Origin of the sequence: Mycobacterium sp. 2YAF39 (genome assembly GCF_052114565.1) — a bacterium.
Taxonomy (GTDB): domain Bacteria; phylum Actinomycetota; class Actinomycetes; order Mycobacteriales; family Mycobacteriaceae; genus Mycobacterium.
The window spans coordinates 1-56863 of sequence record NZ_JBFREZ010000010.1; the positions used below are offsets into that span (position 1 = coordinate 1).

Annotated in this window: 51 protein-coding genes and 3 pseudogenes; 32 read left to right on the top strand and 22 right to left on the bottom strand. The window is 66.3% G+C overall.

The window, feature by feature from the left end; all coding sequences use genetic code 11:
- Positions 1-154 precede the first annotated feature (154 nt).
- On the bottom strand, positions 155-385 hold the full coding sequence (locus AB4Z42_RS23910; protein ID WP_442011719.1) for a hypothetical protein: 231 nt from the start codon (positions 383-385) through the stop codon (positions 155-157).
- Between the two features lie 31 nt (positions 386-416).
- Here AB4Z42_RS23910 and AB4Z42_RS23915 point away from each other — a divergent pair, with 31 nt between their 5' ends.
- Positions 417-2708, top strand: a complete 2292-nt coding sequence (locus AB4Z42_RS23915; protein WP_442011720.1) for an ATP-dependent DNA ligase — start codon at positions 417-419, stop codon at positions 2706-2708.
- A 1-nt stretch (position 2709) separates the two neighbouring features.
- Here the strand turns inward: AB4Z42_RS23915 and AB4Z42_RS23920 are convergent, their stop codons facing one another.
- Positions 2710-3213 carry a VOC family protein gene (locus AB4Z42_RS23920; RefSeq protein WP_442011721.1) on the bottom strand — a complete coding sequence of 168 codons (504 nt, stop codon included), beginning with the start codon at positions 3211-3213 and terminating at the stop codon, positions 2710-2712.
- Positions 3214-3303: 90 nt separating this feature from the next.
- Between AB4Z42_RS23920 and AB4Z42_RS23925 the strand changes: the two genes are divergently transcribed.
- Together AB4Z42_RS23925 and AB4Z42_RS23930 are read left to right on the top strand one after the other, a co-directional pair.
- Positions 3304-3792 (top strand): MarR family winged helix-turn-helix transcriptional regulator, encoded by a 489-nt coding sequence (locus AB4Z42_RS23925; protein WP_442011722.1) that lies wholly within the window; start codon positions 3304-3306, stop codon positions 3790-3792.
- A 311-nt stretch (positions 3793-4103) separates the two neighbouring features.
- Positions 4104-7211, top strand: a complete 3108-nt coding sequence (locus AB4Z42_RS23930) for a Kelch repeat-containing protein (protein ID WP_442011723.1) — start codon at positions 4104-4106, stop codon at positions 7209-7211.
- Here the strand turns inward: AB4Z42_RS23930 and AB4Z42_RS23935 are convergent.
- Both AB4Z42_RS23935 and AB4Z42_RS23940 read right to left on the bottom strand, forming a co-directional pair.
- Positions 7208-7822, bottom strand: a complete 615-nt coding sequence (locus tag AB4Z42_RS23935; RefSeq protein WP_442011724.1) for an FHA domain-containing protein — start codon at positions 7820-7822, stop codon at positions 7208-7210. The genes AB4Z42_RS23930 and AB4Z42_RS23935 overlap by 4 nt on opposite strands.
- A gap of 115 nt (positions 7823-7937) precedes the next feature.
- A complete protein-coding gene (locus AB4Z42_RS23940) occupies positions 7938-8936 on the bottom strand; it encodes a hypothetical protein (RefSeq protein WP_442011725.1) in 999 nt (332 codons plus the stop codon).
- Positions 8937-9154: 218 nt separating this feature from the next.
- Here AB4Z42_RS23940 and AB4Z42_RS23945 point away from each other — a divergent pair, with 218 nt between their 5' ends.
- A complete protein-coding gene (locus tag AB4Z42_RS23945; protein ID WP_442011726.1) occupies positions 9155-10120 on the top strand; it encodes a linear amide C-N hydrolase in 966 nt (321 codons plus the stop codon).
- Here AB4Z42_RS23945 and AB4Z42_RS23950 read toward each other — a convergent pair.
- Positions 10117-10992, bottom strand: coding sequence for a TIGR03619 family F420-dependent LLM class oxidoreductase (locus AB4Z42_RS23950; RefSeq protein WP_442011727.1), 876 nt, complete (start codon positions 10990-10992; stop codon positions 10117-10119). The genes AB4Z42_RS23945 and AB4Z42_RS23950 overlap by 4 nt on opposite strands.
- A 65-nt stretch (positions 10993-11057) precedes the next feature.
- Here AB4Z42_RS23950 and AB4Z42_RS23955 point away from each other — a divergent pair, with 65 nt between their 5' ends.
- Together AB4Z42_RS23955 and AB4Z42_RS23960 are read left to right on the top strand one after the other, a co-directional pair.
- A complete protein-coding gene (locus AB4Z42_RS23955; protein ID WP_442011728.1) occupies positions 11058-11330 on the top strand; it encodes a DUF4235 domain-containing protein in 273 nt (90 codons plus the stop codon).
- 22 nt (positions 11331-11352) lie between these two features.
- A complete protein-coding gene (locus AB4Z42_RS23960) occupies positions 11353-12567 on the top strand; it encodes an MFS transporter (protein ID WP_442011729.1) in 1215 nt (404 codons plus the stop codon).
- On the opposite strand, the gene AB4Z42_RS23965 is transcribed toward AB4Z42_RS23960, so the two are convergent.
- Positions 12507-12794: a DUF4873 domain-containing protein gene (locus tag AB4Z42_RS23965; RefSeq protein ID WP_442011730.1), complete on the bottom strand. Its 288-nt coding sequence runs from the start codon at positions 12792-12794 to the stop codon at positions 12507-12509. The two genes, AB4Z42_RS23960 and AB4Z42_RS23965, sit on opposite strands and share 61 nt — an antisense overlap.
- 4 nt (positions 12795-12798) lie before the next feature.
- Positions 12799-13713: an AurF N-oxygenase family protein gene (locus AB4Z42_RS23970; RefSeq protein ID WP_442011731.1), complete on the bottom strand. Its 915-nt coding sequence runs from the start codon at positions 13711-13713 to the stop codon at positions 12799-12801.
- 114 nt (positions 13714-13827) lie between these two features.
- Between AB4Z42_RS23970 and cobF the strand changes: the two genes are divergently transcribed.
- The 4 genes and pseudogenes from cobF to AB4Z42_RS23990 all read left to right on the top strand — a co-directional run bounded on the left by cobF (position 13828) and on the right by AB4Z42_RS23990 (position 15875).
- Positions 13828-14583 carry a precorrin-6A synthase (deacetylating) gene (gene cobF, locus AB4Z42_RS23975; RefSeq protein WP_442011732.1) on the top strand — a complete coding sequence of 252 codons (756 nt, stop codon included), beginning with the start codon at positions 13828-13830 and terminating at the stop codon, positions 14581-14583.
- 4 nt (positions 14584-14587) lie between these two features.
- Complete coding sequence (locus AB4Z42_RS23980) at positions 14588-14995, top strand: phage holin family protein (protein WP_442011733.1); 408 nt, start codon at positions 14588-14590, stop codon at positions 14993-14995.
- Positions 14996-15011: 16 nt separating this feature from the next.
- A pseudogene (locus AB4Z42_RS23985) lies at positions 15012-15257 on the top strand (DNA-formamidopyrimidine glycosylase family protein); the annotation flags it as partial.
- Positions 15258-15416: 159 nt separating this feature from the next.
- Positions 15417-15875, top strand: a complete 459-nt coding sequence (locus tag AB4Z42_RS23990; protein WP_442011873.1) for a zinc finger domain-containing protein — start codon at positions 15417-15419, stop codon at positions 15873-15875.
- Here AB4Z42_RS23990 and AB4Z42_RS23995 read toward each other — a convergent pair.
- Positions 15868-16440, bottom strand: a complete 573-nt coding sequence (locus AB4Z42_RS23995) for a chorismate mutase (RefSeq protein ID WP_442011734.1) — start codon at positions 16438-16440, stop codon at positions 15868-15870. The genes AB4Z42_RS23990 and AB4Z42_RS23995 overlap by 8 nt on opposite strands.
- A gap of 26 nt (positions 16441-16466) precedes the next feature.
- Between AB4Z42_RS23995 and AB4Z42_RS24000 the strand changes: the two genes are divergently transcribed.
- The 4 genes from AB4Z42_RS24000 (at position 16467) to AB4Z42_RS24015 (ending at position 18611) form a co-directional block, all read left to right on the top strand.
- On the top strand, positions 16467-17216 hold the full coding sequence (locus tag AB4Z42_RS24000; RefSeq protein WP_442011735.1) for an SDR family oxidoreductase: 750 nt from the start codon (positions 16467-16469) through the stop codon (positions 17214-17216).
- Positions 17217-17262: 46 nt separating this feature from the next.
- Complete coding sequence (locus AB4Z42_RS24005; RefSeq protein WP_442011736.1) at positions 17263-17673, top strand: hypothetical protein; 411 nt, start codon at positions 17263-17265, stop codon at positions 17671-17673.
- 103 nt (positions 17674-17776) lie between these two features.
- Positions 17777-18085 carry a helix-turn-helix transcriptional regulator gene (locus AB4Z42_RS24010; protein ID WP_442011737.1) on the top strand — a complete coding sequence of 103 codons (309 nt, stop codon included), beginning with the start codon at positions 17777-17779 and terminating at the stop codon, positions 18083-18085.
- On the top strand, positions 18060-18611 hold the full coding sequence (locus AB4Z42_RS24015) for a hypothetical protein (RefSeq protein WP_442011738.1): 552 nt from the start codon (positions 18060-18062) through the stop codon (positions 18609-18611). The genes AB4Z42_RS24010 and AB4Z42_RS24015 overlap by 26 nt, the downstream gene beginning before the upstream one ends.
- A gap of 48 nt (positions 18612-18659) precedes the next feature.
- Here AB4Z42_RS24015 and pgi read toward each other — a convergent pair whose 3' ends face one another.
- Positions 18660-20327 (bottom strand): glucose-6-phosphate isomerase, encoded by a 1668-nt coding sequence (pgi, locus tag AB4Z42_RS24020; protein WP_442011739.1) that lies wholly within the window; start codon positions 20325-20327, stop codon positions 18660-18662.
- Between the two features lie 48 nt (positions 20328-20375).
- On the opposite strand from pgi, the gene AB4Z42_RS24025 reads away from it, so the two are divergent.
- Together AB4Z42_RS24025 and AB4Z42_RS24030 are read left to right on the top strand one after the other, a co-directional pair.
- On the top strand, positions 20376-21824 hold the full coding sequence (locus AB4Z42_RS24025) for an NAD-dependent succinate-semialdehyde dehydrogenase (RefSeq protein WP_442011740.1): 1449 nt from the start codon (positions 20376-20378) through the stop codon (positions 21822-21824).
- An 86-nt stretch (positions 21825-21910) separates the two neighbouring features.
- The gene (locus AB4Z42_RS24030; protein WP_442011741.1) at positions 21911-23839 is read left to right on the top strand and encodes an acyltransferase family protein; all 1929 of its coding nucleotides are present in this window, start codon (positions 21911-21913) and stop codon (positions 23837-23839) included.
- Between the two features lie 57 nt (positions 23840-23896).
- On the opposite strand, the pseudogene AB4Z42_RS24035 reads toward AB4Z42_RS24030, so the two are convergent.
- Positions 23897-24187 (bottom strand): annotated as a pseudogene (locus tag AB4Z42_RS24035) (chorismate mutase); the annotation flags it as partial.
- A gap of 228 nt (positions 24188-24415) precedes the next feature.
- Between AB4Z42_RS24035 and pcrA the strand changes: the two are divergent.
- Positions 24416-26728 (top strand): DNA helicase PcrA, encoded by a 2313-nt coding sequence (gene pcrA / locus AB4Z42_RS24040; RefSeq protein WP_442011742.1) that lies wholly within the window; start codon positions 24416-24418, stop codon positions 26726-26728.
- 76 nt (positions 26729-26804) lie between these two features.
- Here the strand turns inward: pcrA and AB4Z42_RS24045 are convergent, their stop codons facing one another.
- A complete protein-coding gene (locus AB4Z42_RS24045) occupies positions 26805-27374 on the bottom strand; it encodes a hypothetical protein (protein WP_442011743.1) in 570 nt (189 codons plus the stop codon).
- The gene (locus AB4Z42_RS24050) at positions 27375-28442 is read right to left on the bottom strand and encodes a M23 family metallopeptidase (protein WP_442011744.1); all 1068 of its coding nucleotides are present in this window, start codon (positions 28440-28442) and stop codon (positions 27375-27377) included.
- Positions 28443-28717: 275 nt separating this feature from the next.
- Here AB4Z42_RS24050 and sucC point away from each other — a divergent pair, with 275 nt between their 5' ends.
- From sucC to AB4Z42_RS24065, 3 genes are all read left to right on the top strand, one after another.
- On the top strand, positions 28718-29881 hold the full coding sequence (gene sucC, locus AB4Z42_RS24055) for an ADP-forming succinate--CoA ligase subunit beta (RefSeq protein ID WP_442011745.1): 1164 nt from the start codon (positions 28718-28720) through the stop codon (positions 29879-29881).
- Between the two features lie 12 nt (positions 29882-29893).
- Positions 29894-30796, top strand: coding sequence for a succinate--CoA ligase subunit alpha (gene sucD, locus AB4Z42_RS24060; RefSeq protein WP_442011746.1), 903 nt, complete (start codon positions 29894-29896; stop codon positions 30794-30796).
- A 98-nt stretch (positions 30797-30894) separates the two neighbouring features.
- The gene (locus AB4Z42_RS24065) at positions 30895-32427 is read left to right on the top strand and encodes an acetyl-CoA acetyltransferase (RefSeq protein WP_442011747.1); all 1533 of its coding nucleotides are present in this window, start codon (positions 30895-30897) and stop codon (positions 32425-32427) included.
- Between the two features lie 82 nt (positions 32428-32509).
- Here AB4Z42_RS24065 and AB4Z42_RS24070 read toward each other — a convergent pair whose 3' ends face one another.
- Positions 32510-33358, bottom strand: a complete 849-nt coding sequence (locus tag AB4Z42_RS24070; RefSeq protein ID WP_442011748.1) for an LLM class F420-dependent oxidoreductase — start codon at positions 33356-33358, stop codon at positions 32510-32512.
- A gap of 123 nt (positions 33359-33481) precedes the next feature.
- Here AB4Z42_RS24070 and AB4Z42_RS24075 point away from each other — a divergent pair.
- The 5 genes and pseudogenes from AB4Z42_RS24075 to purH form a co-directional block, all read left to right on the top strand.
- A pseudogene (locus AB4Z42_RS24075) lies at positions 33482-33862 on the top strand (LLM class flavin-dependent oxidoreductase); the annotation flags it as partial.
- A 49-nt stretch (positions 33863-33911) separates the two neighbouring features.
- Entirely contained in the window at positions 33912-34727 is an 816-nt protein-coding gene (locus AB4Z42_RS24080; RefSeq protein ID WP_442011749.1) for a DUF5336 domain-containing protein, read from the top strand.
- Between the two features lie 57 nt (positions 34728-34784).
- Entirely contained in the window at positions 34785-36227 is a 1443-nt protein-coding gene (locus tag AB4Z42_RS24085; protein ID WP_442011750.1) for a cell division protein PerM, read from the top strand.
- Positions 36228-36237: 10 nt separating this feature from the next.
- Positions 36238-36867, top strand: a complete 630-nt coding sequence (gene purN / locus AB4Z42_RS24090; protein WP_442011751.1) for a phosphoribosylglycinamide formyltransferase — start codon at positions 36238-36240, stop codon at positions 36865-36867.
- A complete protein-coding gene (gene purH / locus AB4Z42_RS24095) occupies positions 36864-38432 on the top strand; it encodes a bifunctional phosphoribosylaminoimidazolecarboxamide formyltransferase/IMP cyclohydrolase (protein ID WP_442011752.1) in 1569 nt (522 codons plus the stop codon). The genes purN and purH overlap by 4 nt, the downstream gene beginning before the upstream one ends.
- 35 nt (positions 38433-38467) lie before the next feature.
- Here purH and AB4Z42_RS24100 read toward each other — a convergent pair whose 3' ends face one another.
- Positions 38468-38725 carry a DUF7218 family protein gene (locus tag AB4Z42_RS24100; protein ID WP_442011753.1) on the bottom strand — a complete coding sequence of 86 codons (258 nt, stop codon included), beginning with the start codon at positions 38723-38725 and terminating at the stop codon, positions 38468-38470.
- A gap of 148 nt (positions 38726-38873) precedes the next feature.
- Between AB4Z42_RS24100 and AB4Z42_RS24105 the strand changes: the two genes are divergently transcribed.
- From AB4Z42_RS24105 to AB4Z42_RS24115, 3 genes are read left to right on the top strand one after another with little or no spacing between them, the layout of a single operon-like run.
- A complete protein-coding gene (locus AB4Z42_RS24105; protein WP_442011754.1) occupies positions 38874-40256 on the top strand; it encodes a sigma 54-interacting transcriptional regulator in 1383 nt (460 codons plus the stop codon).
- Positions 40249-42222 (top strand): VWA domain-containing protein, encoded by a 1974-nt coding sequence (locus AB4Z42_RS24110; protein ID WP_442011755.1) that lies wholly within the window; start codon positions 40249-40251, stop codon positions 42220-42222. The genes AB4Z42_RS24105 and AB4Z42_RS24110 overlap by 8 nt, the downstream gene beginning before the upstream one ends.
- A gap of 44 nt (positions 42223-42266) precedes the next feature.
- The gene (locus AB4Z42_RS24115) at positions 42267-42755 is read left to right on the top strand and encodes a hypothetical protein (protein WP_442011756.1); all 489 of its coding nucleotides are present in this window, start codon (positions 42267-42269) and stop codon (positions 42753-42755) included.
- Positions 42756-42776: 21 nt separating this feature from the next.
- On the opposite strand, the gene AB4Z42_RS24120 is transcribed toward AB4Z42_RS24115, so the two are convergent.
- From AB4Z42_RS24120 to AB4Z42_RS24155, 8 genes are all read right to left on the bottom strand, one after another.
- Positions 42777-43358: a DUF1707 SHOCT-like domain-containing protein gene (locus AB4Z42_RS24120; protein ID WP_442011757.1), complete on the bottom strand. Its 582-nt coding sequence runs from the start codon at positions 43356-43358 to the stop codon at positions 42777-42779.
- A gap of 126 nt (positions 43359-43484) precedes the next feature.
- Positions 43485-44246 (bottom strand): SDR family oxidoreductase, encoded by a 762-nt coding sequence (locus AB4Z42_RS24125; protein ID WP_442011758.1) that lies wholly within the window; start codon positions 44244-44246, stop codon positions 43485-43487.
- Positions 44247-44255: 9 nt separating this feature from the next.
- Entirely contained in the window at positions 44256-45035 is a 780-nt protein-coding gene (locus AB4Z42_RS24130; RefSeq protein ID WP_442011759.1) for an enoyl-CoA hydratase family protein, read from the bottom strand.
- Positions 45035-46195: an acyl-CoA dehydrogenase family protein gene (locus AB4Z42_RS24135; RefSeq protein WP_442011760.1), complete on the bottom strand. Its 1161-nt coding sequence runs from the start codon at positions 46193-46195 to the stop codon at positions 45035-45037. The genes AB4Z42_RS24130 and AB4Z42_RS24135 overlap by 1 nt, the downstream gene beginning before the upstream one ends.
- Positions 46192-48153, bottom strand: coding sequence for an acetyl/propionyl/methylcrotonyl-CoA carboxylase subunit alpha (locus tag AB4Z42_RS24140; protein WP_442011761.1), 1962 nt, complete (start codon positions 48151-48153; stop codon positions 46192-46194). Before AB4Z42_RS24140 ends, AB4Z42_RS24135 begins: the two co-directional genes overlap by 4 nt.
- Before the next feature lie 4 nt (positions 48154-48157).
- Complete coding sequence (locus tag AB4Z42_RS24145; protein WP_442011762.1) at positions 48158-49753, bottom strand: acyl-CoA carboxylase subunit beta; 1596 nt, start codon at positions 49751-49753, stop codon at positions 48158-48160.
- Positions 49750-50898, bottom strand: coding sequence for an acyl-CoA dehydrogenase family protein (locus tag AB4Z42_RS24150; RefSeq protein WP_442011763.1), 1149 nt, complete (start codon positions 50896-50898; stop codon positions 49750-49752). Before AB4Z42_RS24150 ends, AB4Z42_RS24145 begins: the two co-directional genes overlap by 4 nt.
- Complete coding sequence (locus AB4Z42_RS24155; protein ID WP_442011764.1) at positions 50895-52652, bottom strand: acyclic terpene utilization AtuA family protein; 1758 nt, start codon at positions 52650-52652, stop codon at positions 50895-50897. Before AB4Z42_RS24155 ends, AB4Z42_RS24150 begins: the two co-directional genes overlap by 4 nt.
- Before the next feature lie 239 nt (positions 52653-52891).
- On the opposite strand from AB4Z42_RS24155, the gene rpmF reads away from it, so the two are divergent.
- The 4 genes from rpmF to AB4Z42_RS24175 all read left to right on the top strand — a co-directional run bounded on the left by rpmF (position 52892) and on the right by AB4Z42_RS24175 (position 56848).
- On the top strand, positions 52892-53065 hold the full coding sequence (rpmF, locus tag AB4Z42_RS24160) for a 50S ribosomal protein L32 (RefSeq protein ID WP_066978450.1): 174 nt from the start codon (positions 52892-52894) through the stop codon (positions 53063-53065).
- Positions 53066-53143: 78 nt separating this feature from the next.
- Positions 53144-53830: a response regulator transcription factor gene (locus tag AB4Z42_RS24165; protein ID WP_442011765.1), complete on the top strand. Its 687-nt coding sequence runs from the start codon at positions 53144-53146 to the stop codon at positions 53828-53830.
- Positions 53830-55317, top strand: coding sequence for an ATP-binding protein (locus tag AB4Z42_RS24170; RefSeq protein WP_442011766.1), 1488 nt, complete (start codon positions 53830-53832; stop codon positions 55315-55317). The genes AB4Z42_RS24165 and AB4Z42_RS24170 overlap by 1 nt, the downstream gene beginning before the upstream one ends.
- A 142-nt stretch (positions 55318-55459) precedes the next feature.
- Positions 55460-56848, top strand: coding sequence for a trypsin-like peptidase domain-containing protein (locus AB4Z42_RS24175; RefSeq protein WP_442011767.1), 1389 nt, complete (start codon positions 55460-55462; stop codon positions 56846-56848).
- Positions 56849-56863: the final 15 nt, after the last annotated feature.

Here is a 56863-nt window from a genome sequence, read left to right on the forward strand (position 1 = left end):
GGCTACCACCGAAGCACCTCGACACCGGCCAAGCCCGCGTCAACGACTACCACCGCCCCGAACGACTCCACCCACCCGACGACGACAAACCATCAGCCGAAGACAACGACACGCACGAACCCGGCGGACCAGAACCCAACGCCGCCTGAGGCGGTCAGCCGACGACGGCCGGATTGGTCGGGTCGAGGCCACTCGGCAGATTCGGGCTCAAGCCCGATCCTCCGTGGGTGACCTCCTGGTGCGCCATCGGCCGGCAGTTGTTGTCCATCGCCGTCTGATCGCCGGAGCAGTAGGGGAGAAGATCCTCGGGATCGGCGCCCGCGTGCGGTGCCGAAACGACGACCGCTGCGCCCGCGAGCAGGCACGCCGCAAAGATTCTCCTCATAGTCCAACGCTACGCCGGGTAATACCGTGGTGTGGTGGATCAGTTCGGACGGGTGAGGCTCACCAATCCGGACAAAGTGCTGTACCCGGCGACGGGAACCACCAAAGCCGAGGTCTTCGACTACTACGTCCGCATCGCCGAGGTGATGGTGCCGCACATCGCGGGCCGGGCCGTCACCCGTAAACGCTGGCCAAACGGCGTCGACGAGCCGGCGTTCTTCGAAAAGCAGCTGGCGTCCTCTGCGCCGGACTGGCTCGAGCGGGGTTCGATCACGCACAAGTCGGGCACCACCACGTACCCGATCATCAACAGCGCCGAAGGGCTGGCGTGGATTGCGCAGCAGGCGTCGTTGGAAGTGCATGTGCCGCAATGGCGGTTCGTCAGCACCTGGACCAGAGACGAAGGAGCCGACCGGACGCCGGGGCTCGCCACCCGAGTGGTTTTCGACCTGGACCCCGGCGAAGGCGTCACGTTCCGGCAACTGTGCGAGGTGGCGCACGAGGTACGCGAGCTCATCACCGGCATCGGACTCACCACCTTTCCGTTGACCAGCGGCAGCAAGGGACTGCATCTGTATGTGCCGCTGGAGAAGCCGATCAGCTCGCACGGAGCTTCAGTGTTGGCCCGCCGCATCGCGGTGCAGCTCGAGAAAACCATGCCCAAGCGCGTGACAGCGACCATGACCAAGAGTCTTCGAAGCGGCAAGGTGTTCGTCGACTGGAGCCAGAACAACGGCAACAAGACGACGATCGCGCCGTACTCGCTGCGCGGCCGCGACGAGCCGACCGTCGCCGCGCCGCGCACCTGGGAGGAGATCGAGGATCCCGATCTGCGGCACCTGCGCTTCGACGAGGTGCTCGAGCGGGTGGACCGCGACGGCGACCTGCTGGCCCCGATGGACGCGGACGCACCGGTTGCCGACGCCCTCACCACCTACCGCAGCATGCGTGATGTCGGCAAGACACCCGAGCCGGTTCCCAACGCCGCGCCGAGCGCGGGCAACGACGACTTCTTCGTCATCCAGGAACACCATGCACGGCGGCTGCACTACGACTTCCGGTTGGAGCGCAACGGTGTGCTCGTCAGCTGGGCCGTGCCGAAGAACCTGCCCGACACGCCATCGGTCAACCACCTGGCGGTTCATACCGAGGACCACCCATTCGAGTACGGCAGCTTCGAGGGCGAGATACCGAAGGGTGAGTACGGCGGCGGCAAGGTGATCATCTGGGACACCGGCACTTACGAGACCGAGAAGTTCCGCGACCACTCCCCGGACGGCCCCGACAAGGGCGGCGAAGTCATCATCACGTTGCACGGCAAGAAGATCGACGGCCGCTACGCGCTGATCCAGACGAACGGCAAGAACTGGCTGGCGCACCGGACGAAGGAGCAGGCCAATCCGCAGGCAAGCGATCTGGCGCCGATGCTCGCCACGGAAGGCTCGATCGCGAAGATGACCTCGGGGCAATGGGCGTTCGAGGGCAAGTGGGACGGCTACCGGGTGCTCGTCGACGCCAACCACGGCCGGCTCAACCTGCGATCCCGCCGTGGCCGCGACGTCACCGACGAGTATCCACAATTCGCCTCGCTCGCAGCCGATCTCGCCGATCACCACGTCATCCTGGACGGTGAAGCCGTTGCGCTCGACGAGGCGGGTGTGCCCAGTTTCGGCGAGATGCAGAAGCGTGCGCGATCCACCCGGGTCGAATATTGGGCCTTCGACATCCTCTACCTCGACGGTCGGTCGCTTCTCAAGGCCAAATACTCCGACCGTCGCCGTCTACTGGAGGCGCTGGCCGAAGGCTGCGGTCTGATCGTGCCGGACCTGTTGCCCGGCAACGGGTCCGAGGCGCTGGAGTACGCGCGGGACAAACGATGGGAGGGCGTGGTCGCGAAGAAGCGGGATGCGACCTATCAGCCTGGGCGACGGTCGTCGTCGTGGATCAAGGACAAGATCTGGAACACCCAGGAGGTGGTGATCGGCGGCTGGCGCAAAGGTGAGGGCGGCCGGTCGAGCGGTATTGGCGCGTTGATGCTCGGTATCCCGGCCGACGGTGGTCTGCAGTTCGTGGGACGCGTCGGCACTGGGTTCACGGAGAAGGAGCTGACGAAACTCAAGGGCATCCTCAAGCCGCTGGAGACCGACGAATCACCTTTCAACACACGTCTTTCGAAGGTCGACGCCAGGGGAGTCACCTTCATTCGCCCCGAACTGGTCGGCGAAGTGCGATTCAGCGAACGGACCTCCGACGACCGGCTGCGTCAAGCAAGTTGGCGGGGTCTGCGCACCGATAAGGAACCGTCCGAGGTCGGGTGGGAATGATTCAGGCGCCGGACAAGGGTTCGTCGGCCGTGCGGATACCGGACCAACGATCGACTTCTGTTGCGAGGTCGAGGCGTTCGACGACGGCGGTCTGGGCGTAGTCGCCCCACTGTGACCGCGGGAGCATCCACATGATCTCGAACTCATTGCCGTCGGGATCGGCACCGTAGACGCTCTTGGTGGCGCCGTGGCTCGACTCGCCGGTGTAGGAGTGAGAGTCGATCAGCTTCTGCCGGAAATCGACGAGTTCGTCGATTGTGTCCAGTTGCCACGCGAGGTGATAGAGACCCACCGACGGCTGCGACGGCCGAACGGCCCCGCTGATGCCGAAGAGCCCGAGGTCGTGGTGGTTTCCGGAGCGGGGCAGGCGCAGGAACGCGGCGCTGAGACCGCCCTCGCGGCTGACGATCTCCATGCCGAAGACGGCGCTGTAGAAGTCCACCGCTCGGTCGACGTCGGCGACGAACAGCACCGCATGGTTCAAGCGGACGGGGGAGACGCGCATCGGTCGGATCCTTTAAGTTTGTTGTAGCTACAACAAAGAACGTTAGCAGATGATTGTTGTAGCTACAACTTTCTGTGGGATGATGGCCCCGTGGCCGGCGGTGGGTTGAATCAGCGAGAACTTTCGGCATGGGTCCGGCTCGCGTCGGTCCTCGAGCTGCTGCCCGGTGCGCTCGACACCCAGTTGCGCCGCGACGCGGGTCTGATGCACTTCGAGTACTTCGTCCTGGCGATGCTCTCGGAGGCGCCGCGGCGCACGCTGCGCATGAGCGCGCTTGCCGCACAGACCAATTCCACCCCGGCACGTCTCTCTCACGTGGTCAAACGGCTCGAGGAGCATGGTCTGGTGGAACGCACACCGTGTCCTGGAGATGCCCGCGCCACCAATGCGCGTCTCACCGCCGCCGGCTGGCGCAAGGTACGGGAGGCGGCACCGGGCCATGCAGCCATGGTGCGGCACCACGTCATCGATGCGCTGACACCGGATCAGGTGGGGCAGCTCGCCGATATCGCAGAAGCCGTTCTCGGCCGGCTCGACCCGGAGCAGCACATGTCGGCGACCTATCACAGGTACGACTGACTCGGCGCCAGTCGCGAATACCCCGACCGCACGATTCACGCGGACAACGAGCGCAGGATGGCCCCGCCACCTCATCGACGAGGCAGCCGGTTTCGCCTCAGCCGGCTGATCCAGCGCCCTACCCGCACTCGAGCCAGCTGTTTGACGGGCCGTTGAACCTTTTCACCTCGAACTCGTTGAACCTTTTCACCTCGAACTCCGTGTCCCCTGCGAAACAATGAATGCCCTGCTTGTGACGGCAATGCTGGGTACGTTGGGGCGGAGCATCCGCATTTGGGGCATATCGGCATTTCATGGGAGGGCAAAGGCACATGGCGGGCGGGATAGCGTCTGAACTGGCAGCCGCCGGGTTCGATGACGCCGTCGAAGTTGGCCGGGGCGGCAGCGGCGTGGTTTATCGCTGCTTCCAGAAGTCCCTCGGCCGGACTGTCGCCATCAAGGTGCTCGCATCCGATCTCGACGATTCCGACCGCGAACGTTTTCTGCGTGAGGGTTACGCGATGGGAGCGCTTTCGGGCCACCCGAACATCGTGAACATCCTTCAGGTCGGCGTCACCGAAAACGGGCGGCCCTTCATCGTGATGCCTTACCACTCGGTCGGTTCGCTCGCGGAGCGGCTGCGCCGAGAGGGCCGTATCGCGTGGCCCGACGCACTGCGCATGGGCGTGAAATTGTGCGGTGCGCTCGAGACCGCGCACCGCACAGGCACTTTGCACCGCGATATCAAGCCCGCGAACGTGCTCTTCAACGACTACCGCGAGCCGCAATTGAGCGACTTCGGGACCGCGCGAATCGCCGGTGGCTACAAGACGGTGACCGGGTTCTTCACCGGCACTCTGTCGTACACCGCGCCCGAGGTGCTCGCAGGCAATCCGCCGACGGTCGTCGCCGATGTGTACTCGCTCGGCGCCACGATCTACGCGCTGATCGCCGGTGGCCCGCCTCATGAGCGCAAGGCCGACGAGGATCTGATCGCGCACTATCTACGGATCACGTCGACGCCCGTGCCGGACCTGCGTCCGCACGGGATCCCCACCGATGTCTGCGCCGCGATCGAGAAATCAATGTCCCGGGAGCCCGGCGAACGCCAGGCGTCGGTGGCCGAATTCGGCCGCGACTTGCAACTGGCGCAGCGTCACAACGGGTTGACGGCCGACCCGATGGCGCTCAGTGACCCCGGCGGTGAGTTGGAGCCGACGGGCGGGACCAGGGCAGTGCCGCTGTCTGGGTCATCTGACCGGATCGAGGCTTCTCCGCCCAGCGCCGGCTTCTCTGTATCCGGCACCGAGATTTCCTCACCCAGCATCGGGACGCCTGCACCCGCCGCCGACGTGTCCGAATCCGTTGTATCGCCGGTCGTCCCGAAGGGTTCGCCCCCGAATCTGGACCCGAACATGTTCGCCCACACCACATCGGTCAGCTTGGGGAACGTGCCCTGGCAGGCCACGCCGCCCCCGCCGGCCCTCCCGGTCCCGCCTGTCGCGCCGCCCCCGCAGCCCGAACCCGGGCCGTCGGCCACGGGGGACAAGCGTAATCAAAAGAGACTCCTGATCTTGATCGGCGCCGCCGCGGCCGTGGTGCTCCTGGTGATTGCCAGCGTCGTCATCTTCACGGGCACCCGGGACGACGACGGCGGTCCACAGCAAGCCGGCCCCAGACAACCGGCCGTCGAGATGCAGCCGGAGTGGGAACCGGTCTCGGACGCGCGCGTTGCCCGTGGCGCGGTGGCGTCCACCGACGCCGATGGCACCATCTGGGTCTTCGGCGGCTTGGGCGCGGGCAACCGTGTCAGCGCTGCCCATGAGGGTTTCGACCCGGCACTCGACAGCTGGAAGGGCGGCGAGGAGTTACCCGTTCCGGTGCAGCGTGCGATGGCCGTGACATGGGAGGACACCCCGGTCGTGCTCGGCGGTTGGCGCACCGACGGCTCGAATCGTGAAGCGGCCACGGACAAGGTATGGCGGGTCGTCAACAGCAAGTGGGTCGAGTTGCCGCCGCTGCTTCAGCCGCGGGCGGCCGCTTCCGCCGCCGTCGTCGACGACCTCCTCGTCGTCACCGGCGGTGTCGATGCAAACGGCAAGCTGTTGAACACCACCGAGGTATATGACGGCACCGGATGGCGGCTCGGCGCACCCATGCCGACGCCACGCAAGCTATCCGGCGCGGCGTCCGACGGCCGGCTCGTGTACACGGTCGGCGGCTCCAACGGCTCCTCGGATCTGGCGACGGTCGAGGCCTACGACCCCGTCGCCGACACGTGGACGACCATGCCCGCGCTTCCGGAGGCGCGCAGCGACTTTGGCGTCGCGATCACCGACTCCCGGCTCGTGGCGGTCGGGGGTATGTCGTCGGGGCAGGTCCTCAGCAGCGTGGACGCGCTCGACCTCACCACCGCGACATGGACCGCCCTGCCTGACCTCGCGACGGCGCGACACGGGTCGGCGGTCGCGGCAGTGGGCAAGACCGTGTACGCGATCGGCGGGTCGACCGCGGCCGCCGACAACCAGGTGACTGCGTCGGCAGAAGCCCTGAAACTCGCACCGCGCAAGCCGCAGCCCGCGGCGGAATGGCGGCCGTTACCGGATGCGCCGACCGCGAGGTTGATGATGGCCTCGACGGTGCTCGACGGAAAGATCTATATCGCGGGCGGCATGCGTGGGCACGCCGAAACACTCGACACCTTTGAAAGCTTCGATCCCAAGACCGGGGATTGGGAATCGCTTCCGCCGCTGCCCATTCCGCTGAATCACGCGGCCGCCGCCGCATTCCGTGGAGAGGTGGTCGTCATCGGCGGTGCCACCGACACCGTCGCTCAGGCGTCGAACAAGGTTTTCGCCTTCCGCAACGGGAAGTGGGAGGAGCTGCCGAGCCTCCAACATGCGCGGGCCGCGCCGGGTGCCGCGGTCGTCGACGACAAGCTCATCGTCGTCGGGGGACAGAACGACAAACAGCTCGTCACACAGACCGAGGTGTTCGACGGCAATTCTTGGACCTCGGCCGCCGACCTGCCGACCGCGCGTGAACATATGGCCGCAGTGTCAGATGGCGTCTACATGTACACGATTGGCGGTCGTGCACTGAGCGCCGACGACAACATGGCGGCCTTCGAGCGGTTCGATCCGGAAGCCGGTACCTGGGAGAAGCTCCCCAACATGCCCACCCCACGCGGAAGCTTCGGCGCGGCACTCGTCGATGGCCGCATCGTCGCCGTCGGTGGCGAGGAACCGACGCGAGTGCTGCCCACCGTCGAGATGTATGACATCTCCACCGGGAAGTGGTCGACGCAGGCGCCGATCAACACGCCGGTGCACGGTGAAGTGGTCGCCGGGGTAGACACGACTGTCTACACGATCGGCGGTGCGGACCGGCCGAGCCATGAAGGTCCGGTGGCCACCGTCGAGGCGCTTGACTTCAGCTAGCTCCCGCTGTCGCGCAGCTGTGCGATCGTGACGGCGCCGCGGCGCAGCGCCTCGTTGGCCAGCCGAACCCGGCGGTCCCCTTCCGTGGGGATGGCGAACTTGTCGTAGAGGTTCTGCAGATGCTGTTTGACGGCTGCCTCGGTGACGTACAGCTCGCCCGCCATCCGCCGGACCGATGCCGGCTCGGGGAACGGATCATCGGAGACCAGCGGCCGGCACAACACCATCAGCACGTCGATCTCGCGTCTGGTCAGCCTCGGCGGGAGCTGAGCGGCGTCGGGCACGATGGTCGCTTCATCAGGCGGTTGGCCGGATTGGCGTGCCTGCAGGTACACCACCCGTGACTTCCCGACGCGGACTTCGTCACCTGAACGCAGAACACGTTCCGCGGCGATCTTCTCGCCGTTGACGAACGTGCCGTTGCGACTGCCCATGTCGCGAATCGACCATGCCGAACCGTGGTTCTCGAAGATCGCGTGCAGCCGGGAGACGGTCGGGTCGTGCTCGAGAGCCACCGCATTGGTCGAGGCCTTCCCCAGCGTCACTCGCTCACCGGTCAACGGGACCAGTTCTCGACCCGACGGCCTGAAGACTTCCAAATGGGAAGACATGGGACCTCCTATCGGGGCCAATTTTCACCCAGAGAGCCGGTCCCTGGTCCCGAACGCGCCGTGCACGTCGCCGCGGGCCGCCGGGAAAGTCCCCGACGGCCCGCGGCCGGCATGCCTAGTGCGGCGAATGGGTGATCTTCTTTTTGAAGCGGATTGCCCTCTTGGCCAGCGCCGACTCCGACAGGGGAGGCCATGGCCACCCGCTGTTCTCCCCGCGCGGCGCCTTCAGGAACGCCAGCCCGAGGAACAGGCCGAAGATCACGTGCCCGAGCAGGGTGATGATCACCGTGGCGGTGTTCAGCGGAAACATCCTCTCCTCACCGTGGGGTGACAGCGCGACGGTCGCCATCAGACCGGCCCAGGTGGGAAAGACTCCGAAAGCCACGGCGGCCAGCACCGCGTAGACGTTCTTCCACCGGTCGATGCCGATCGCGTACGCGACGACGAAGAAGGCGACGCCCAGCCCGCCGGCATCGCCGAGGTACCGATAGACGTAACCCACCGCCGCACTGCCCGTCGTGTCCGGCTCACCGGTGACGAACGACCCCATCACGAGGATGAAATCGCCCATCAGTCCCAGCACGTGGACGGCGAACAACCTCGCTGCGTCGTACACGATGCATGCGACCATGCCTGCGATCAGGCCGCGTCCGACGATCATGTCGATCCGGTGCGGCACGAACGCGATGAGCGTTGCGAGAACGGCGACCAACGAGATGGTCACCATGGTGACGGTGGCCTGCGATACGAGACCGAACACCTCGCCGGAGATCGCGAGGATGGGCATCGATGCCAGCAACAGCACCAGGCCGATCCGTGCGTACTCCCACCTGTTCGGCGGCTTGGCCTCCGCCTTGCTCAGGTCGATGTAGCGCTGCCGGATGGTGTTCGTGAGCTTGGCGACGACCGGAACCTCGACGAGCGGGCGTAGCCGGACGGTCACGCCGTCGGAGCCGACGGGGACCAGTGCCTTCAGCCGCGCCGTCATCGGATCGGCGGCCTTCGGAGCCTCGGGGGTCGGCGGCAGCAGTTTGATCGGCAGATCGCCGGGGCGCAGCCGCACTGTTTCTTCAGGGGCCGGATTGGTGGTTCCGGTCGGTGCTGTCGTGGACATCGGACTTCCTATTTCATTTGTCTAGACGATCTGCACGATCGCTTTCAGCTGTGTTGGACGATATTTATGATGGTTTTCGAAGCAAATCCGGGTAATCGCTGCGAAGTCAGTTTTCGATGCGCAGGGGATAGGTTTTCCTATCCGCCAGGTGAGTACCGCCGCGAAGCCTTCGTCTGACGTGGCAGGCTGAGCATTCTTCGGGAGGTGGCGACGTAGATATGTGCACGCGCGTGTTGTGGAACACCGACGGCAGATACGTGATGGCGGGCCGCACGATGGACTGGCCCGAGTCCACGCAACCGACCATCGTCGCGTTCCCCCGCGGGCGTGAGCGAGACGGCGGCAAGGTCGGCGAAGCCGTCGCCGTCGCGGACAATCCCCTGCGCTGGACCAGTCGCTACGCCAGCCTGGTGACCACCGTGTACGGGATCGGCACTGTTGACGGGTTCAACGAGGCGGGGCTCGGGCTGCACGCCCTGTACCTCAAGTCCACGGACGTCGGTGCCCGCGATTCGGGTCGGCCGGGACTCCAGATGGGATTGTTCGGTCAGTATCTGCTCGACCAGGCGGGCACCGTCGCCGATGCCCTGGCGCTGCTGGACACGTTCCAGCCGGTGATGGTGGAAGCACACGGGCGGCAGGCCACCATTCACTTCGCGCTCGAGGACGCCGGCGGAGACTCGGCGATCATCGAGTTCGCGGGAGGCGAACCCGTCATCCACCACGGCCGTCAGTACACCATCATGACCAACGACCCGACCTACGAGGAGCAGTTGGGTTTGCTTGCGCAGCAGGACTTTTCGCACCCGAGCAGTGACATGCAACTACCCGGCAACGTGAACCCGAGGGACCGGTTCCAGCGCGCCACCTACTACGCGTCGCTGCTGCCCGAGCCGACCGAGACCCGGCAAGCGGTGGCGAGCCTGATGGCCATCATGCGAAACGTCTCGGTCCCGTTCGGTGCCCCCTATCAGGACTTCGGCGTATACAACACCGAGTACCGGACGGTGTCTGACCTGAAGGACAAGCTGTACTTCTTCGAACTGTCCACCAGCCCCAACGTGATCTGGATCGAGTTCGACGCATTGAAACTGGGCGATCAGCCGTTGGAGATCAACCCGTACGACACCACTCTGGTCGGGGACGTCACGTCCCGCCTTCAGCCGCAACAGGTGCCGTTCTAGAGCTTTGCGATGACCTTCTCGCCGTACTTCTCGATGGCGCGGAGTTTGTTCTCCAGCGGTTCGGGGTCGGGTCCGACGGCGTAGGGCATCCGGAAGCCCACCATGATGTTGGTGACGCCCCGGTCCTCGAGGCGTTTGATGCCGTCGGGCTTGTACGCGTCGAGGGACTGAGCGTGAATCTCGAACGGGCCGGTGCGGCCCTCCTCCTCGCGAAGTTCGTTGAGCCGCTTGATATATCGGTCCAGTGCCTCAGGGTCGCCGAGGTCGCCGCCGCCGTGCATCCAGCCGTCGTTGCGTGCCGCGCGCCGCAGGGCGGCCTCCGCGTGCCCGCCGATGAGGATCGGGATCGGCTCGGTGGGCGCAGGCGACATCTTGGTCTTCGGGATGTCGTAGAACTCGCCGTGGAACTCGAAGTAGTCACCGGTGGTCAGGCCCTTGACGATCTCGATGCACTCGTCCATCCGCTTGCCGCGCCTGGCGAACGGCACGTCCATCAACTCGTAGTCCTCGGGCCACGGGCTGGTGCCGACACCGAGGGCGAGCCGATTGTCGAACATCGCGGCCACCGAGCCGGCCTGCTTGGCCGTCAACGCGGGCGGGCGGATCGGCAGCTTGAGCACGTAGACGTCGAACCGCAGCGTGGTGGTGACCGCGGCCAGTGCGCTGGCGAGGACGAACGTCTCGACAATTTCCTTGCCGTCGAGGAATTCGCGGTTGCCGTCGGGGGTGTACGGATACTTCGAGTCCGACTCATACGGGTAGGCCACGCTGTCGGCGATCGTCATGGCGTGGAACCCGGCCGCCTCGGCCGCCTGGGCCAGCGGGATGTAGTACTTCGGGTGGGTCAGTGATTCCGCATAGGTGAAGCGCACGTGCCGATACTAGAACGTGTTCTAGTGCGAGGTTTGAGGAACGGGTTCACGGGAACGTGTTGGCCATGAGCGCTACATCCAAGGCCCTGTACACGCCACTGTCGATCGCGATGAGCGTGGCGGGCGGCTTATTGGCGGGCAAGGTTTTCACCGAAATCTGGCAGCGGGTCAGCCCGTCGGATCAGGAGCCGCCGGAACCGAAGGACCTGACCCGCTCGACGCGCGAGGCGCTGATCGCCGCCGCGGTGCAGGGCCTCATCTTCGGTTTGGTGCGCGCTTCGGTGGACCGTGCGGGCGCAAAGGGATATCGCGCACTCACCCACGAAGATCCGCGGTAGCGGGCACGGCATCATGGCCTAGGTGCGCACCTGGCTCACCCGCAATGTGCGGGTGCTTTCGGCCGTGTCCTTTCTTCAGGACACCGCCAGCGAGCTTCTCTATCCACTGTTGCCGATCTATCTGACGAGCGTGCTCGGCGCGCCAGCGGCAGTCGTCGGCGCCGTCGAGGGGGTGGCCGAAGGCGCAGCGTCGCTCACCAAACTAGCGGCGGGTCCGCTGGGCGACCGGTATGCGAAGCGCCCGCTGATCGCCACGGGGTATGGGATGGCGGCGCTCGGCAAGGTGATGGTGGCCGCCGCAACCGGATGGTCCGGTGTGCTTGCCGGCCGCGTCGTCGACCGCCTGGGCAAGGGAATTCGCGGCGCGCCTCGCGATGCGCTGCTCGTTGCCGATATCGACGCGTCGGCCCGCGGGAAGGTCTTCGGATTCCACCGCGCGATGGACACATTCGGCGCGGTGGTGGGGCCGCTGCTCGGGCTCGTCGGCTACGAGCTGCTCGACCACCAGATCGCACCGCTGTTGTGGGTGGCCGTCGTCCCCGCGGTGCTCAGTGTCGCGTTGGTGTATCTGGTTCGCGAGAAGCGAGCACCGGCGCCGAGCGGTGCCAGCCGCGCGCTGTTCGCACGGGTAGGGGACCTACCGCGGCGCTATTGGCGAGTCACGGCGCTGGTCGTCGCGTTCGGGCTGGTGAACTTCCCCGATGCGCTGCTTCTCCTGCGGCTCAACGAGATCGGCTTCTCGGTGGTCGAAGTGATTCTCGCGTACGTGACGTACAACGCGGTGTACGCGGTGGCGAGCTACCCGGCGGGCATGCTGGCCGATCGGGTGGGCAAACCCGCGGTGTTCGGTATCGGCCTGGTGTTCTTCGCGGTCGGGTACACGGGCCTGGGGATGACGAGCGACACGGTCACCGCATGGCTGCTCATCGGGGTGTACGGACTGTTCACGGGCTGCACGGATGGTGTTGGCAAGGCTTGGGTTTCGTCACTCGTCCACTCGGATCTGCAAGGCAGTGCACAGGGCGTCTTCCAAGGGCTCAGTGGTTTCTCGATACTGGCGGCCGGCTTGTGGGCGGGCTTTCTCTGGGGTGCGGACGGACAGCTGCCGCTGCTGATCTCCGGGGTCGCCGGTGGTGTTTTCGCCGTCGTGACGCTGGCGATCGCCGTCCGCACTCACTACAGCGCCGCGAAATCCTCGAGCGGGAACGGCGGGGCTCCGACGCCCGCCACCGAATAGCCGCCCTGTGGCGGACGCTCGGTGATCCGCGCTTCGGCGCAGCTCTCACCGATCGAGAGCGTCACGGGCTGTGGCAATCTGGCGCCGTCGGGCAGTATGTCGAAAACTGTTCCCTGCCAGTGGTATCGGCCGTCGATGGGGTCGAGGTGGCCGCAGAGACACACGCGCACCGTTCGCTCGACACCCGCGACGGCGACCGTCGCAGGCCCGTCGTACAGGTCGCTCATTGCGCTAGCTGTCGCTCTTCGCGCGAGCGCTCATCGGAAGAAACCCGGTTCGACGCCACATGCGGCGGGCGATCGGCCCCAGCAATCCGACCTCATCGAGGAAGGCGGCCAGGGGCGCGAATCCCGAGATCTGCGTTTCGTGGCGGTGCGGGCTGCGGCGCGCGATGCGGCGGGCCTGCCGGGCGTCCAGCCCGACGCGCCGGTACGGGACCTTGCTGCTGAACAGGAACCGGAAGAAGTACCCGCCGAGTCCGTTGATGTTGGCCACGAAGAACTTCGGCGCCCACCGCATGGTGGGGGTTCGCTTACGCAGTCCGTCGCGCGCGAACTGAATGTGGCGGGCTTCCTCGGTGACGTGAATACGCATGAGGCGCTGAACCATTGGCTGCAGCTCGGGATCATCCAGCATCTGCCGCTGCAGCGAGTCGAAGATCTCTTCGCCGATCAGCGCCGCCATCCACAGCACCGGCCCCTGGAACGCGAACGGCAGCAGGTTGATGATGAAGCGCTGGTAGTAATGTGGCCGCACCGGCTTCGCACCCACTCGTTCGATCGCCTTGCCGAACATGACCATGTGCCTGGTCTCGTCGCCGAGTTCGGTCAACTCGTAGTGGGTGGCACTGGCCGTCGGATCCTGGTGCATCATCTTGCGCAGCAGCGCCTGATTGAGGATGTTCTCGAACCAGATGCCCGCCGAAAGGGTGTTCACCAACTCCTCGCGGGACAGTGCGATCTGCTGCTCGCGCGTCATCGCGTCCCACATCGGTGTGCCGTAGATCGAAACGGTCTCCGGCGGCAGGAAGAACTTGTCGGGATCCAGCGGCTCATCCCAGGCGATGTCGACCACGGGCGCGTAGGACTTCTTGACGGAGCCCTTCAGCAATCGCTCGGCGAACTGCTGGCGAGTGGGTGCGGTCATCAGCGACGGTCCCTTCGTCGACGTTGGTGAAAAGGTAATTTCCCAGACGCCAAGATGTCAATACCCCCGGTACCGCATACCTGCGGTATGGCCAGGTCATGACATACTCCCCGCGTGACTCGTCGGATCCACGTCATCGGCATCGGTGCCGGAGATCCGGCCCATGTGACAGCCCAGGCGGTCGACGCACTGAACGACACTCAGGTGTTCTTCGCGATGGACAAGGGCGATACGAAAGACGATCTGGTCGCGTTGCGCCGGCTGATATGCGACCGGTTCATCCGCGAGCCCGGGTACCGATTCGTCGAGTTGCCCGACCCGCCGCGAGACCGGGCCGCCTCGGACAGTCCCGCCTACCGGCAGGTGGTCGCCGACTGGCACGCCCAGCGGGCCGAGGTGTGGGCCGACGCGATCGAGAACGAACTCGAACCCGGCGGAGTGGGTGCATTCCTGGCGTGGGGCGACCCGTCTCTGTACGACAGCACCCTGCGAATCCTGGAGACCGTCGCGGCCCACGTCGACATCGACTACGACGTTATTCCCGGCATCACCGCGATCCAGGTGCTCACTGCCCGACATCGCATACCGCTCAACGACATTGGCGAGCCGGTGCTCATCACCACGGGGCGGCAGCTACGCGACAACGGATTGTCGGGCAGCGCGGTGGTGATGCTGGACGCGGACTGTTCCTTCCAGGGCTGCCCCGCCGAGACTCGCATCTGGTGGGGCGCCTACCTCGGCACCGCCGACGAGATGCTGGTCGCGGGAACCGTCGGCGAGGTCGGGGACAGAATCGCCGAACTTCGCGCCGAAGCCCGATCCCGGCGCGGTTGGATCATGGACACCTACCTGCTGCGTTCGGCAGACTGAGCGCATGGGGTCGTTCCTGCTGCGTGCGGCATTGACGGGATTGTCGCTTTGGCTAGTCACGCTGATCGTTCCCGGCATCCGGTTCGACGGCTTCGATTCGACGCTGCAGGAAGTCGGCGTCATCTTCGTCGTCGGCGTGATCTTCGGTCTGGTCAACGCGGTCATCAAGCCGATCGTGCAGTTCATCTCCATCCCGCTGTACATCCTCACGCTCGGGCTGATCCACATCGTGATCAACGCGCTGATGCTATGGATCACGGCGTGGATCACCGAGCACACCACCCATTGGGGCCTTTTCATCGACAAGTTCTGGTGGACCGCGATCTGGGCCGCGATCGTGTTGTCGATCGTGGGCTGGCTGCTGTCGCTGATCATCGACAGCGACGAGGATGAACGCGTCAGGCGGGGCTGACCGGCACACTGGACTCATGCCTGAACTTCCGGAGATCGAAGCGCTGGCCGATCATCTGCGTCGGCACGCCGTTGGGCTGACCATCGGGCGAATCGACGTATCGGCGTTCTCGGTGCTGAAAACGTTCGACCCGGCGATCTCGGTGCTCCACGGGCAAACGGTCACCGGAGCCAACCGCTGGGGCAAGTACCTGGGGCTGGAGTCCGGCGACCTGCATCTGATCACGCACCTGTCGCGTGCGGGCTGGCTGCGGTGGTCCGACAAACTCGCGCCGGCGCCGCTGAAGCCCGGCAAGGGGCCGATCGCCTTGCGGGTGCATCTCGGAACGCCGGGGGAGGCAGCAGGTTTCGACCTGACCGAGGCCGGAACCCAGAAACGGCTGGCGGTCTGGCTGGTCGACGACCCCGCCAAGGTTCCCGGCATCGCGGCGCTCGGGCCCGATGCGTTGGATCTGTCGGCGGAGGATCTCGCGAGAGTCCTTGCGCCCAACAGCGGCCGGATCAAGACCGTGATCACCGACCAGAAGGTGATCGCGGGCATCGGCAACGCCTACAGCGACGAGATCCTGCACGTCGCCAAGCTCTCCCCGTTCGCGACGGCGGGCAAGCTGACCGATGCTCAACTCGCAGCGCTGCACGACGCGATGATCTCGGTGCTCACCGATGCCGTGTCGCGTTCGGTCGGGCAGCAGGCCGCCACGCTCAAGGGGGAGAAGCGGTCAGGGCTTCGCGTGCATGCGCGCACGGGTCTGCCGTGTCCGGTGTGCGGCGACACAGTGCGTGAAGTCTCGTTCGCGGACAAGTCGTTTCAGTACTGCCCGACATGTCAGACCGGCGGCAAGGTGCTCGCCGACCGGCGAATGTCGCGACTGCTCAAGTAGGCAGGCAGAACGAGCGGGTCGCCGTCCACAGCGCCTGCTGATACATCGGATCGAGTCCGCGCGCGGCGATCACGGCCGCCTTTGCGTCGGACAGATCCTGACCGCAGCCCTGGCTGTGCAGTGAATTCCAGTGCAGGGCAATCTCGTCGACCAACGTCTTGTTGAATCCGTCGATCTGTGCGCGTGACGCTGAGAGGTCCGGCGCGGTTGTCGGAGCTGTCCCAGGATCCAACTTCCACTGGCCGAAGCGGGTGTACTGGATTCCCTCGCTCGTGGAGATCTGATCGGTGAAGACCGTCCGCACATATGCCGGTTCGATGCCGTGCGCTGTCGCGTCGGCTCCTGCCGCATCGAGCACCTTGTTGGCACGTTCGGGGTCGGTGATCGCGCCGCCGTTGATCCACTTGGTGGCTGCCACCGGATCCGCGGTCGCGAGGCGTTGGGCCGCGGTATCCACCAACTGATAGAAGGGAAGGACGGGCTGGGCCGACGCGGGCGGGGCCACGCCGAACTGGCCGGCGAGCAGGGCAACGCCCAGAAAAAGTGCAATTCGATTCGGGATCACGCAACCATCATGCATAAGCTACCGGCGTGACACGGCAGAAGATCCTGATTACGGGCGCGAGCTCAGGTCTCGGAGAAGGTATGGCCCGCGCATTTGCCGCCAAGGGCCGCGACCTCGCGCTGTGCGCCAGGCGCATCGACCGGCTCGACGAGCTGAAGGCCGAGCTTCAGACCGCGCATCCCGGCATCTCGGTGGCCGTCGCCTCGCTCGACGTCAATGACCACGATCAGGTGCCCAAGGTCTTCGCCGAACTCTCCGACGAATTGGGCGGCATCGACCGCGTCGTCGTCAACGCGGGGATCGGCAAGGGTGCGCCGTTGGGGTCGGGCAAGTTGTGGGCCAACAAGGCCACCATCGAGACGAATCTCGTTGCGGCGCTTGTGCAGATCGAGACCGCGCTCGAAATGTTCAAGGCCTCCGGTGGCGGACACCTGGTACTGGTTTCATCGGTGCTCGGCAACAAGGGTGTGCCGGGAGTGAAGGCCGCCTACGCGGCGAGCAAGGCCGGTGTGACGTCGCTCGGAGAATCGCTGCGGGCCGAATACATCAACGGTCCGATCAAGGTGACCACGCTGGAGCCGGGATACATCGAATCCGAGATGACGGCGAAGTCGGCGTCGACGTTGTTGATGGTGGACAACGCAACCGGAGTCAAGGCGATGGTCGACGCGATGGAGCGCGAAACCGGCCGCGCAGCGGTCCCGTGGTGGCCGTGGGGACCGTTGGTGCAGCTGATGCGTGTGCTGCCGCCACGGCTTGCGCGCCGTTTTGCTTAGAGATGCTTGATGTTTAGCGCTGAGGTGGCTGTGGTAGCCCACCCTTATGAACGTGAAGATGAAGTTGACGCCTTTCCTGTTCGCTGGTGCTGCGGCCGCTGCGATCGCCGCTGCGCCCCTTGCCGGTGCCCAGCCGGCGCCGCCGTGCGTAAACGCTGACGGCACTGCGTGCTCCAGTGTCGGTACTGCCGGTCCCGGCGGGGCCGCGGGTGCCATTCCCGGTGGACCGGGCGGTGAAGCCAACGCTGGTGGTGCCAGTGGCGTGATCCCGGGTGGTCCTGGCGGTAGCGCCGGTCCCGAAGGTGCCAGTGGCGTGATTCCTGGTGGTCCGGGCGGTGCAGCTGGGCCTGAGGGCGCAACCGGCGCGATCCCGGGTGGCCCGGGCGGCACGGCTGGCCCGGGTGGTGCCAGCGGTTGCATCCCGAACGTGGGTTGTGCCACCATTCCCGCCGGCTAATATCCGAATTCGACTCCAGCGCGGCGCATGTCCTTGATGGGCATGCGCCGCGTTTTTTTGCGGAGACTTGACAAGTCGTTGGGTTTTCACAACAGTATGTTGTATGAGTCCGGTGAGACGAGGCGCAGCCCTTCCCATCCACAACCGCATCGGCGTGCTGCGCGCGGAGCGGCGGATGACTCGGACGCAGCTCGCGGAGTTGGTGAACGTCAACCCGCAGACGGTCGGCGCTTTGGAACGGGGCGATCACTTTCCCAGCCTCGATCTGGCGTTCCGGATCTGCGACGTCTTCGAGCTGCCCGTCGAGGCGGTGTTCTCGCGGACCGCGTTTGCGCCCCTGTCCACCGAGCTCTACCGAAAGCCCGCACCAGAAGGAGGCCAAGCCGATGTCCAACTCGACCGCGCAGACTAATCCGACGCTTATCGATCGGTACCAGGACTACCGCACCCGGCGGTTCCTCAAGTTTCAACGCAAGCACGCGCGTGCTCTTCCGGGCTGGCGCACGCAACGACGCCGTCGCACCCTCGTGGTCGCGTTGGCGGTCACGTTCGCCTTCATGGCCGTGGTAAGTGTGATGTGCGCGTTCGGGATTGGGTGGGCGCCGTTGCTCTGGCTGCCGGCGTGCATGCTCTTCTTCCCCCTGTGGATCGTGCTGCAGGTCGTGTCCGGCAGACAGGGTGACGCACCGGAGGCCGCGCTCGACGAGTACGAGATGCAGCAGCGCAACAGTGCGCGGTCGATCGGCCTCACGGTCACGCAGTACCTGATGCTGCTGCCGATCTTCTACTTGATTTTCGGCTCGGTGATCACCGGGGGAACTGATGTCGACATGGCGTACGCCGGCGGTTTGATGGCGACGACGGTGCTGCTGATCGGCGGTTGTCTTCCCGCGATGATTCTCGGCTGGATCCGGCGGAATCCGGACGCCGAGGTGTGATTTCGGCGTGCTGAGTCACGCTGAGCGTGACCAGGCACGCCGAAATCACTAGGCGGAGCGGCCGCGCTCGGTCCGGTAGTGACGCACCAGCGCATCGGTCGAGGAATCCGACTGCTCGGCAGGGGAGTCGTCGTTCGTGATCACCGGCAGCAGCGCCTTGGCCTGAGTCTTGCCAAGTTCCACACCCCACTGATCGAACGAGTCGATACCCCAGACGACGCCCTCGGTGAACACCTGGTGTTCGTACAGGGCGATCAACTGACCCAGGGCTGATGGTGTCAGCTTGGTCGCCAATATCGATGTGCTGGGCCGATTGCCCGGCATCACCTTGTGCGCAACGACATCCGCCGGTGTGCCCTCTGCGGCGATCTCCTCGGCGGTCTTGCCGAACGCCAGCACCTGCGTCTGGGCGAAGAAGTTGCTCATCAACAGGTCGTGCATGCTGCCGGTGCCGTCGGCGGTCGGCAGATCATCGGTGGGCTGGGAGAACCCGAGGAAGTCGGCGGGCACCAGCCGGGTGCCCTGATGCAGGAGCTGATAGAACGCGTGCTGGCCGTTGGTTCCCGGTTCGCCCCAGAAGATTTCTCCGGTGCTCGTGGTCACCGGTGAGCCGTCGGCGCGCACCGACTTACCGTTGGACTCCATGGTCAGCTGCTGTAGATAGGCCGCGAAACGCGACAGGTCGTTCGAATACGGCAGCACCGCACGGGTTTCCGCGCCGAAGAACTCGTTGTACCAGAGCCCGATCAAGCCGAGCAGCGCAGGCGCGTTGGCTTCCAGCGGTGCGGTGCGGAAGTGCTCGTCGATGACGTGGAATCCGGAAAGGAACTCGGCGAACCGCTCACGGCCAATTACTGCCATCACGCTCAATCCGATTGCGCTGTCGACGGAATAGCGGCCGCCGACCCAGTCCCAGAAGCCGAACATGTTGTCGGTGTTGATGCCGAAGTCGTCGACCAGCTTCTTGTTCGTCGACACCGCCACGAAGTGCTTCGACACGGCCGCGTCGCCGAGCGCGTCGGTGAGCCAACGGCGCGCGGCCGTCGCATTGGTCAGCGTCTCCAGTGTTGAGAAAGTCTTCGACGCGACGATGAAAAGCGTTGTCGCAGGATCGAGTCCATCGAGTTTGGCCACCAGGTCGGCGGGGTCGACATTGGACACGAACCGCGCAGAGATGCCCGCGTCCGCGTAGTGCCGCAGGCCGAGGGTGACCATCGCGGGACCGAGATCCGAACCGCCGATGCCGATGTTGACGACCGTCCTGATGCGTTCACCGGTGGCGCCGGTCCACTCGCCGCTGCGCAGCCGGTCGGTGAAGTCGCCCATCTTGTCGAGCACCTCGTGCACGTCGGCGGCGACGTTCTGACCGTCGACGGTCAGCTCGGCGCCCCGCGGCAACCGCAGCGCGGTGTGCAGCACTGCCCGGTCTTCCGAGGTGTTGATATGCACGCCGGAGAACATCGCGTCGCGGCGTTGCTCCAACCCTGCCGTGCGCGCCAGGTCGATCAGCATCGACAACGTCTCACGGGTGACGCGGTGCTTGCTGTAGTCGATGTACAGATCGCCGACCGTCAACGCCAGTTCCGTGCCGCGGGCGGGATCTTCGGCGAACAGTTCGCGCAACGGCTTGTTGCCGATATCGTCGTGATGCCGTTGCAGGGCCTGCCATGCGGCAGTGGTGGTGATGTCGGGAATCTGCTGTGTCTCGGCGGTCATGTAGCCGACCTTAATGCGGCTAAATGTCCAAAGGTGTAAGAGAGAGTTATGGATACCGCGAAGCTGCTGTCGTCTGTGCCCACCGGTCTATGGATCGGCGGTGAGGAACGCCAGGGTTCCTCGAAGTTCGACGTACTCGACCCGTCCGACGACTCGGTGCTGATCTCCGTCGCGAACGCCACCGCCGAAGACGCGGTTGCCGCGCTGGACGCCGCGTGCGCGGTGCAGGCTGAGTGGGCCGCCACCCCGGCACGGGAGCGCGGCGAAATCCTGCGGTCGGTGTTCGAGACGATCACCGACCGCGCCGAAGACCTCGCGACCCTGATGACGCTCGAGATGGGCAAGGTCCTGCCCGAGAGCATGGGCGAGGTCAAGTACGGCTCCGAGTTCTTCCGCTGGTTCGCCGAGGAGGCGGTGCGCATCGCGGGCCGGTTCACCCCGAGCCCGGCGGGCACCGGCCGCATCCTCGTCACCAAGCAGCCGGTCGGGCCCTGTTACGCGATCACACCGTGGAACTTCCCGCTGGCCATGGGAACCCGCAAGATCGGCCCGGCATTCGCGGCCGGTTGCACGATGATCGTCAAACCGGCGCAGGAGACGCCGCTGACGATGCTGCTGCTGGCGAAGCTGATGGACCAGGCGGGCCTGCCCAAGGGCGTGCTTTCGGTGCTGCCGACCAACAGCCCAGGACCGGTCACCGAAGCCCTCATCAACGACGGCCGGCTGCGCAAGCTGACGTTCACCGGATCGACGGGCGTCGGCAAGGCGCTGGTCAAACAATCGGCGGACAAGCTACTGCGCACGTCGATGGAACTCGGCGGCAATGCGCCCTTCATCGTGTTCGACGACGCCGACGTGGATGCCGCCGTGGACGGCGCGATCTTGGCGAAGATGCGTAACGGCGGAGAGGCCTGCACGGCGGCCAACCGGTTCCACGTCGCCAACTCGGTACGCGACGAGTTCACCGACAAGCTGGTCAAGCGGATGAGCGAGTTCACGCTCGGCAAGGGCATCGACGAGTCGTCGACGCTGGGCCCGTTGATCAACGCCAAGCAGGTCGCGACCGTCGAGGATCTGGTGTCCGACGCGGTGTCGCGGGGCGCAACCGTTGCGGTCGGCGGTGTCGCCCCCGGCGGCCCGGGCAACTTCTACCCGGCGACCGTGCTGGCCGACGTGCCCGCGGACGCCCGCATCCTCAAGGAGGAGGTGTTCGGGCCCGTCGCGCCGATCACCGGCTTCGACACCGAGGAGGAGGGCATCGCCGCGGCCAACGACACCGAGTACGGACTGGCGGCCTACATCTATACCCAGTCGTTGGACCGCGCGCTGCGTGTCGCCGAAGGTATCCAGTCCGGAATGGTAGGCGTCAACCGCGGCGTGATCTCCGACCCGGCAGCGCCGTTCGGCGGCGTCAAGGAGTCCGGATTCGGTCGAGAGGGCGGCTCCGAGGGCATCGACGAATACCTCGACGTCAAGTACATCGCCCTGACGAAATAGCGGCTGCGGGTCGCTGCCCGCAATAGGTCCGTCCGGCACGGCGTGTCGGGACTTTCGCGTCTGCTCACGCGGGCAAGATTTCGGCAGTGCGCACCGCTGAAAGCCGTCGGGGAATCCCCGCGTTGGACGGCCTCAGGGCCGTCGCGGTCGCGCTTGTGCTTGCCGACCACGGCGGCATCCCCGGGTTGTCCGGCGGCTTCCTCGGTGTCGACGTGTTCTTCGTCCTCAGCGGCTTCCTGATCACGTCGCTCTTGCTCGACGAGCATCGCAACACCGGACGCATCGGGCTGACGGGCTTCTGGATTCGGCGCGCCCGCCGATTACTGCCCGCGCTGCTCGTGATGGTGCTCGCGGTGGTGGCTGCCCGTGAACTCTTCTCACCCGAATCGACGGCAACCCTGCGGGACGACGCCGTCGCCTCGCTCTTCTGGGTGTCCAACTGGGCCTTCGTCGCCCAGCGCACCGACTACTTCGCGCAGGGCGCGCCCCCGTCTCCGCTGCAGCACACCTGGTCGCTCGGCGTCGAGGAGCAGTACTACCTGCTGTGGCCGCTCCTGCTGATCGCCGTCGCCGCGCTGTTCTGGGCACGCATGCGACTGGCGGTGTTCGTGGCGTCCACCGTCGGCGTCATCGCCTCGGCGACCGCGACCATCGTGCTCACCACTGACTCGACGTTGAACCGGATCTATTTCGGGACCGACTCCAGGGCACAGGCGCTGCTCGTCGGCGCCGCCGCAGCGGCATTGTTCGTGCGGGACTGGTCGGTGCTCAACGACGGCGGCTCGCTGATCCGGACGCGCTGGGGCCACATCGTCGCGCGGATTCTGCCCTTCATCGGGCTGGCGGTGCTGGCCGCGGCGGCGCACTACGCGACGGGCAGCGTCAGCGATTTCCGCAGTGGCCTGCTGATCATCGTGGCGATCGCGGCCGTGCTCGTCGTCGCACCCGTCGCGTTGGAGCAGGAGGGGCCCGTCGCGCGGGCGCTGTCGTGGCGGCCGCTGGTGGGACTCGGCGCCATCTCCTATGGCGTGTACCTGTGGCACTGGCCCGTCTTTCTGGTCCTCAATGGCGAGCGCACCGGGTGGTCGGGCTGGCCGTTGTTCGCGCTGCGCTGCGCGGTGACGGTGGCGCTGGCCGCAGCGTCGTGGTGGGTGGTGGAACAACCGATCCGCCGCTGGCGCCCGGTGTTCGTCCCGATGCTGCCGCTCGCGGGTGCGACCGCCGCGACCGCCGCGGTCTTCACGATGACGGTGTTGCCGGTGGGCGTGAAACCCGAAATGTCGCTGGGCCCGGCGATCGATTCTGCGGCACTGGTCGCGCCGGAGGTGCCCGTCGAAGTCCGTCGGCCGTCGGCACACGATCCCGGCACCCGCACCGTCGCAGTGTTCGGCGACTCGGTGGCGTGGACGATGATGCGCTACCTACCGCCGACGCCGGGACTCGCGTTCACCAATTACACGACGATCGGATGCGGTATCGCCCGCGGCGGCCCCTACCGGTACGTCGGCCAGATGCTGAACCAGAAACCCGAATGCGACGCCTGGCCGAGCCGGTGGTCGCAGCGGATCAACCATGACCGGCCCGATGTGGTGCTGTTGATCGTCGGCCGCTGGGAGGTGGTCGACCGGATGAACGAGGGCCGTTGGACCGACATCGGCGACGCCGGTTACGAGGAGTATCTGCGCGGCGAACTCAACCGTGCGCTGGACATTCTCGGGTCGACCGGCGCGCGGATCGTCGTCACCAACGAGCCGTACAACCGGCGTGCCGAAAAGCCGGACGGCAGCTTGTATCCCGAGGACGACCCTGATCGCGTCGACGAGTGGAACGCATTGCTGCGCAGCGTCGTCAAATCACGCCCGAATGTGACGTTGCTCGATCTGAACGACAAGCTCGGGCCGAACGGTGTCTACACCAACTGGGTGGACGGCATCCGCATGCGCAGCGACGGCGTGCACCCGACACCGCAGGCGGTGGAGTGGTTGACGCCGTGGCTGACCGACGCGTTGCGCTGAGTGATTTCGGCGTGCGCAGTCACGCTGAGCGAGACCCAGCACGCCGAAATCGCTGAATTAACGGCCGAGGCGACCGCGGCCAAGGCGGAGAAGCAGCATCGCCAGATCCTTGCCCTCAGGTCCGAGTTCGCTGTAGCGCTCGATGACCTTCATCTCACGGTTGTGCACCAGGCGGGTGCCGCCGGACGCCATCCGGGCCCTGCCGATGAGCTTCGAGACCTCGGTGCGGCGCTTCACCGCTGCCAGGATCGCCGCGTCCAACTCGTCGATTTCCTGACGGAGGTCGTCTATGTCTGGCAACTGTTCGGCTTCGATCTGCTGGATAGTCATGATGTCGGTGTTCTCCGCTTCTCGTTGTGTGCGGGCGGTTTGCTAGCCGGTTTCGGGCCTCACACAAGAGACGAGCCCCGGATCCGGAAGTGGACCGCGGGGCTTGGCAAAGCAGCTAAACCTCGGGCACCACTTGCCGGTACCCGTAGAAAAATCGTCCTTGCTGCGTGAGCACACATCGAGTGTGCCATCAAAGGCCGCGCCGACGCAAAGTTGTCGCTGCGCAGCGGTAAGTTCAGAGGTGACATGCCTCCATCCCCCGCGGCCACCGAGACCGACCAACTCCTCGACGGACTGAACCCTCAGCAGCGACTGGCGGTGCTGCACGAGGGGTCGCCGCTGCTCATCGTCGCCGGGGCCGGTTCGGGTAAGACGGCCGTGCTGACCCGTCGCATCGCCTATCTGCTCGCCGCCCGCGAGGTCGGCGTCGGGCAGGTGCTGGCCATCACGTTCACCAACAAGGCCGCCGCGGAGATGCGCGAGCGGGTCGTCAACCTGGTCGGCCCGCGCGCCCGATCCATGTGGGTGTCGACGTTCCACTCCACGTGCGTGCGAATCCTGCGAAATCAGGCCTCGCTGCTGCCCGGGCTCAATTCGAACTTCTCGATCTATGACGCAGACGACTCGCGACGGTTGCTGCTGATGATCGGCAAAGACATGGGGCTGGACACCAAGCGCTACTCACCGCGGTTGCTGGCTAACGGGATCTCCAACCACAAGAACGAGCTGATCGGCCCCGAACAGGCGGCGGCCGAGGCGTCGGAGGCCGGTGAGGAGCTGCCGCGCATCATCGCCGACGTCTACGGCGAATACCAACGGCGCCTACGTGCGGCCAACGCGCTGGACTTCGATGACCTCATCGGTGAGACAGTCGCTGTGCTGCAGGCTTTTCCGCAGATCGCGCAGTACTACCGGCGGCGGTTCCGCCACATCCTGGTCGACGAGTATCAGGACACCAACCACGCGCAGTACGTCCTGGTGCGCGAGCTCGTGGGAAGGGAGAGCCCGGGAGACGATCCGGCCGCTGTGGCGCCGGCCGAGTTGTGCGTCGTCGGCGACGCGGACCAGTCCATCTATGCCTTCCGCGGCGCGACCATCCGCAACATCGAAGACTTCGAACGCGACTACCCCAACGCCACAACGATTCTGCTGGAACAGAATTACCGCTCGACGCAGAACATCCTGTCGGCGGCCAACTCGGTGATCTCGCGCAACGCCGGCCGGCGCGAGAAGCGGCTGTGGACAGACTCCGGCGAGGGTGAGCTGATCGTCGGCTACGTCGCCGACAACGAGCACGACGAGGCGAGATTCGTCGCCGGGGAGATCGACGCACTGGCCGACCGGGGCGACATCACGTACAACGACGTCGCGGTGTTCTATCGCACCAACAACTCCTCGCGTGCTCTGGAAGAGGTGTTCATCCGGGCTGGCATTCCCTACAAAGTCGTTGGCGGCGTTCGCTTTTACGAACGCAGGGAGATCCGCGACATCGTCGCGTACCTGCGGGTGCTGGACAATCCCGGTGACTCGGTCAGCATGCGGCGCATCCTGAACACCCCACGGCGGGGTATCGGCGACCGCGCCGAGGCGTGTGTGGCGGTCTACGCCGAGAACACCGGGGCCAGCTTCAACGACGCACTGCAGGCTGCCGCCGACGGCAGGGTGCCGATGCTGAACACCCGCTCGGAGAAGGCCATCGCGGCGTTCGTGACCATGATCGACGAACTGCGCGGACGTCTCGACGGTGAACTCGGCGAGCTCGTCGAGGCAGTGCTCGATCGCACCGGCTACCGCACCGAGCTCGAGTCATCGAACGACCCGCAGGATCTCGCCCGGCTCGACAACCTCAACGAATTGGTCAGCGTCGCACACGAATTCAGCACCGACCTGGCCAACGCGGAGGCGCTCGGCGAGCCCGAGGACGAGGACATCCCCGACACCGGAGTGCTCGCGAAGTTCCTCGAGCGAGTGTCGCTGGTCGCGGACGCCGACGAGCTGCCGGAGCACGGCGCAGGCGTGGTGACGATGATGACGCTGCATACGGCCAAGGGGCTCGAGTTCCCGGTGGTGTTCGTGACGGGCTGGGAGGACGGCATGTTCCCGCACATGCGGGCGCTTGGCGATCCGACCGAACTCTCCGAGGAGCGACGGCTGGCCTATGTCGGCATCACCCGCGCCCGCCAGCGGCTCTACGTCAGCCGGGCCAAGATCCGCTCGTCGTGGGGGCAGCCGATGCTCAATCCGGAATCGCGCTTCCTCAAGGAGATTCCGCAGCATCTGATCGACTGGCGGCGTACGGATCCGGGTCCGTCAATGCCCGCACCGATGAGCGGAGCGGGCCGATTCGGCACACCGCGCCCGTCGCCGACGCGGTCGGGTGCAGGCAAGCGGCCGCTGCTCGTGCTCGAGCCGGGCGATCGGGTCAACCACGACAAGTACGGCCTCGGCCGCGTGGAAGAGGTCTCCGGTGTCGGCGAATCGGCGATGTCGCTCATCGACTTCGGCAGCGCGGGGCGCGTCAAGCTGATGCACAACCACGCCCCGGTGTCCAAGCTCTAGCTCGTCTTGTCGGTATCTACGTTTTGCAGGTCTCCACTCGTACTCTCCCTGCAATACGTGGATAGCGTTGCGCGGCTTAAGGTCTTCCCCACCGAGCCGTAGCGGGCAGCAGCGCGACCGCGATCGTCGCCAGCGGAAGCACAGGGATGGCGTACACCACCGGCGGCAGCTTGGCGCCGGCGACGAACAGGCTGGAGAAGATCAGCAGTGCGACGACCGCGCCGACGATGACCAGCAGGCGGCTCGCCCGGCGCCGCAGCAGCAGCCCGATCAGCCCGGCGATGAGGGCAGCGGCCGAGATCGCGGTCAGGAACGCCACGGCCACGCAGAACAGCAAGTCGGTCTCCCACCAACCGGTGATCAGGTCGGTGGCGATGACGGCCGTGGACCAGCCGCTGAGAATGCTCAAGATGGCGGTCGCGATCGAGGTGCGCGGGTTGGGCCACGGCGTCGGGGAGCCCACGGGCGTGGGTCTGGCGCGCGGGATGTAGCCAGTCTTCGGCTCTGCGGCGTCGGCGGCGGGGAACTCCCCGGTGGGGTGCCTGCGGATGATGGTCGTCCGCGGGTCCGCGCCGACGGGGATTTCACCTGTGGGATGTCGGCGGATTATGCCTGTAGAACTGGGTTCGTCGTCGTCGCTGGCCACTCAGCCAGAGTAAGCGCCGAGCGAGAGTCCGCGTTTCGCGAGCCAGCCGACCGGGTCAACGCGGTCGGTGCCGTTGAGAAGCACCTCGAAGTGCAGGTGGGGACCGGTCGAGTTGCCGGTGTTGCCCATCTTGGCGATCTGGTCGCCAGCCCACACGCGCTGCCCGACCTCGACGTTCCACGCGCTCAGGTGGCCGTAGAGCGTCACGGTGCCGTCGGCGTGCCGCAGCTTGACCCAGTTGCCGTAACCGCCCGTCGGCCCCGCGGCGATGACGACACCGTCGGAGGCCGCGAGAATCGGTGTTCCGATCGAGTTGGCGAGGTCGATGCCGCCGTGCAGCACGCCCCAGCGGTAACCGAAGCCCGACGTCCACGTGCCCTTGGTCGGCATCACGAACATCGGCCGCTGCAGCCGGGCCTCGCGTTCTGCGCGCTCCTGGGCGAACGCAGAGGCCTTGGTGACCTCCTCGGCGTGCACGGTCGAGTCGATCGTCGACGAGACGGACACGACCTGCATGCCGTCCGACGAGCCGGTGAACGCGCCGGCGCCGCTGAGCGAGGCGTGGTCCGCGGCCAGCACGGTCGCGGGAGCCTCCTTGGACGCGTTGGCCATCGTGTACGCACCCGCAGCAGTTGCGCCGACCGCCATCGCGGCGACCATCAATCGGCCCTTGACCGGTACCTCTTGCTTGCGGTGCGCGCCCTTGTGGCCGGCGATGGCGATGATGTCGGTCGCGGCATTGCCGTCGCTTACGTCGGTGTGGCTGTCCCGGTACGCGCGAGATGCACGGCGTTCGTCGCGCGGATCACGGCGGAATTCGGCGGGCACAGCCAGTCGCTGCGGTAGCTGGTCGTCGGTGTCGTGTAGGTCGTCGAGCTCGGGGGCGCGGTTGATCTGCGCCTCGCGATCGAACGCACTGTTCTCGCAAAAATCGAGGTCAGCAAGGTCACCGAACTCGTTGAACGGAATGATGTCGGTGACTTCGGCGGGTTGCTCGGCGGCGCGACCGATGATTTGCCGATTCGTCGACACTCCTGCCGGAGATCTGGACGAACGGTGCTGCGCCAACCTGAAAGTCCCTCTGCTCGTGATCAGTTCGTTATCAACCTAGACCAGAGGCACGTTAACCAAATCCCAATGTTGGTGGCAACCCGAAGGCTTATTCCACCGGAGAATGTGACGTGTATCACCTATGCCATGCGGTGAGATCCACCACATGACAGGTGGGCGGTTCTGAGGTCGCAACGTCGTGTGGATAAAGTTCCCCCGAGCCCGTCAGGGGTAAACAACTTCACCTCATGCTCGCCAGACACGCTTCACAGACAAGGGATGTTTCAGAGCCCATGGACCTTTTCGAATACCAAGCCAAAGAGCTGTTCGCCAAGCACAACGTGCCCACCACACCCGGCCGTGTCACCGACTCCGCCGATGACGCCAAGGCGATCGCCGAGGAAATCGGCAAGCCCGTCATGGTCAAGGCACAGGTGAAGGTCGGCGGACGCGGTAAGGCCGGCGGCGTGAAGTACGCCGCGACCGCGGACGACGCATTCACCCATGCGCAGAACATCCTCGGTCTCGACATCAAGGGCCACGTCGTCAAGAAGCTGCTGGTCGCCGAGGCCAGCGACATCGCCGAGGAGTACTACATCTCCTTCTTGCTCGATCGTGCCAACCGCACCTACCTGGCCATGTGCTCGGTCGAGGGCGGCATGGAGATCGAAGAGGTCGCGGCGACCAAGCCCGACCGGCTCGCCAAGGTGCCCGTCGACGCCGTCAAGGGAGTCGACCTCGCCACGGCGCGCTCGATCGCCGAGCAGGGCCACCTGCCCGCCGAGGTGCTCGACGCGGCCGCAGTGACCATCCAGAAGCTGTGGGAGGTGTTCGTCGCGGAGGACGCCACCCTGGTGGAGGTCAACCCGTTGGTGCGCACGCCCGACGACCGGATCCTCGCGCTCGACGGCAAGGTCACGCTCGACGCGAACGCCGACTTCCGGCAGCCCGGGCACGCGGAGTTCGAGGACAGGGACGCGACCGACCCGCTGGAGCTCAAGGCCAAGGAGCACGACCTCAACTACGTCAAGCTCGACGGTGCCGTGGGCATCATCGGCAACGGCGCCGGGCTCGTCATGTCGACGCTGGACGTCACCGCGTACGCGGGGGAGAAGCACGGCGGCGTGAAGCCGGCCAACTTCCTCGACATCGGTGGTGGCGCGTCGGCCGAGGTGATGGCCGCGGGGCTGGACGTCATCCTCAACGACGCTCAGGTCAAGAGCGTCTTCGTGAACGTGTTCGGCGGCATCACCTCCTGCGACGCGGTCGCCACCGGCATCGTCAACGCGCTGAAGATTCTCGGCGACGAGGCCAACAAGCCGCTGGTGGTCCGGCTCGACGGAAACAACGTCGAAGAGGGCCGCCGCATCCTGGCCGAGGCCAACCACCCGCTGGTCATCCAGGCCGACACCATGGACGCCGGTGCCGACAAAGCCGCCGAGCTGGCGAACAAGTAAGGGACTCTTGACATGTCGATCTTTCTTAACAAGGACTCCAAGGTCATCGTCCAGGGCATCACCGGCGGCGAGGGCACCAAGCACACCGCGCTCATGCTCAAGGCGGGCACCCAGCTCGTCGGCGGCGTCAACGCGCGCAAGGCTGGAACCACGGTGTCGCACAAGGACAAAGACGGCAACGACGTCGAGCTGCCGGTCTTTGGTTCGGTCGCCGAGGCGATGAAGGAGACGGGTGCCGACGTGTCGGTCGTCTTCGTGCCGCCGAAGTTCGCGAAGGACGCGATCATCGAGGCGATCGATGCCGAGATCCCGCTGCTTGTCGTCATCACCGAGGGAATTCCGGTGCAGGACAGTGCTTATGCGTGGGCATATAACGTCGACAAGGGTCAGAAGACCCGGATCATCGGCCCCAACTGCCCGGGCATCATCACGCCGGGTGAGGCGCTGGCGGGCATCACGCCGGCCAACATCACCGGCTCGGGCCCGGTGGGCCTGGTGTCGAAGTCGGGCACGCTGACCTACCAGATGATGTTCGAGCTGCGTGATTTCGGCTTCTCGACGGCGATCGGTATCGGCGGTGACCCGGTCATCGGCACCACCCACATCGATGCCATCGAGGCCTTCGAGAAGGATCCCGAAACCAAGGTGATCGTGATGATCGGCGAGATCGGCGGGGACGCCGAGGAGCGGGCGGCCGATTACATCAAGGCCAACGTCTCCAAGCCGGTCGTCGGCTATGTCGCGGGCTTCACCGCGCCCGAAGGCAAGACCATGGGCCACGCCGGCGCCATCGTGTCGGGTTCGTCGGGCACCGCGCAGGCCAAGAAGGAAGCCCTCGAGGCCGCCGGCGTCAAGGTGGGCAAGACCCCGTCGGAGACCGCTCGCCTCGCGCGGGAGATCCTGAAGGGCCTCTGAGTCCCCGCGTTCGTGCGGAGTGAGATGCGCCGCAGAATTAGGAACACGTTCTAGTAATCGATTAGCCTGACGAATTAACACTCGTCAGGAGGGCTGTAATGGCGGTCGATCCCCGCACGCCGGTGCTGGTTGGCGTGGGCCAGTTCACCGAGCGCATCGACGATCCGTCCTATCGGGGGATGTCCGCCGTGGAGCTGGCGACGTCCGCCGCTGCCGCCGCATCGGCCGACACCGGAGCGGATCCGGCCGCCGTGGCGCGTGCGATCCAGGTGTTCGTCGGACTGCGGCAGTTCGAGATCTGCACGCCCTTCAGCGAGCCTGCGCTGGGCGCTTCTGACAACTATCTGCGGTCGGTGGCGCAGCGCATCGGGGCCGATCCGGCTCGTGCGGTGCTGGAACCCATCGGCGGCAACGGGCCTCAGAAGGTCGTGACCGAGTTCGCAGGCGCGATCGCCGCGGGCGACATCGAGGTCGCATTGGTCCTCGGCTCGGAGAACGGCTCCACGTTGAAGACTTTTGCGAGCCGCGACGACAAGCCCGACCACAGCGAGACCGTCGGCGGTCAGCTCGACGACCGGGGCTACGGCTTTGAGCAGTACATGAGCGAGTACACCGCGACACACGGGCTGACAGGTGCGCCCGTGCAGTACGGCCTGCTGGACAACGCGCGCCGAGCCCGACTGGGCCTCAGCGTCGGCGACTACCGGCAGAAAATGGCCGAACTCTTTTCGCCGTTCTCCAAAGTTGCTGCCAAGAACCCTTTTTCGTCCTCACCGGTGGAGCGCTCCGTTGACGAGCTGATCACCGTCACCGACGAAAACCGGATGATCTGCGACCCCTATCCCCGTTTGATGGTGGCCCGCGACCAGGTGAACCAGGGCGCGGCCGCACTGCTGATGTCGGTGGCCGCCGCGCGCAAACTCGGCGTCGCCGAGGACAAGTGGGTATACCTGCGTGGCCACGCCGATCAGATCGAGCAGGACCTTCTGAACCGCGCCGACATCAGTGTCAGCATCGCGGTGAAACAGTCTGTAGCAGAAGCTCTTCGGGTTGCGGGCATCGGTATCGACGATGTCTCGACATTCGACCTCTACAGCTGCTTCCCGTTCCCCGTGTTCTCGGTGTGTGACGAGTTCGGACTGGCGCCAGACGATCCGCGTGGCCTCACGCTCACCGGGGGACTGCCGTACTTCGGCGGCCCGGGCAACAGCTATTCGCTGCACGGAATCGCCGAGACGGTGGCCCAAATGCGGGACAAGCCGGGGACATTCGGTCTCGTCGGCGCCAACGGTGGCATCATGAGCAAGTACTCGGTGGGGATCTACTCCACCACACCCGCCGACTGGGTCGCTGACCGCAGCAAGGCGCTGCAGGACGATATCGCCGCGCTCCCCACGGTGCCGTTCACCCGCAACGTCGACGGTCGGGGCACCATCGAGACGTACTCGGTGCGATACGACTGGCCCGTCACCACCGGTGTCATCATCGGACGGCTGGACTCCGACGACAGCCGATTCATGGCGCTCACCGAAGACGCCGACCTGGTGGCGCTGATGACCGACGGAGACCCGATAGGTGCGGCGATATCCGTCACGTCCGACGGGAAGACGAATACAGCCACGCCGGCCTAGTGTCTAGACAGGTGTACCGCGGTCGGCGTCGCCTACGAACGCTGTTGGGCGACAACGCAACGCAAGCCCGCGCATAGACGGCTTAGACGAGCGCGGCGAGCTTTCCTGCGAGCCGTTCGACGTAGGCCGCGACCTCGGACTCGGACTTGTCCGGCAGGCCGAACAGCACCTCGGTGACTCCGAGATCGGCCCACCGGGCCAGCTTGTCGGGGTCGGGTTTGAAGTCCAGCGCCACGATCTGCGGTGCACCGTCACGGCCCGCCGCGGCCCACGTGTCCTGCAGCAGCTTCACCGGGGCGTCGATGTCGAAGTCACGCGGAGTCGTGATCCAGCCGTCGGCCGACTTCGAGATCCACTTGAAGTTCTTCTCGGTGCCCGCCGCCCCGACCAGGACCGGGATATGCGCCTGCACCGGCTTGGGCCAGGCCCAGCTGGGGCCGAAGTTGACGAATTCGCCTTCGTAGGAGGCTTCTTCGTCGGTCCACAGGCTGCGCATGGCTTCCAGGTACTCGCGCAGCATTGTGCGCCGCCGACCGGGCGGCACGTTGTGGTCGGCCAATTCGTCGGTGTTCCAGCCGAATCCGACGCCCAGCGAGACGCGGCCGCCGGAAAGGTGGTCCAGCGTCGCGATCGACTTCGCCAGCGTGATCGGGTCGTGTTCGACCGGCAGTGCCACCGCCGTCGACAGCCTCACCCGAGACGTCACCGAGCATGCGGCGCCCAGTGACACCCACGGATCGAGGGTGCGCATGTAGCGGTCGTCGGGCAGCGACTCGTCGCACGTGGTGGGGTGAGCCGCCTCACGCTTGATCGGAATGTGCGTGTGTTCGGGCACGTAGAAGGTGGTGAAGTCGTGTTCGTCGGCGAGCTTGGCCGCCGATGCCGGATCGATGCCCCGGTCGCTGGTGAAGAGTACGAGCCCGTAGTCCATACCAGAATTAGAACGTGTTCTAGTCTGAAGGGCAAGCGACCAGGTGAAACCACCTGGGCGAATGCGCCCGGACAGTGGACGTTTCCTTCATCACGATCCATACCGATGACCTTGGGGCGCCCGCGCGACACCGAGCGGGAGGCGCGTGACACTTTGCGCGAGATCATCGAGAAGGCCAATCGCCCGGCGGTCGAGGGTTTTCGTGGCGCCGTGCAGCAGGCAGGCGCCTCGACGGCGGATCGCCGCGGAATGTGGGCCGACTCGACGTTCGAGGACCTGGTTCAGTACAACGACGGGTTCCGCACGCAGTTGATCGGGACGCCGGAGCAGATCGCGGAACGCATTGCGGCGTATCGCAAACGCGGAGTCGATCTGATACTCGGTGGCTTCCTGCATTTCCAGGAGGAGATCGAGTACTTCGGCTCACGCGTGCTGCCCTTGGTTCGCGAAATCGAGGAATCCGAGCAGGGTTCCGAGGCGGAACCCTCGCTGGCGTCGCTTTGACCACGGGTGCGCTAGCGTGGGTTCGAAGCCGTCCAGCACAGGAGAGGTCATGTCGTACCCCCAGAACCCCGGATACCCGTCCGCGCAGCAGCCGACGACTCAGTTCGCCGCGCCGACCCAACAGTTCGGGAGGGCGCCCGAACCCGGCCCTGCGGGTCCGAGTCATCTGCCGATGTATCTGACGATCGCGGTCGCGGTGTTGGGACTGGGCGTGTACCTGTCGAGCTTCGGTCCGCTGTTCACATCGGGCGCGGACTTCTTCACGCCCACGCTGCTGGACCTCGGGGTTGTCGCGGCAATCGCCGCCGCACTGATCGCGGGCGTCTCGCTGGTTCCCAGGCAGAAGCCACTGCCCGCGGTGCTCGCCGTGCTCTCGGTCCTGGCATTCCTCCTGGTGATCGCAATCGTGCTGACGGCGCCGGACGGAGTGTCCATCGACTGGGGCCTCTACCTGATCATCGCGTTCACCATGTTCCAGGCGATCGTCGCGGTTGCGGTGTTGCTGTTCGATGCGGGCGTCATCACGCCGCCGGCGCCGCGCCAGCCCCGTTATGACCAGCAGTACGGCCAGTACGGCGCCCCGGCCGGGCCGTACTACGGGCAGCAGCCACAGCACGGCGGACCGCCGCCTGGGCAGCAGGGACTGTCGCAGCGTCCCGGATATCCGTCGCAGTACGGCGGATACCAGGGTGGCGCCCCTTCGACCGGCGGATACGCCGGCAGTCATCAGAGCGGCCCCCCGACGCCCCCGACCGGATTTCCGGCCTACGGCCAGCCGCCGTCGAGTGCGGCGCCGACCACCGAAGCTCAGATGCCGTCACAATCGTCGGCGTCTTCCACGCAGTCTGGCCCCCCACCGTCGTAGTCTGAGCCGCGCGTGCGTCAACTTCGCGCGCGTGATTCTGCGCGAGGAGCGGCCTTAGTGGAAAACCGGCCAGTCGGCACACGCCAGGCGCGTGAGCTGCTTCGGGTCGCGTTCGGGCCGTCCATCGTGGCGCTGGGCGTCGTGGCGGCAGTGGTCCTGCTGCAATTGGTGATCGCCAACAGCGATATGACCGGTGCGCCCGGTGCGATCGCGAGCACGTGGCTGGGCGTGCACCTGGTACCGATCTCGATCGGTGGCAGCGAGCTGGGCGTGATGCCGCTGCTGCCCGCGCTCGCGATGGTGTGGGGCACCGCCCGCTCGACTGCGGGGGCCACGTCGCCACAGGGTTCGTGGTTCGTGACGCGGTGGGTCGTCGCATCGGCCCTCGGCGGCCCGCTGTTGATCGCCGCGATCTCTTTGGCGGTCGTCCACGACGCCGCTTCCGTGCTCACCCAGCTCCAGACGCCCGACGCCCTTCGCGCATTCGGCAGCGTGCTGGCGGTGCACGCGATCGGCGCGGTGATCGGGGTCGGTTCGCGGATAGGCCGGCGGGTTCTGGCTGACTCGCCCCTGCCGGACTGGCTGCCCGACGCGTTCCGCGCGGCAAGTGCCGGAGTCCTGGCGCTTTTCGGACTCTCCGGCATCGTGATGGTCGGCTCGTTGGTCGTGCACTGGGGCACGATGGACGACCTCTACGGGATCACCAATTCGGTGTTCGGGCAGTTCAGCCTGTCGTTGTTGTCCGCGCTGTACATACCCAACGTGCTCGTCGGCACCGCCGCGGTCGCCGTCGGGTCCAGTGCGCACATCGGGTTGGCGACGTTCAGCCCGTTCACCGTGTTCGGTGGTGACATCCCGGCGTTGCCGGTGCTGGCGGCTGTCCCCACGCCGCCGTTGGGCCCCATTTGGGTGGCACTGCTGATCGTCGCCGCGGTATCGGGTGTGGCCTTGGGGCAGCAGGCGGCGCGTTACCCGCTGCCTTTGTTGCCCGCGCTCGGCAAGCTCGTCGTCGCCGCCGCGGTCGCGGCGCTGACCATGGCGTTGCTCGGTTATGCCGGCGGCGGGCGCCTCGGCAACTTCGGCCTCGTCGGCGTCGACCAGGCCACCTTCGGGCCGGCCGTCTTCGTGTGGTTCGCCGGAATCGGGGCGCTGACCGTGGCGATGTCGGGTGGTATCGCCCGGCGGGTCAAGACTGCCAAGCCGGCGCCGGACCCAGAGCCGGAGCCGGAGCCGGAGCCGGAGCCCGAAGTGGACGAGGAGCCCGAGCCTGAGGCGGACGTCGTGCCTGAGCCCGACGTCGAGGACCAGGAACCGGAACCGGAGCCCGACGTCGCCGAGCCCCTCCCCGAGCCTTATGACCTGATGGACGTCGACCCGCGACCTCGGGCCGAGCCCCTGGGTGTCCTGGACGACCCGGAGGAACACTTCGTTGCCGACTGGGACGAGGATGAAGCCACGCCGGGCACGACCACGGACCGTGCGTCCGACCGTGACGATTAGGCTGCCAGGCGTGCAGCAACCGCTCCGTGTGCCCCCGAACGTGCCTGCACGGGTTGTGGTGCTCGCGTCCGGAACCGGTTCGCTGCTGCGATCCCTGCTCGACGCCACCGGCGGCGATTACCCGGCGAGAATTGTTGCGGTCGGTGTGGACCGCGACTGCCCGGCCGTCGACATCGCCGCGTCGGCATCGGTGCCGAGTTACGCCGTACGACTGCGCGATCACCCCGACCGCGAGACGTGGGACGCCGCGATCGCCGACGCAACCGCACAGCAGGAACCGGATCTGATCGTGGCCGCAGGATTCATGAAAATCCTTGGGCCTCATTTCCTTTCCCGCTTCATGGGCCGGATCATCAACACCCACCCGGCACTGTTGCCGGCATTCCCCGGCGCGCATGCGGTTCCCGACGCGCTGGCGTACGGCGTCAAGGTGACGGGCTGCAGCGTGCACCTCGTCGATGCCGGAACCGACACCGGACCGCTGCTGGCCCAGGAAGCCGTGCCCGTACTCGACGACGACGACGAAGCCAGCTTGCATGAACGGATCAAGGTCGTCGAACGACGACTGCTGGTGGACGTGCTGGCCGCGGTGGCCACTCGCGGTGTGACCTGGAGCGGACGAAAGGCGACCATAGGATGACTGACCGTAGGGCGATCCGGCGCGCGTTGATCAGCGTGTACGACAAGACCGGTCTCGCCGATCTTGCGCGCGGCCTGCACGAAGAGGGTGTGGCCATCGTCTCCACTGGATCGACCGCCAAAACCATTGCGGACGCAGGTGTTCCGGTCACCCCCGTGGAAGAGGTCACCGGCTTCCCCGAGGTGCTCGACGGACGAGTGAAGACGCTGCACCCGCACGTGCACGCCGGACTGCTCGCCGATCTGCGCAAGCCCGAACATGTTTCGGCGCTCGCCGAACTCGGTGTCGCACCGTTCGAACTGGTCGTCGTCAACCTCTACCCGTTCACCCAGACCGTCGACTCCGGTGCAGGCGAGGACGAATGCGTCGAGCAGATCGACATCGGTGGCCCGTCGATGGTGCGCGCTTCGGCCAAGAACCATCCCAGCGTCGCGGTGGTCGTCGATCCGCTGGGCTACGACGGCGTGCTCGCTGCCGTCCGGGCCGGCGGCTTCACGCTCGACGAACGGAAAAAGCTGGCCTCCTTGGCATTCCGGCATACCGCCGAATACGACGTCGCGGTTGCGGCGTGGATGTCGTCGGTGCTCGCCTCCGAAGGGGACGCGGCTCCGCCGTCGCTGCCCCTGTGGACGGGTGCGACGTGGCGGCGCGAAGCGGTGTTGCGCTACGGCGAGAACCCGCACCAGCAGGCCGCGCTGTATCGGTACGACTCCGGGTGGCCGGGTCTGGCGCAGGCGCAACAGCTGCACGGAAAAGAGATGTCCTACAACAACTACACCGATGCCGACGCGGCGTGGCGTGCTGCGTTCGACCACGAAGAGATCTGCGTGGCGATCATCAAGCACGCCAATCCGTGCGGAATCGCCATCTCGTCGGTATCGGTCGCCGACGCTCACCGCAAAGCCCACGAATGCGATCCGCTGTCCGCGTTCGGCGGAGTGATCGCGGCCAACACCGAGGTGACCGTCGAGATGGCCGAGACGGTCGCCGACATCTTCACCGAGGTGATCATCGCTCCCGCGTACGAGGCAGGTGCGGTGGACGTGCTTGCGCGCAAGAAGAACATCCGCGTCCTGCTGGCATCCGAGCCGCAGCAGGGCAGCACCGAGTTCCGGCAGATCAGCGGCGGGCTGCTGATTCAGGAGCGCGACGAGTTCACCGCGCCCGGTGACGATTCCGCCAACTGGACACTGGCGACCGGTTCGCCGGCCGACCCGGCGACCCTGGCCGATCTGAAGTTCGCGTGGCTGGCGTGCCGCGCGGTGAAGTCGAACGCCATCGTCGTCGCCGCCGATGGCGCCACCGTCGGCGTCGGTATGGGTCAGGTGAATCGGGTCGACGCCGCGAAGCTGGCCGTGCAGCGGGCAGGCGACCGCGTCCGGGGCGCGGTCGGCGCGTCCGACGCGTTCTTCCCGTTCCCCGACGGGCTCGAGGTGCTGACCGATGCCGGTGTGAAGGCGATCGTCCACCCAGGCGGGTCCGTGCGCGACGAAGAGGTGACCGAAGCCGCCGCCAAGGCGGGCATCACCCTCTACCTCACCGGCGCCCGCCACTTCGCGCACTGAGCCACCGACGAACGTGGAGCCACCCACGTTCGCGGTTAAGAGTTGCGGATCTTGTCGATGAGCTTCGACTTGGTGAGCGAGGAGTAGCCGGAGAGGCCGATCTCCTTCGCGCGCTTCTTCAGATCCGTCACTGTCCAGTCGTCGTAGGACCCTGACTTGCCGCCCTTGCGGCCGACCGCGGACTTGCCGCGTGCTGCGGCGGCGTTGGCGATCCTGGCCGACTTCTGCTTCGAGTTGCCTTGGTCGCGCAGGTCTTCGTACAGCTTTTCGTTCTTGATGGTGGGATTAGGCATTGCGGGTGCTCCTCTATCGACTACTGACCGCAGAATGCCCTACTGCGGGGGCTTTTATGCAGACTCCGAACGTGCGCAGAATCTGACGAAATGGCGGTGTGTCGACCGGGGACACGCACAGTCGCGGGACACGTCGTAGCGTGGAGTGGTGACATCACCTAACGATTTGCCCCGGACCGTCGGAGAGCTGAGGGCCTCCGGTCACGTCGAACGGGGCGTGAAGGCCGAAATCCGGGAGAACCTGCTGGCGGCGCTTGCCGAGGGCCGTGACGCATGGCCGGGCATCCTGGGCTTCGAGGACACCGTGCTCCCGCAGCTGGAGCGTGCGCTGATCGCCGGGCACGACGTGGTTCTGCTCGGCGAACGCGGACAGGGCAAGACCCGTCTGCTGCGCGCGCTGACCGGCCTGCTCGATGAGTGGACGCCCGTCATCGCCGGCTCGGAGCTGAGCGAGCACCCGTACTCGCCGATCACTCCCGAATCCATCCGGCGCTCCTCCGACTCCGGCGACGACCTGCCGATCGAGTGGCGGCACCGCAGCGAGCGCTACACCGAGAAGCTCGCGACCCCCGACACCAGCGTGGCCGACCTGGTCGGCGACATCGACCCGATCAAAGTGGCCGAGGGCCGCAGCCTCGGTGACCCCGAGACCATCGCGTACGGCCTCATTCCCCGTGCGCACCGGGGCATCGTCGCGATCAACGAGTTGCCCGACCTCGCCGAGCGCATCCAGGTGTCGATGCTCAACGTGATGGAGGAGCGCGACATCCAGGTGCGCGGCTACACGCTGCGACTACCCCTCGACGTTCTGGTGGTCGCCAGCGCCAACCCGGAGGACTACACCAACCGCGGACGCATCATCACACCGCTCAAGGACCGCTTCGGCGCCGAGATCCGCACGCACTATCCGTACGAACTCGAAGCTGAGGTCGGCGTCATCAACCAGGAGGCGCATCTGGCCGCCGAGGTGCCCGAGTATCTGGTGTCTGTGCTCGCCCGGTTCGCCCGCTATCTGCGGGAGTCGCGGTCCATCGACCAACGCTCCGGTGTGTCGGCGCGCTTCGCGATCGCCGCGGCCGAGACGGTCGCCGCGTCGGCCCGGCACCGCTCGGCCATATTGGGCGAACAGGATCCGGTCGCGCGGGTCGTCGACCTCGCGACGGTGATCGACGTGCTGCGCGGCAAGCTGGAGTTCGAATCCGGCGAGGAGGGCCGCGAGCAGGCCGTGCTCGAACACCTCCTGCGCCGCGCCACCGCGGACACCGCGCAGCGACTGCTCGGCGGTATCGACGTCGGTCCGCTGGTCGTCGCGATCGAGAACGGTTCGGCGGTCACCACAGGCGAACGCGTGTCCTCCCGCGAGGTGCTGGCCGCCGTGCCCGAGGTGCCGGCGATCGCGGAGATCCAGAAGCGGCTCGAGGCGAAGAGCGACGGACAACGCGCGGCGGCTGTCGAGCTGGCGCTCGAGGCGCTGTACCTGGCCAAGCGGATCGACAAGGTGTCTTCAGAAGGCGAAACCGTCTATGGCTAAACGCACTTCGCGGTACGCGCGATACACCGGCGGACCCGATCCGCTGGCTCCGCCGGTCGACCTGCGCGAGGCGCTCGAGCAGATCGGCCAGGACGTCATGGAGGGCAGCTCGCCACGGCGTGCACTGTCCGAGCTGATGCGGCGCGGCACGGAGAACATGCGCGGCGCTGACAAGCTCGCCGCGGAGGCCAACCGCCGTCGCCGGGAACTGATGCAGCGCAACAACCTCGACGGCACCCTGCAGGAGGTCAAGAAGCTGCTCGACGAGGCGGTGCTGGCCGAGCGCAAGGAGTTGGCCCGTGCGCTCGACGACGACGCACGGTTCAACGAGATGCGGATCGAGTCGCTGCCCCCGTCGCCCGCGAAAGCGGTGCAGGAGCTCTCCGACTACGAGTGGCGCAGTGCCGAGGCGCAGGAAAAATACGACCAGATCAAGGATCTTCTCGGCCGGGAGATGCTCGACCAGCGGTTCTCGGGCATGAAGCAGGCGATGGAGAACGCCACCGACGAAGACCGCCAGCGCGTCAACGAGATGCTCGACGATCTCAACGATCTGCTCGACAAACATGCCAAGGGCGAGGATTCGCCCGAAGACTTCCAGAACTTCATGGACAAGCACGGCGAGTTCTTCCCGGAGAACCCGCGCAACGTCGAGGAGCTTCTGGACTCACTGGCCAAGCGGGCCGCCGCCGCACAGCGCTTCCGCAACAGCCTGTCGGCCGATCAGCGCGCCGAGCTGGATGCGTTGGCGCAGCAGGCATTCGGGTCACCGTCGTTGATGAATGCGCTCAACAAGCTCGACGGTCACCTGCAGGCGGCCCGACCGGGCGAGGACTGGGATGGTTCCTCGCGGTTCTCCGGTGACAATCCCATGGGGATGGGCGAGGGCACGCAGGCGATGGCCGACATCGCCGAACTCGAAGAGCTTGCCGAGTCGCTGTCTCAGAGCTATGCGGGTGCCACGATGGAGGACGTCGACCTGGACATGCTCGCTCGCCAGCTCGGCGACGAGGCAGCCGTCGACGCCGCGACGTTGGCAGAACTCGAACGGGCACTGGTGAATCAGGGATTCCTGGACCGCGGATCGGACGGGCAGTGGCGACTGTCCCCGAAAGCGATGCGCCAGCTCGGCCAGGCCGCGTTGCGTGATGTGGCACAGCAGCTTTCAGGTCGACACGGCGAGCGTGACACCCGTAGGGCCGGCGCGGCCGGTGAGCTGACCGGCGCGACGCGGCCATGGGCGTTCGGTGACACCGAACCGTGGAACGTCACCCGCACATTGACCAACGCGGTGCTGCGACAGGCTGGCACCGGCGGTGTCGATATGCCGTTGAAGCTCACCGTCGACGATGTCGAGATATCCGAGACGGAGACACGCACGCAGGCCGCGGTGGCACTGCTCGTCGACACGTCGTTCTCGATGGTGATGGAGAACCGGTGGCTGCCGATGAAGCGCACGGCGCTGGCGTTGAGCCACCTCATCAGCACCCGATTCCGCTCGGATGCGTTGCAGATCATCGCTTTTGGCCGTTATGCACGCACCGTGTCCACAGCGGAGCTGACAGGGCTCGAGGGCGTCTACGAGCAGGGCACCAACCTGCACCATGCGCTGGCACTGGCCGGCAGGCATCTGCGCCGCCATCCCAACGCCCAGCCGGTGCTGCTCGTGGTGACCGACGGTGAACCGACCGCGCACCTCGAGAACTATCGAGACGGCGACGGCACGTCGGTGTTCTTCGACTATCCGCCGCATCCGCGCACCATCGCCCACACGGTCAAGGGTTTCGATGACATGGCTGGGCTGGGAGCGCAGGTGACGATCTTCCGGCTGGGCAGCGACCCGGGCCTGGCGAAGTTCATCGACCAGGTCGCGCGCCGCGTCGAGGGACGGGTCGTGGTGCCCGACCTCGACGGGCTGGGTGCTGCGGTGGTCGGCGACTACCTCCGATCGCGTCGGCGCCGGTAGGCGCAACTTCTGCGTGCCCTGTTCGGCCCATGTAGGGTTTCGGCGTGCTGAGCAGACTGCTGACGGGCATCGGAATGGCTGGAATCGTCGCGGCGATGGGCGTCCCGGCGACAGCCATGGCGGATCCCGAGCCGGCCCCCGGCCCTCCCAACGTCAACGGCTTTGCACTGGCGCCGAAGCCGTCGGAGTATTCGGTTAACGACGGCGCCTGGTACGCCTTCAGCGCACCCAATGGCCTGACCTGCGTGCTGGACCGCCAGACGGGCGGATATGGCTGCAGCGGACCGATCCCCGCAGCGCCGGGCGGCGCCAACTTGGTGAGTGCGGGTCCCGTCGGTGGACCCGGTTTCGCAAACTCTGATCGCCCGCTGTACGGCGTGACCGAAGGCGCCAAGCCGTTGGCGCCGAACACCCGGCTGTCCTTTCGCACGGTGAGCTGCGGCACTGACGGTGTCGCGACGTTGTGCACGAACAGCATCGACCAGACCGGATTCGTCCTCAGCCCAGCCGGAAGCTTCGTCTTCGGAACGTAGTTCGACCGCCGCCGGATGTAGTCAGCCGCTCTTGCGCTGCTTGCGCTTGACGCCGACGCTGCCCCACAGCGAGAACCCGCGGATGTGCACGCACGGTGCGCCCGGTGACCCGTCGCCGCTCACGCTGTGGTCGAAGTTTCCCATCACCCCGACGCCGCGCAGGTCCACGTTGACCTCGGGCGGTACCAGGATGGTCTGCCCGCCGAAGATCGAATAGGAGCGAATCTCGACGTCCGGCGACGTGAAGTCGGCGTACCGCAGATCCACCACGCCGCCGCCGAAAAGAGCAAACGTCGTCATCCGCCTGGGTACGTTCCAGCGGCCACGCCTCTCGAAGCCGCTCATGATCGCCAGCAGCATCGTCGACGGTGCAGGTCGAACAGGCCCGCCGCTGGGGCCCCGCGAGGCAGCGCCGGGCAGATCGGCGGACAGTCGGTCGAGCTCGTCGTACGTCTCCGCGGCGTAGGCCCTGGTCAGGCGTGCTTCGTATTCGCTCAGCGGCAACCGGCCTTGCGCGGCTGCATCCGTGAGCAACTGCGCCATCTGAATCCGGTCGGTGTCAGCAGCGCGCTTGGAACCGCTGCGGGACGCTGGAGTGCTCATCCCGGCCATCTGTTCTTCACGCAGGCGCTCATCACTGACGAGCCTACGACGAACGCTGGCACATGCAAGGCTGTGGGCCAAACTGTGGTCCTATCGGTGCCGGCGAATCATCTAGACGAGCAAACTTTATTCCACGGTGGCTAGGTAATCGGCGAACCCGACCGTGCCGACGGGGTTCGTCGGCGCGAGATTCGCACCTGTCCGGTAGCCGGCGATGGTGCGTCCCGGTACGGGTACGGCAACCACCTTGCGACGGCCTCTGTGCGCGGCCAGAAATATCCGCGCCAACTCCGCGTGCGTCTGCACCGTCGGCCCGCCGATGTCCGGCACCCGGCCTGCGGGATCGGAGTCGATCAACTCGACGAGTCGGCTCGCGACGTCGCCGGTGTCGATCGGCTGGAAACGTACGTCGCGTATTGCCCACAACACGGGGGAGTACCGCTGCATCGAGAAGCTGGTGCGGATCAGATCGTGGAACTGTGTGGCGCGCAGCACCGTGTGACCGACTCCGGCGCCGGCGAGTGCCTCCTCGACGCGAAGTTTGGTTTGGTAGTAGGGCAACGGGATTCGATCGATGCCGACGATCGACACGTGCACGAGATGGCGAACGCCTGCGCGTCGCGCCGCTGCGGTGAGGTTGTGCATCGAGGCGACGTCCTTGTCGCGAGTCGGCTGCGTTGCGCAGTTGACGATCACGTCCGCCCCGTCGAGCGCCTCATCGATCCCGGCGCCTGAGAGCAGGTCGCCGCGCCGCCAGTGCACTGCGGAGTCGTCGGTCCGGTCCCGACGGCTCAGCGCACAGACGTGATGTCCTGCGGCCAGCGCGGCAGGCAACACCTGACTGCCCAATGTGCCGGTTGCCCCGGTGACCAGGACGCGCGTCGTCATGTCGTCAGCCTAGGACTCGGGGATCGCCCAGTTCGGCTGACGCTTCTCGAGGAACGCCAGCATGCCTTCCCGTGCCTGTTCGGAGACGAACAACTCGGCGGACTGCCGGGTCAGCGTCTCGGCGTCCCGGTCGAACGCCGCCAGCAGTGGTGCGGTCGTCAGCGCTTTCGATGCGGCCAGCCCCTGCGGCGAGGCCTTGCCGATATCAGCGGTCAGGCTCGCGACAGTCGCGTCGACGTCGTCGGCGGCGATCGTGATCAGGCCGACGGCCGCCGCTTCTTCGGCGCCGAACTTCTCGCCGGTCACGAAGTACCGACCCGCAGCGCGGGTGGTCATCTTCGGCAGCAGGGTCAGCGAAATGATCGACGGTGCAACGCCGATGCGCGCCTCGGTCAGTGCGAATGTGCTCGACTGGCCCGCCACCACGATGTCGCATGCCCCGACCAGCCCCAGCCCGCCCGCGCGGACGTGCCCGTCGATCGCCGCGATGACCGGCATCGGAAGCTCGAGGATCCGGCGCAGCAGCCGGGTCAGTTCGCGTGCCCGGTCGGCGGCGACGTCGGCGGGATCGGCTCCGGCGGATGCTTGCGCGAGATCGGCTCCTGCGCAGAAGGTTCCGCCGGTATGGCCAAGCACCACCACCCGGACCCCGGCCTGCTCCGTCGCATCGGTCAGCCCCTGATGCAGCTGCTCGACCAGTGCGGTCGACAGGGCGTTGCGGTTGCCGGGCGAGTCCAGCGTCAGACGTGCGACGCTGCCGTCGACGGTGTAGCGGACGAGTTCGCTCATCAGTACGAGCGTGGCAGACCCAGCGAGGTCTGCGCGACGAAATTGAGGATCATCTCGCGGCTGACCGGTGCGATGCGGGCCAACCGTGATGCCGTCAGAACCGAGGCGATGCCGTATTCCTTGGTCAGGCCATTGCCACCGAGGCTCTGCACAGCCTGGTCGACCGCCCGGACGGATGCCTCACCGGCAGCGTATTTCGCCATGTTGGCGGCCTCCGCTGCGCCGCCGTCGTCGCCGAGGTCGTACAGGGTCGCCGCCTTCTGCATCATCAGCTTCGCCAGCTCGATCTCGATGTGGTTCTGCGCCAATGGATGTGACAGCCCCTGATGCGCACCGATGGGTGTCTTCCAGACCTGGCGCGTCTTGACGTACTCGGTGGCTTTGTTGATCGCGAAGCGGCCCATGCCCACTGCGCTGGCGGCACCCATGATGCGCTCCGGGTTGAGTCCGGCGAACAGCTGTGCGATCGCGGCGTCTTCGGAGCCGACGAGCGCATCGGCGGGCAGCCGCACCTCGTCAAGGAACAGCTGGAACTGGTTCTCGGGACTGACGATCTCCATGTCGATCTTGGTCCACGACATGCCCGGGGTGTCGGTGGGTACGACGAACAGCGCAGGACGCAGGTTGCCCGTTTTGGCCTCTTCGGTGCGACCGACGACCAACACTGCCTGCGCCTGATCGACGCCGGAGATGTACACCTTCTGGCCCGACAGGATCCAATCGCTGCCGTCCCGCCGCGCGGTCGTGGTGATCCGGTGACTGTTCGATCCGGCGTCGGGTTCGGTGATCGCGAACGCCATGGTGATCGAACCGTCGGCGATGCCCGGTATCCACCGCTTCTTCTGCTCGTCGGTGCCGAACTTCGAAATGATCGTCCCGTTGATCGCGGGGGAGACCACCATCAGCAGCAGCGCACAGCCGCCGGCGGCCATCTCCTCCATGACCAGTGACAGCTCGTACATGCCTGCGCCACCGCCGCCGTACTCCTCGGGCAGGTTCACCCCGATGAATCCGAGTTTGCCCGCCTCGCTCCATAACTCGGTGGTGTGCTCACCTGCGCGGGCCTTCTCCAGGTAGTACTTCTCGCCATAGTTGGCCGACATTGCGGCGACGGCCTTGCGCAGCGCCTGCTGTTCTTCGGTCTCTATGAAACTGCTCATGCGTTACCTCCGGGGTTGTCCACTCGGGCGAGTACGGCGCCGACGTCGACCTGCTGGCCGACCTCTACGTTGAGTTCGGCGAGGATTCCGTCGCCGGGCGCGGTCACGGTGTGCTCCATCTTCATCGCCTCCAGCCACACCAGCGGCTGTCCGGCGGTCACCGAGTCGCCCACCGCGGCGCCGATCCGCAGCACCGACCCCGGCATGGGCGCCAGCAGCGACCCCTGGGCGATGGCGGCATCGGGATCACCGAAGCGGGGCAACGCGACAAGATGCACGGGGCCCAGCGGCGAGTCGACGAACACGTCCGTCGAGTATCTGGCGATGTCGAAGGGGCGTTCCACACCCTGGACCGACAGCACGACGCGGTCGGGGGTGGCCGACACGACGGTGACGTCGTCGTTGTCGGGAAACTGCACACCGGTACGGGTGAACCGGTAGCGCACCTCATGTTCGTCACCGGCGGCGTCGCCGTAGGACTTCGTCTGGAATCCCGACCCCAGATTGCGCCAACCGCTTGGCGCGGCGGCGAACACCGTTGCGCTATCACGGTTCTGCGCAGCGTCGGCGAGTGCCGCGGCGACCGAGGACAGCGCGACGGCGCGAGCGTCGGCCAGCGGGGTGGCCAGCTGGTCCAGTCCATGAGTGTCGAAGAACGCCGTATCGGTGGCGCCGTCGAGGAACGCGGCATGTCGAAGCACGTTGACCAACAGATCACGATTGGTCCGGACTCCGTGCAGTCGGGTGCGGTAGAGCGCATCGGCCAGGATGGCTGCGGCCTGGCGTCGCGTCGGCGCCCACGAGATGACCTTGGCGAGCATCGGGTCGTAGAAGATCGATACTTCCGAGCCGGCCACGACACCGGTGTCGACGCGCACACCCTGTACGTCCGGATCGAATTCGGTATGGGCAGGTACGTCGAATCGGTGCACCGTGCCCGCCTGCGGCTGCCAGCCCTTGGCGGGGTCTTCGGCGTAAACCCTGGCCTCGATGGAGGATCCGCGCGAGGGTGGGGGTTCGGCTCGCAGGCGTCCACCGTCGGCGACGTGCAGTTGTAACTCGACGAGGTCCAGACCGGTAGTGGCCTCGGTGACCGGATGTTCGACCTGGAGGCGGGTGTTCATTTCGAGGAAGAAGAAGCCGCCTTCCTCGTCGGCCATGAATTCGACGGTGCCCGCGCCGGTGTATCCGATGGTCTGCGCTGCCAGCCGCGCAGACTCGAACAGCTTGGCGCGCATGCCTTTATTGCGTTCGACCAGCGGTGAGGGTGCCTCTTCGATGATCTTCTGGTGGCGCCGCTGGATGGAGCATTCGCGTTCGCCCACCGCCCACACGGTGCCGTGCTGGTCGGCCATCACCTGGACCTCGACATGATGTCCGGTCGCCAGGTAGCGCTCGCAGAACACCGTCGGATCGCCGAAGGCCGACTGCGCTTCTCGGCGTGCGGCCTCCACTTGGTCCGGCAGGGCGGATAAGTCGTCGACGATCCGCATCCCACGGCCGCCGCCTCCCGCCGACGCCTTGATCAACACCGGCAACGCGTCCGCGGTAACGGTCTCGGGGTCGAATTCCTCGAGCACCGGCACCCCCGCTGCCGCGACCATCTTCTTCGCCTCGATCTTGGGGCCCATCGCGGTGACCGCGGCGACCGGCGGACCGATCCACGTGAGCCCGGCGTCGATGACCGCAGCGGCGAATTCGGGGTTCTCCGAAAGGAACCCGTAGCCGGGATGGATCGCGTCGGCGCCTGCGGCACGCGCAGCGGCGATCACCTGAGCTGCGTCCAGATAACCGCGGGTGCCCTCGAGCCGCACCCGGGCATCGGCCTCGCTGACATGGGGGGACGTCGCGTCGGGATCGGTGTATACGGCGACCGTGCCGATGCCGAGACGTCGGCAGGTGGCGAAGACGCGGCGCGCGATCTCGCCGCGGTTGGCGACCAGCACTCGAGTGATCATCGCGTCACATCCTGAAGACGCCGAAGTTCGACGTCCCCTCGATCGGGCCATTGGCGATGGCGGACAGACACATTCCCAACACCGTGCGGGTGTCACGGGGGTCGATCACCCCGTCGTCGTAGAGCATCCCCGACAGCACCATCGGCAGGGACTCGGCCTCGATCTGGCCCTCGACCGCTGCCCGCAATGCGGCGTCGGCGTCCTCGTCGACAGCCTGGCCGCGGGCCTCGGCGGCCGCCCGGCTGACGATCGACAGCACGCCCGCCAGTTGCGCACCGCCCATCACCGCGGACTTGGCACTCGGCCAGGAGAACAAGAAACGCGGATCGTAGGCGCGGCCGCACATGCCGTAGTGGCCGGCTCCGTAGGAGGCACCGATCAGCAGGGACAGATGCGGCACGGTCGAGTTCGAGACGGCGTTGATCATCATCGAGCCGTGCTTGATCATGCCGCCTTCTTCGTACTTTTTGCCCACCATGTAGCCGGTGGTGTTGTGCAGGAAGAGAAGCGGCGTGTTGGACCGGTTGGCCAGCTGGATGAACTGAGTGGCCTTCTGAGACTCCTCGGAGAACAACACTCCGCGGTGGTTGGCGAGGATGCCGATCGGATAGCCGTACAGAGTGGCCCAGCCGGTCACCAGCGACGAACCGTACAACCCCTTGAACTCGTCGAAGTCCGAGCCGTCGACGATACGGGCGATGACGTCGCGTGGATCGAAAGGGATGCGCAGATCGGCGGGCACGATGCCGACCAGCTCGTTGGCATCGAACAGCGGTTCGGTGACCGGGCCGGGTGGTGGTCCCTGCTTCCGCCAGTTCAGCCGGGCCACGATACGGCGCCCGATACGAATGGCGTCGAGTTCGTCGACAGCGAAGTAGTCGGCGAGTCCCGAAGTGCGGGCATGCATCTCGGCGCCGCCGAGGGATTCGTCGTCGGACTCCTCGCCGGTGGCCATCTTCACCAGTGGCGGTCCGGCCAGGAACACCTTGGAGCGGTCCTTGACCATCACGATGTGATCGGACATGCCGGGGATGTAGGCGCCGCCCGCTGTCGAGTTGCCGAAGACGAGCGCGATGGTCGGAATACCCGCCGCGGACAGGCGGGTGAGGTCACGGAAACCCTGACCACCGGGGATGAAGATCTCCTTCTGTGTCGGAAGGTCGGCACCCCCCGACTCGACCAGCGAGATCACAGGCAGGCGGTTCTGCAGCGCGATGTAGTTGGCCCGCAACATCTTCTTCAGCGTCCACGGGTTGGTGGTGCCACCTTTGACGGTCGGATCGTGGGCCACGAGCATGCACTCGACACCTTCGATTGCGCCGATGCCCGTCACCACACTCGCGCCGACCGCGAAGTCGCTGCCCCACGCGGCGAGTGGGCTCAGTTCCAGAAAGGGCGAGTCGGCGTCGAGCAGCATTTCGATGCGTTCGCGCGCCGTCATCTTTCCGCGGTCATGATGACGTTTGACGTACTTCTCGCCCCCGCCGGCCAGCGCCTTGGCGTGTTCGGTGTCGAGTTCGGCGAGCTTGGCGGTCATCACGTCGGCGGCCTCGGAGAACGCCGCCGACCTGGGATCGATGGTCGACTTCAGCGCGGTCATGACTGGAACCCAAGGGTTTTCGCCGCAAGGCTGGTGAGGATCTCCGTCGTACCGCCACCGATACCGAGGATGCGCATGTCGCGATACTGCCGTTCCACCTCGGATTCCGACATGTACCCCATCCCGCCGAAGAGCTGAACGGCCTTGTTGGCCACCCATTCACCCGACTCGACGGCGGTGTTCTTGGCGAAGCACACCTCGGTGATCAGGTTCGTCTCACCCGCGAGCTGCCGATCGACGATGTTGTGCGTGTAGACCCGCGCGACGTCGACCCGTCGCGCCATCTCGGCGAGCGTGTTCTGAACCTCTTGACGTGCGATCAGCGGCTTGCCGAACGTCTCGCGGTTGCGGCACCACTCGACGGCCAGGTCGAGGCAACGTTGTGCGCTCGCGTAGGCCTGTGCGGCCAGACCGACGCGCTCGGAGACGAATGCGCCTGCGATTTGAAGGAAGCCGCTGTTCTCGGCGCCGATCAGGTTGGCTGCGGGCACCCGGACGTCGGTGTAGGACAGTTCGGCGGTGTCGCTGGAGCGCCAGCCCATCTTGTCCAGCTTGCGGGTGACCTCGAACCCCGGTGTGCCCTTGTCGACCACGATCAGCGAAACACCTCCCGCGCCAGGGCCTCCCGTGCGCGCTGCGGTCACGACGTAGTCGGCCCGGACACCGGAGGTGATGTAGGTCTTCGCACCGTTGATGATGTAGTCGTCGCCGTCGCGCACGGCGCGGGTGGTCAGGTGCCCGACATCCGACCCGCCGCCGGGTTCGGTGATGGCAAGGCTTCCGATCAGATCGCCGCGCAGCGTCGGCCGCACGTAGGTGTCGATCAGCCGCGCGTCGCCGGAGGCGATCATGTGCGGTACGGAGATGCCGCATGTGAACAGCGAGGCGAAGACGCCGCCGGGTGAGCCGGCGTAGTGCATTTCCTCGCAGATGACCACCGCGTCCGCGCCGTCACCGCCGCCACCACCGACCGCTTCGGGCAGGCCCGCCCCCAGTAAGCCCGCGTCGCCGGCTTTGCGATGCAGTTCGCGCGGCAGCTCGCCGGTGCGCTCCCACTCCTCGACATGGGGCAGGACCTCGCGTTCTGCGAACGTTCGCACCGTCTTTCGCAGTTGTTCCCGTTCCGGGGTGTGCCAGATGCTCAACCCAACAGCTCCTCAGGTATGTCGACGGTTCGGCTGCGCAGCCATTCGCCCAGCCCTTTGGCCTGCGGATCGAACCGCGCCTGATAGGCCACGCCCTGACCGAGGATGCCCTCGATGACGAAGTTGACCGCGCGCAGGTGGGGCAGCACGTGGCGGGTGACCGGCAGATCGGTTGTCTCAGGAAGTAATTCGCGAAGTTTTTCGACGGTCAGCGCGTGCGCGAGCCAGCTCCACTGGTCGTCGGTGCGCACCCACACTCCGACGTTGGCGCTGCCGCCCTTGTCGCCGCTCCGCGCACCCGCGATCGTCCCCAGTGGAACGCGCCGTGTCGGGCCGGTCGGCAATGGGTCAGGCAGCGTCGGTGCAGCGACCTCCGCCAGCTCCATGGTCTCTGCGGCGGCGGGAATGTCGGTGCGGCCACCGTCGGCGTGCACGGCGACATGGTTGACGTCGGCGCCGGGCACGAAGGCGGGCGCGAACACGCCGTACACCTGACCGTCTCCCGGTGGCGTGGTGCTGGTGAAGCCCGGGTAGCTGGCCAACGCGAGTTCGACTGCGGCCGAGGAGAACTGACGCCCGACATTGGCGGGATCCGGATCGCGCACCACGCAGCGCAGCAGTGCGCTGGCCGCTTCTTCGGTGTCGGCGTCCGCGTGGTCGGTGCGCGCCAGCGTCCATTGCATCTCGGCCGGCTTGACGGTCAGTGTGCTTTCGAGCTGCTTGCGTACCAGCGCGGCCTTCGCCTCGATGTCCAATCCGGTGAGCACCAGGGTCATCTCGTTGCGGAATCCGCCGATGCTGTTGAGCGACACCTTCAACGTCGAGGGGGGCGGCTCGCCCTTGACCCCGCTGATCCGAACGCGGTCGGGCCCGTCGTCGGACAGCGCTATCGTGTCGACCCGCAGCGTCGCGTCTGGATTGGCGTAGCGCGCGCCGGTGATCTCGTAGAGCAGCTGTGCGGTGACGGTGTCGACGGTGACCGCACCGCCGGTGCCGGGATGTTTGGTGATCACCGACGACCCGTCGGCGTGGATCTCGGCGAGCGGGAAGCCCGGATACGTGAGATCGGCGATTTCAGTGAAGAACGCGAAGTTGCCTCCGGTGGCCTGCGCACCGCATTCGATGACGTGGCCGGCGGCGATCGCGCCCGCGAGCCGGTCATAGTCGGTGCGACCCCAGCCGTGGTGGGCGGCTGCGGGGCCGACGATGACCGAAGCGTCGGTGACCCGGCCGGTGACGACGATGTCCGCGCCCGAGTTCAGGCAGTCGACGATGCCCCAGGCGCCCAGGTAGGCGTTGGCGGCCAGCGGTGTGCCTCCGCCCGATGTCGCCGCCGCTGCGGCTCCGGCGAAGCCGAACTCCGAGGCTCGCGGCAGCAGGTCGTCGCCTTCGACGTGGGCCACCCGCACGTTCAATCCGAGCCGGTCCGCCAGCCCCCGCACCGCCTGTGCCAATCCGGCGGGATTGAGCCCGCCCGCGTTCGCGACGATGCGCACGCCGCGATCGAGCGCGAGGCCAAGGCACTCCTCGAGCTGGATCAGGAAGGTCTTGGCGTAGCCGCGGTCGGGCGACTTGGCGCGATCGCGCGCCAGGATCAGCATGGTGAGTTCGGCGAGATAGTCGCCGGTGAGGTAGTCCAGGTCGCCGCCGGTGAGCATCTCCCGCATCGCCGCGACCCGGTCACCGTAGAAGCCCGAGTAATTGCCGATACGGACCGAGCCGGGGGAACCAGAAGAACCAGAAGAAGAGGCCACGCAGACTCCCTTTCATTGGCTTCCCAACCAACCGGTAGGTTAGCCGATACCGTCGGTCCCGCGTCACACAGGGGTTGTGTGCGTTTTGGCGCGCTCACCGCTCCTGAGCGCACGCAATTCGCCGTTTTGGAGGCTATACAGTCACCGGCTATCCTGAAGGGCAATCGCTGACGCCTGAACACCCCGCGTGGCGCATACTTCATCACCGGTAGTACCTCTCAACAAGGAGAATCTCGATCATGGCTGTCCCCAAGCGCCGGATGTCTCGTGCGAATACCCGTAGCCGGCGTTCGCAGTGGAAGGCCAAGCGCACCGAGCTCGTGGGTGTGACGGTCGCGGGCCAGCAGCACAAGGTGCCGCGTCGCCTGCTCAAGGCTGCGCGCCTCGGCCTGATCGACCTCGACCGCCGCTGATCTCGGCCCCCACTTCGCGTAACGCGATATCGGCGCGCCTCTCAGGTCGCTCTCAGACAGTGGGATGACACTGTGCCTGTGCGCATACTTGTCGTTGACGATGATCGCGCTGTGCGCGAATCACTGCGTCGATCGCTCTCGTTCAACGGCTACTCGGTCGAGTTGGCGCAGGACGGTCTCGAAGCCCTCGACCTGATCGCCAGCGATCGCCCCGACGCACTCGTGCTTGACGTAATGATGCCGCGGCTGGACGGCCTCGAGGTGTGCCGCCAGCTGCGCAGCACCGGTGACGATCTGCCCATCCTCGTGCTGACCGCGCGCGATTCGGTCTCCGAACGTGTCGCCGGGTTGGACGCGGGCGCCGACGACTATCTGCCGAAGCCGTTCGCACTCGAGGAACTGCTCGCCCGCATGCGCGCACTGCTGCGGCGCACCTCGCCCGATGACGGCGCGGACTCGCCCGCGATGACCTTCTCCGACCTGTCCCTCGACCCCGTCACCCGCGAGGTGACCCGCGGTCAACGTTCGATCAGCCTGACCCGCACCGAGTTCGCCCTTCTCGAGATGCTCATCGCGAATCCGCGACGGGTGCTCACCCGCAGCCGCATCCTCGAAGAGGTCTGGGGCTTCGACTTTCCGACCTCCGGCAACGCCCTCGAGGTGTACGTCGGATACCTCCGCCGCAAGACGGAGGCGGAAGGAGAGCAGCGACTGATCCACACCGTGCGCGGGGTGGGTTATGTGTTGCGCGAGACCCCTCCCTGATGCCAGCTCAGAAGTACTCGCCGCGGTCTGGGCCGTATGCACTGACGGCGCAGCCTGCGGCCAGCTCATTGTCGCTGCGCTGGCGCGTGATGCTGCTCGCGATGTCGATGGTCGCGATGGTGGTCGTATTGATGGCGGTGGCCGTGTACGCCGTCGTCTCTCGTGCGCTGTACGACGACATGGACAACCAATTGCACAGCCGCGCCACACTGCTGATCGACAGCGGCTCGTTGACCACCGATCCCGGCAAGGCGATCGAGGGCACCGCCTACTCCGATGTCAACGCGATGCTGGTGAATCCCGGCCGCTCGATATTCACCGCGAACCAGGAGGGGCAGACGCTGCCGCTGGGTGATCCCGAGAAGGCGGTCATTCGCGGCGACCTGTGGATGTCGAAGCGGTCGGTCGACCAACAGCGGGTGCTTGCCCTGCATCTGTCCAACGGCAGTTCGTTGCTGATTTCCAAGAGCCTGGTGCCAACCGACAAGTTGCTCAAGCGGTTGGGCACCGTCCTGCTGATCGTCGGCGGCCTCGGTGTGCTGGTGGCCGCCATGGCCGGCGGCGCTGTCGCCCGCGCGGGCCTTCGACCGGTGGCGCGGCTCACCCAGGCGGCGGAGCGGGTGGCCCGCACCGATGATCTACGCCCAATCCCGGTGTACGGCAGCGACGAACTCGCCCGTCTCACCGAGGCTTTCAACATGATGCTGCGCGCATTGGCCGAATCGCGCGAGCGACAAACGCGACTCGTGACCGACGCCGGGCACGAGTTGCGCACACCGCTGACGTCGTTGCGTACCAATGTCGAACTGCTGATGGCATCGATGGCCCCCGGCGCCCCGGGACTGCCCCAGGAGGAGATGGCGGGCCTGCGGGAAGACGTCATCGCCCAGATCGAAGAGCTGTCCACTCTCGTCGGCGATCTGGTCGACCTGACCCGCGACGAGGCCGGTGTCGTCATTCACGAGCCCGTCGACGTCAGCGAGATCGTCGACCGCTCGCTGGAACGAGTTCGCCGTCGCCGCAACGACATTGAGTTCGATGTGGATATGACGCCGTGGCAGGTCTTCGGCGACGGCACCGGCCTGGGCCGCGCGGTGCTCAATGTGCTGGACAACGCCGCCAAATGGAGTCCGACCGGCGGGCGGGTCGGCGTGCGGTTGACCCAGATCGACCAGGGGCACGCCGAGCTCGTGGTGGCCGATCAGGGTCCCGGTATTCCGCCCGAGGAACGTCGCTTCGTCTTCGAACGGTTCTTCCGCTCGGCCTCCGCGCGTGCGATGCCGGGTTCAGGTCTCGGCCTGGCGATCGTGAAACAGGTTGTGCTGAAACACGGCGGCGCGCTGCGAGTGGAGTACGCCGTTCCGGGCGGAGAGCCGCCAGGCACGGCGATACACATGGTTTTGCCCGGCAGGCCGCTACTCGGCGAGTCCGAGCGACACGCGGCCGCGGGCGTGGACTTGCCCGTGGTCAGAGCCGACAATGGTTAGCCTGGGCGCGCTGCGGGGAAGCAAGTCTGTGTATGTCCCGAAAGTTCTCTAAGTGGATTCTCAGCCCGCTTAGGCAACTTTGACAGTGCGAACGTCGTTGTTCTTTGATGTCGGACCACAACAGGAAGAGCACCGCAGCGATATGACCAACCACCCGAGGTATTCGCCGCCGCCACCACCACCAGGTCGTCGGCCTGGCGTTCCTGAGAACGCGGCACCCGGGTATCCCGGTGCGCAGCGGCCGGATCCGTTCCAGCAGTCCTACGACTGGCGATACCAGACCCAACAGCAGCAGCAGCCGTTCCGCGCGCCCTATGACCCGTATCGTGGTGCGCCCGCATCTCCTGCGACCGCGCGTTATCCGCAGGTACTTATGCCCCCGCCTCAGAAACGTTCTCGCGCAGGCGCTTTCACGGCCGGGGCGCTCGCGTTGGCCATCGTGTCCGCGGGTATCGGCGGGGGAGTTGCGCTGCTCGCCCAGCCCGACCGGCCCTCGGCCACGCCCAGCATCAACGGCGCCGCTCCGGGGATGCCCGTTGCCAGCCTGCCTGCCGGCTCGGTCGAGCAGGTCGCGGCGAAGGTCGTGCCCAGCGTCGTCAAGCTCGAGGTGGACCTCGGCAGGCAATCCGAGGAGGGCTCCGGGGTCATCCTGTCGTCCGACGGCCTGATCTTGACGAACAACCACGTCGTGTCGGCGGCCCAGGGCGGATCGGGCGGTCCGCCCGCACCTGGTGCACCGCCGGCGCCGGGCGGTGGAGGCGACGCGCAGACCAAGGTGACGTTCGCCGACGGCCGCAGCACACCGTTCACCGTGGTCGGAACCGACCCGAGCAGCGACATCGCGGTGGTGCGCGCCAAGGGCGTGACGGGGCTGACCCCGATCACGATCGGCTCGTCGGCCAATCTGCGGGTGGGCCAGGACGTCGTGGCGGTCGGCTCGCCCCTCGGGCTCGAGGGCACCGTGACCACCGGCATCATCAGCGCGCTGAACCGCCCGGTCGCAGCGGGTGGTGACGTCAAGAACCAGAACACCGTGCTCGATGCGGTCCAGACCGACGCGGCCATCAATCCCGGTAACTCCGGCGGAGCGCTGGTCAACATGAACGGTGAGCTCGTCGGCATCAACTCGGCCATCGCGACGCTCGGCGGCGACTCCGACGGGCAGGCGGCGCAGGGCGGTTCGATCGGGCTCGGCTTTGCCATTCCGGTGGACCAGGCCAAGCGAATCGCGGACGAACTGATCAACGACGGCAGTGCGTCGCACGCCTCGCTGGGTGTGCAGGTCGGCAACGACGCGACCACCGACGGCGCGCGAATCGTGGAGGTGACCGGCGGTGGTGCCGCCGCGGCGGCGGGCCTTCCCAGCGGCGTTGTCGTGACCAAGGTCGACGACCGGGTGATCAACAGTGCCGACGCGCTGGTCGCGGCGGTGCGATCGAGGGCCCCCGGCGACAAGCTGACCCTGACCTACCTCGACACCGCGGGTAAGCCGCAGACCGTGGAGGTCACCCTCGGGAAGGCGCAGCAGTGAGGCCGACGGCGACGT

Excerpts from the sequence above, each read along its gene's own strand:
- sucD (WP_442011746.1), top strand. The coding sequence starts at position 29,894 with ATGTCGATCTTTCTTAACAAGGACTCCAAGGTCATCGTCCAGGGCATC.
- AB4Z42_RS24140 (WP_442011761.1), bottom strand. The coding sequence starts at position 48,153 with ATGATCACTCGAGTGCTGGTCGCCAACCGCGGCGAGATCGCGCGCCGC.
- AB4Z42_RS23940 (WP_442011725.1), bottom strand. The coding sequence starts at position 8,936 with ATGTCCACGACAGCACCGACCGGAACCACCAATCCGGCCCCTGAAGAA.
- rpmF (WP_066978450.1), top strand. The coding sequence starts at position 52,892 with ATGGCTGTCCCCAAGCGCCGGATGTCTCGTGCGAATACCCGTAGCCGG.
- AB4Z42_RS23945 (WP_442011726.1), top strand. The coding sequence starts at position 9,155 with ATGTGCACGCGCGTGTTGTGGAACACCGACGGCAGATACGTGATGGCG.
- pcrA (WP_442011742.1), top strand. The coding sequence starts at position 24,416 with ATGCCTCCATCCCCCGCGGCCACCGAGACCGACCAACTCCTCGACGGA.
- AB4Z42_RS23980 (WP_442011733.1), top strand. The coding sequence starts at position 14,588 with ATGGGGTCGTTCCTGCTGCGTGCGGCATTGACGGGATTGTCGCTTTGG.
- AB4Z42_RS24135 (WP_442011760.1), bottom strand. The coding sequence starts at position 46,195 with ATGAGCAGTTTCATAGAGACCGAAGAACAGCAGGCGCTGCGCAAGGCC.
- purH (WP_442011752.1), top strand. The coding sequence starts at position 36,864 with ATGACTGACCGTAGGGCGATCCGGCGCGCGTTGATCAGCGTGTACGAC.
- sucC (WP_442011745.1), top strand. The coding sequence starts at position 28,718 with ATGGACCTTTTCGAATACCAAGCCAAAGAGCTGTTCGCCAAGCACAAC.
- AB4Z42_RS24010 (WP_442011737.1), top strand. The coding sequence starts at position 17,777 with ATGAGTCCGGTGAGACGAGGCGCAGCCCTTCCCATCCACAACCGCATC.
- AB4Z42_RS23970 (WP_442011731.1), bottom strand. The coding sequence starts at position 13,713 with ATGACCGCACCCACTCGCCAGCAGTTCGCCGAGCGATTGCTGAAGGGC.
- AB4Z42_RS24145 (WP_442011762.1), bottom strand. The coding sequence starts at position 49,753 with ATGACCGCGCTGAAGTCGACCATCGATCCCAGGTCGGCGGCGTTCTCC.
- AB4Z42_RS24175 (WP_442011767.1), top strand. The coding sequence starts at position 55,460 with ATGACCAACCACCCGAGGTATTCGCCGCCGCCACCACCACCAGGTCGT.
- AB4Z42_RS23935 (WP_442011724.1), bottom strand. The coding sequence starts at position 7,822 with ATGTCTTCCCATTTGGAAGTCTTCAGGCCGTCGGGTCGAGAACTGGTC.
- AB4Z42_RS23910 (WP_442011719.1), bottom strand. The coding sequence starts at position 385 with ATGAGGAGAATCTTTGCGGCGTGCCTGCTCGCGGGCGCAGCGGTCGTC.
- AB4Z42_RS23965 (WP_442011730.1), bottom strand. The coding sequence starts at position 12,794 with ATGAGCGACCTGTACGACGGGCCTGCGACGGTCGCCGTCGCGGGTGTC.
- AB4Z42_RS24110 (WP_442011755.1), top strand. The coding sequence starts at position 40,249 with ATGGCTAAACGCACTTCGCGGTACGCGCGATACACCGGCGGACCCGAT.
- AB4Z42_RS23920 (WP_442011721.1), bottom strand. The coding sequence starts at position 3,213 with ATGCGCGTCTCCCCCGTCCGCTTGAACCATGCGGTGCTGTTCGTCGCC.
- AB4Z42_RS24065 (WP_442011747.1), top strand. The coding sequence starts at position 30,895 with ATGGCGGTCGATCCCCGCACGCCGGTGCTGGTTGGCGTGGGCCAGTTC.
- pgi (WP_442011739.1), bottom strand. The coding sequence starts at position 20,327 with ATGACCGCCGAGACACAGCAGATTCCCGACATCACCACCACTGCCGCA.
- AB4Z42_RS24025 (WP_442011740.1), top strand. The coding sequence starts at position 20,376 with ATGGATACCGCGAAGCTGCTGTCGTCTGTGCCCACCGGTCTATGGATC.
- AB4Z42_RS24120 (WP_442011757.1), bottom strand. The coding sequence starts at position 43,358 with ATGAGCACTCCAGCGTCCCGCAGCGGTTCCAAGCGCGCTGCTGACACC.
- AB4Z42_RS24130 (WP_442011759.1), bottom strand. The coding sequence starts at position 45,035 with ATGAGCGAACTCGTCCGCTACACCGTCGACGGCAGCGTCGCACGTCTG.
- AB4Z42_RS24100 (WP_442011753.1), bottom strand. The coding sequence starts at position 38,725 with ATGCCTAATCCCACCATCAAGAACGAAAAGCTGTACGAAGACCTGCGC.
- AB4Z42_RS24005 (WP_442011736.1), top strand. The coding sequence starts at position 17,263 with ATGAACGTGAAGATGAAGTTGACGCCTTTCCTGTTCGCTGGTGCTGCG.
- AB4Z42_RS24070 (WP_442011748.1), bottom strand. The coding sequence starts at position 33,358 with ATGGACTACGGGCTCGTACTCTTCACCAGCGACCGGGGCATCGATCCG.
- AB4Z42_RS24125 (WP_442011758.1), bottom strand. The coding sequence starts at position 44,246 with ATGACGACGCGCGTCCTGGTCACCGGGGCAACCGGCACATTGGGCAGT.
- AB4Z42_RS23955 (WP_442011728.1), top strand. The coding sequence starts at position 11,058 with ATGAGCGCTACATCCAAGGCCCTGTACACGCCACTGTCGATCGCGATG.
- AB4Z42_RS23930 (WP_442011723.1), top strand. The coding sequence starts at position 4,104 with ATGGCGGGCGGGATAGCGTCTGAACTGGCAGCCGCCGGGTTCGATGAC.
- AB4Z42_RS24080 (WP_442011749.1), top strand. The coding sequence starts at position 33,912 with ATGTCGTACCCCCAGAACCCCGGATACCCGTCCGCGCAGCAGCCGACG.
- AB4Z42_RS24015 (WP_442011738.1), top strand. The coding sequence starts at position 18,060 with ATGTCCAACTCGACCGCGCAGACTAATCCGACGCTTATCGATCGGTAC.
- AB4Z42_RS24170 (WP_442011766.1), top strand. The coding sequence starts at position 53,830 with ATGCCAGCTCAGAAGTACTCGCCGCGGTCTGGGCCGTATGCACTGACG.